The organism is Bradyrhizobium sp. P5_C12 (genome assembly GCF_054049735.1).
In genome coordinates this window covers 1-56,112 of sequence record NZ_JBFULU010000042.1, presented here as the reverse complement: position 1 = coordinate 56,112, position 56,112 = coordinate 1, and the positions used below count along the sequence as shown (strand labels likewise).

The 56,112-nt window shown below is 63.8% G+C and carries 55 protein-coding genes, 1 tRNA gene and 1 pseudogene (1 of these 57 only partly in view); 30 read left to right on the top strand and 27 right to left on the bottom strand.

Annotated features, from left to right (window positions below; all coding sequences use genetic code 11):
• From ACXJMY_RS29200 to ACXJMY_RS29160, 9 genes are all read right to left on the bottom strand, one after another.
• On the bottom strand, positions 1 to 203 hold the 5' portion of the coding sequence (locus ACXJMY_RS29200; RefSeq protein ID WP_456622803.1) for a hypothetical protein. It extends 52 nt beyond the left edge of the window; the window shows 203 of its 255 coding nt (coding positions 1–203); its start codon is at positions 201 to 203; its stop codon lies beyond the left edge, outside the window.
• Positions 204 to 252: 49 nt separating this feature from the next.
• Positions 253 to 681 (bottom strand): twin-arginine translocation signal domain-containing protein, encoded by a 429-nt coding sequence (locus ACXJMY_RS29195; protein ID WP_456622816.1) that lies wholly within the window; start codon positions 679 to 681, stop codon positions 253 to 255.
• Positions 682 to 698: 17 nt separating this feature from the next.
• Positions 699 to 1,256, bottom strand: a complete 558-nt coding sequence (locus ACXJMY_RS29190; RefSeq protein WP_456622802.1) for an HdeD family acid-resistance protein — start codon at positions 1,254 to 1,256, stop codon at positions 699 to 701.
• Positions 1,257 to 1,389: 133 nt separating this feature from the next.
• On the bottom strand, positions 1,390 to 1,875 hold the full coding sequence (locus ACXJMY_RS29185) for a DUF992 domain-containing protein (protein ID WP_456622801.1): 486 nt from the start codon (positions 1,873 to 1,875) through the stop codon (positions 1,390 to 1,392).
• Positions 1,876 to 2,475, bottom strand: coding sequence for a hypothetical protein (locus tag ACXJMY_RS29180; protein ID WP_456622800.1), 600 nt, complete (start codon positions 2,473 to 2,475; stop codon positions 1,876 to 1,878).
• Positions 2,472 to 3,611, bottom strand: coding sequence for an AI-2E family transporter (locus tag ACXJMY_RS29175; protein ID WP_456622799.1), 1,140 nt, complete (start codon positions 3,609 to 3,611; stop codon positions 2,472 to 2,474). The genes ACXJMY_RS29180 and ACXJMY_RS29175 overlap by 4 nt, the downstream gene beginning before the upstream one ends.
• A 48-nt stretch (positions 3,612 to 3,659) precedes the next feature.
• A complete protein-coding gene (locus ACXJMY_RS29170) occupies positions 3,660 to 3,896 on the bottom strand; it encodes a hypothetical protein (protein WP_456622798.1) in 237 nt (78 codons plus the stop codon).
• 34 nt (positions 3,897 to 3,930) lie between these two features.
• The gene (locus ACXJMY_RS29165; RefSeq protein ID WP_456622797.1) at positions 3,931 to 5,370 is read right to left on the bottom strand and encodes a basic amino acid/polyamine antiporter; all 1,440 of its coding nucleotides are present in this window, start codon (positions 5,368 to 5,370) and stop codon (positions 3,931 to 3,933) included.
• Between the two features lie 194 nt (positions 5,371 to 5,564).
• Entirely contained in the window at positions 5,565 to 5,795 is a 231-nt protein-coding gene (locus tag ACXJMY_RS29160) for a DUF6894 family protein (protein WP_456622796.1), read from the bottom strand.
• A 238-nt stretch (positions 5,796 to 6,033) separates the two neighbouring features.
• On the opposite strand from ACXJMY_RS29160, the gene ACXJMY_RS29155 reads away from it, so the two are divergent.
• Positions 6,034 to 6,744: a Bax inhibitor-1/YccA family protein gene (locus ACXJMY_RS29155; protein WP_456622795.1), complete on the top strand. Its 711-nt coding sequence runs from the start codon at positions 6,034 to 6,036 to the stop codon at positions 6,742 to 6,744.
• 18 nt (positions 6,745 to 6,762) lie between these two features.
• On the opposite strand, the gene ACXJMY_RS29150 is transcribed toward ACXJMY_RS29155, so the two are convergent.
• The 8 genes from ACXJMY_RS29150 to ACXJMY_RS29115 all read right to left on the bottom strand — a co-directional run bounded on the left by ACXJMY_RS29150 (position 6,763) and on the right by ACXJMY_RS29115 (position 12,084).
• Entirely contained in the window at positions 6,763 to 7,266 is a 504-nt protein-coding gene (locus ACXJMY_RS29150; RefSeq protein WP_456622794.1) for a DUF1269 domain-containing protein, read from the bottom strand.
• Between the two features lie 210 nt (positions 7,267 to 7,476).
• Positions 7,477 to 9,255, bottom strand: a complete 1,779-nt coding sequence (locus ACXJMY_RS29145) for a complex I subunit 5 family protein (protein WP_456622793.1) — start codon at positions 9,253 to 9,255, stop codon at positions 7,477 to 7,479.
• Positions 9,255 to 9,596, bottom strand: coding sequence for an NADH-quinone oxidoreductase subunit K (locus tag ACXJMY_RS29140; RefSeq protein ID WP_456622792.1), 342 nt, complete (start codon positions 9,594 to 9,596; stop codon positions 9,255 to 9,257). Before ACXJMY_RS29140 ends, ACXJMY_RS29145 begins: the two co-directional genes overlap by 1 nt.
• Entirely contained in the window at positions 9,593 to 10,537 is a 945-nt protein-coding gene (locus ACXJMY_RS29135) for an MnhB domain-containing protein (RefSeq protein ID WP_456622791.1), read from the bottom strand. Before ACXJMY_RS29135 ends, ACXJMY_RS29140 begins: the two co-directional genes overlap by 4 nt.
• Entirely contained in the window at positions 10,534 to 10,827 is a 294-nt protein-coding gene (locus ACXJMY_RS29130; RefSeq protein ID WP_456622790.1) for a monovalent cation/H(+) antiporter subunit G, read from the bottom strand. The genes ACXJMY_RS29135 and ACXJMY_RS29130 overlap by 4 nt, the downstream gene beginning before the upstream one ends.
• Entirely contained in the window at positions 10,824 to 11,114 is a 291-nt protein-coding gene (locus tag ACXJMY_RS29125; protein ID WP_456622789.1) for a monovalent cation/H+ antiporter complex subunit F, read from the bottom strand. The genes ACXJMY_RS29130 and ACXJMY_RS29125 overlap by 4 nt, the downstream gene beginning before the upstream one ends.
• Positions 11,107 to 11,832, bottom strand: coding sequence for a Na+/H+ antiporter subunit E (locus tag ACXJMY_RS29120; RefSeq protein ID WP_456622788.1), 726 nt, complete (start codon positions 11,830 to 11,832; stop codon positions 11,107 to 11,109). The genes ACXJMY_RS29125 and ACXJMY_RS29120 overlap by 8 nt, the downstream gene beginning before the upstream one ends.
• A 48-nt stretch (positions 11,833 to 11,880) precedes the next feature.
• Positions 11,881 to 12,084, bottom strand: a complete 204-nt coding sequence (locus ACXJMY_RS29115; RefSeq protein WP_456622815.1) for a DUF3551 domain-containing protein — start codon at positions 12,082 to 12,084, stop codon at positions 11,881 to 11,883.
• A gap of 413 nt (positions 12,085 to 12,497) precedes the next feature.
• On the opposite strand from ACXJMY_RS29115, the gene ACXJMY_RS29110 reads away from it, so the two are divergent.
• The 9 genes from ACXJMY_RS29110 to ACXJMY_RS29070 all read left to right on the top strand — a co-directional run bounded on the left by ACXJMY_RS29110 (position 12,498) and on the right by ACXJMY_RS29070 (position 23,923).
• On the top strand, positions 12,498 to 13,598 hold the full coding sequence (locus ACXJMY_RS29110; protein WP_456622814.1) for an efflux RND transporter periplasmic adaptor subunit: 1,101 nt from the start codon (positions 12,498 to 12,500) through the stop codon (positions 13,596 to 13,598).
• Complete coding sequence (locus ACXJMY_RS29105; protein ID WP_456622787.1) at positions 13,595 to 16,654, top strand: efflux RND transporter permease subunit; 3,060 nt, start codon at positions 13,595 to 13,597, stop codon at positions 16,652 to 16,654. Before ACXJMY_RS29110 ends, ACXJMY_RS29105 begins: the two co-directional genes overlap by 4 nt.
• A gap of 142 nt (positions 16,655 to 16,796) precedes the next feature.
• Complete coding sequence (locus ACXJMY_RS29100) at positions 16,797 to 18,230, top strand: basic amino acid/polyamine antiporter (RefSeq protein WP_456622786.1); 1,434 nt, start codon at positions 16,797 to 16,799, stop codon at positions 18,228 to 18,230.
• Between the two features lie 26 nt (positions 18,231 to 18,256).
• On the top strand, positions 18,257 to 19,519 hold the full coding sequence (gene arcA / locus ACXJMY_RS29095; RefSeq protein ID WP_456622813.1) for an arginine deiminase: 1,263 nt from the start codon (positions 18,257 to 18,259) through the stop codon (positions 19,517 to 19,519).
• Positions 19,520 to 19,724: 205 nt separating this feature from the next.
• Positions 19,725 to 20,543 (top strand): outer membrane beta-barrel protein, encoded by an 819-nt coding sequence (locus ACXJMY_RS29090; RefSeq protein WP_456622785.1) that lies wholly within the window; start codon positions 19,725 to 19,727, stop codon positions 20,541 to 20,543.
• 14 nt (positions 20,544 to 20,557) lie between these two features.
• Complete coding sequence (locus tag ACXJMY_RS29085; RefSeq protein WP_456622784.1) at positions 20,558 to 20,812, top strand: hypothetical protein; 255 nt, start codon at positions 20,558 to 20,560, stop codon at positions 20,810 to 20,812.
• A gap of 408 nt (positions 20,813 to 21,220) precedes the next feature.
• Positions 21,221 to 22,423, top strand: a complete 1,203-nt coding sequence (locus ACXJMY_RS29080) for an ATP-binding protein (protein WP_456622783.1) — start codon at positions 21,221 to 21,223, stop codon at positions 22,421 to 22,423.
• A gap of 82 nt (positions 22,424 to 22,505) precedes the next feature.
• Positions 22,506 to 23,135 carry a response regulator gene (locus tag ACXJMY_RS29075; RefSeq protein WP_456622782.1) on the top strand — a complete coding sequence of 210 codons (630 nt, stop codon included), beginning with the start codon at positions 22,506 to 22,508 and terminating at the stop codon, positions 23,133 to 23,135.
• A gap of 152 nt (positions 23,136 to 23,287) precedes the next feature.
• Entirely contained in the window at positions 23,288 to 23,923 is a 636-nt protein-coding gene (locus ACXJMY_RS29070; protein WP_456622781.1) for a response regulator, read from the top strand.
• A 17-nt stretch (positions 23,924 to 23,940) separates the two neighbouring features.
• On the opposite strand, the gene ACXJMY_RS29065 is transcribed toward ACXJMY_RS29070, so the two are convergent.
• Together ACXJMY_RS29065 and ACXJMY_RS29060 are read right to left on the bottom strand one after the other, a co-directional pair.
• On the bottom strand, positions 23,941 to 24,972 hold the full coding sequence (locus ACXJMY_RS29065; RefSeq protein ID WP_456622780.1) for an LLM class flavin-dependent oxidoreductase: 1,032 nt from the start codon (positions 24,970 to 24,972) through the stop codon (positions 23,941 to 23,943).
• Positions 24,973 to 25,069: 97 nt separating this feature from the next.
• On the bottom strand, positions 25,070 to 27,127 hold the full coding sequence (locus tag ACXJMY_RS29060; protein WP_456622779.1) for an ATP-dependent helicase: 2,058 nt from the start codon (positions 27,125 to 27,127) through the stop codon (positions 25,070 to 25,072).
• 123 nt (positions 27,128 to 27,250) lie between these two features.
• On the opposite strand from ACXJMY_RS29060, the gene ACXJMY_RS29055 reads away from it, so the two are divergent.
• Complete coding sequence (locus ACXJMY_RS29055; protein WP_456622778.1) at positions 27,251 to 27,841, top strand: TMEM175 family protein; 591 nt, start codon at positions 27,251 to 27,253, stop codon at positions 27,839 to 27,841.
• Positions 27,842 to 27,849: 8 nt separating this feature from the next.
• On the opposite strand, the gene ACXJMY_RS29050 is transcribed toward ACXJMY_RS29055, so the two are convergent.
• Entirely contained in the window at positions 27,850 to 28,230 is a 381-nt protein-coding gene (locus ACXJMY_RS29050; protein ID WP_456622777.1) for a YciI family protein, read from the bottom strand.
• A 203-nt stretch (positions 28,231 to 28,433) separates the two neighbouring features.
• On the opposite strand from ACXJMY_RS29050, the gene ACXJMY_RS29045 reads away from it, so the two are divergent.
• A complete protein-coding gene (locus ACXJMY_RS29045) occupies positions 28,434 to 28,613 on the top strand; it encodes a hypothetical protein (RefSeq protein ID WP_456622776.1) in 180 nt (59 codons plus the stop codon).
• A 113-nt stretch (positions 28,614 to 28,726) separates the two neighbouring features.
• Here the strand turns inward: ACXJMY_RS29045 and ACXJMY_RS29040 are convergent, their stop codons facing one another.
• The gene (locus ACXJMY_RS29040) at positions 28,727 to 29,440 is read right to left on the bottom strand and encodes a substrate-binding periplasmic protein (protein WP_456622775.1); all 714 of its coding nucleotides are present in this window, start codon (positions 29,438 to 29,440) and stop codon (positions 28,727 to 28,729) included.
• Positions 29,441 to 29,776: 336 nt separating this feature from the next.
• Here ACXJMY_RS29040 and ACXJMY_RS29035 point away from each other — a divergent pair, with 336 nt between their 5' ends.
• Both ACXJMY_RS29035 and ACXJMY_RS29030 read left to right on the top strand, forming a co-directional pair.
• Positions 29,777 to 32,179 carry an ATP-binding protein gene (locus ACXJMY_RS29035; protein ID WP_456622774.1) on the top strand — a complete coding sequence of 801 codons (2,403 nt, stop codon included), beginning with the start codon at positions 29,777 to 29,779 and terminating at the stop codon, positions 32,177 to 32,179.
• A gap of 362 nt (positions 32,180 to 32,541) precedes the next feature.
• Positions 32,542 to 32,615 (top strand) — tRNA-Gly (locus ACXJMY_RS29030).
• A 33-nt stretch (positions 32,616 to 32,648) separates the two neighbouring features.
• Here the strand turns inward: ACXJMY_RS29030 and ACXJMY_RS29025 are convergent.
• Positions 32,649 to 33,254 (bottom strand): NAD(P)H-binding protein, encoded by a 606-nt coding sequence (locus ACXJMY_RS29025; protein ID WP_456622812.1) that lies wholly within the window; start codon positions 33,252 to 33,254, stop codon positions 32,649 to 32,651.
• A gap of 129 nt (positions 33,255 to 33,383) precedes the next feature.
• Here ACXJMY_RS29025 and ACXJMY_RS29020 point away from each other — a divergent pair.
• Positions 33,384 to 33,599: pseudogene (locus ACXJMY_RS29020) on the top strand (2Fe-2S iron-sulfur cluster-binding protein); the annotation flags it as partial.
• A 283-nt stretch (positions 33,600 to 33,882) separates the two neighbouring features.
• Here ACXJMY_RS29020 and ACXJMY_RS29015 read toward each other — a convergent pair.
• Positions 33,883 to 34,446, bottom strand: coding sequence for a TetR/AcrR family transcriptional regulator (locus tag ACXJMY_RS29015; RefSeq protein WP_456622773.1), 564 nt, complete (start codon positions 34,444 to 34,446; stop codon positions 33,883 to 33,885).
• A gap of 128 nt (positions 34,447 to 34,574) precedes the next feature.
• Here ACXJMY_RS29015 and ACXJMY_RS29010 point away from each other — a divergent pair, with 128 nt between their 5' ends.
• From ACXJMY_RS29010 to ACXJMY_RS28955, 12 genes are all read left to right on the top strand, one after another.
• Entirely contained in the window at positions 34,575 to 35,273 is a 699-nt protein-coding gene (locus ACXJMY_RS29010; RefSeq protein WP_456622772.1) for a glutathione S-transferase family protein, read from the top strand.
• A gap of 55 nt (positions 35,274 to 35,328) precedes the next feature.
• Positions 35,329 to 35,703 (top strand): tautomerase family protein, encoded by a 375-nt coding sequence (locus ACXJMY_RS29005; protein ID WP_456622771.1) that lies wholly within the window; start codon positions 35,329 to 35,331, stop codon positions 35,701 to 35,703.
• Positions 35,704 to 36,526: 823 nt separating this feature from the next.
• Positions 36,527 to 36,730: a hypothetical protein gene (locus ACXJMY_RS29000; protein WP_456622770.1), complete on the top strand. Its 204-nt coding sequence runs from the start codon at positions 36,527 to 36,529 to the stop codon at positions 36,728 to 36,730.
• Positions 36,731 to 37,105: 375 nt separating this feature from the next.
• Positions 37,106 to 38,152, top strand: coding sequence for a Rieske 2Fe-2S domain-containing protein (locus ACXJMY_RS28995; RefSeq protein ID WP_456622769.1), 1,047 nt, complete (start codon positions 37,106 to 37,108; stop codon positions 38,150 to 38,152).
• A gap of 276 nt (positions 38,153 to 38,428) precedes the next feature.
• Positions 38,429 to 39,826, top strand: coding sequence for an MFS transporter (locus tag ACXJMY_RS28990; protein WP_456622768.1), 1,398 nt, complete (start codon positions 38,429 to 38,431; stop codon positions 39,824 to 39,826).
• Positions 39,827 to 39,948: 122 nt separating this feature from the next.
• Positions 39,949 to 40,776: a 3-keto-5-aminohexanoate cleavage protein gene (locus tag ACXJMY_RS28985; RefSeq protein WP_456622767.1), complete on the top strand. Its 828-nt coding sequence runs from the start codon at positions 39,949 to 39,951 to the stop codon at positions 40,774 to 40,776.
• Positions 40,777 to 40,910: 134 nt separating this feature from the next.
• Positions 40,911 to 42,116, top strand: a complete 1,206-nt coding sequence (locus tag ACXJMY_RS28980) for an MFS transporter (RefSeq protein WP_456622766.1) — start codon at positions 40,911 to 40,913, stop codon at positions 42,114 to 42,116.
• Between the two features lie 155 nt (positions 42,117 to 42,271).
• Positions 42,272 to 42,970 carry an outer membrane protein gene (locus tag ACXJMY_RS28975; RefSeq protein WP_456622765.1) on the top strand — a complete coding sequence of 233 codons (699 nt, stop codon included), beginning with the start codon at positions 42,272 to 42,274 and terminating at the stop codon, positions 42,968 to 42,970.
• A 217-nt stretch (positions 42,971 to 43,187) separates the two neighbouring features.
• Positions 43,188 to 44,417 (top strand): CaiB/BaiF CoA transferase family protein, encoded by a 1,230-nt coding sequence (locus ACXJMY_RS28970; protein WP_456622764.1) that lies wholly within the window; start codon positions 43,188 to 43,190, stop codon positions 44,415 to 44,417.
• A 269-nt stretch (positions 44,418 to 44,686) separates the two neighbouring features.
• Positions 44,687 to 45,565: a 3-keto-5-aminohexanoate cleavage protein gene (locus tag ACXJMY_RS28965; RefSeq protein ID WP_456622763.1), complete on the top strand. Its 879-nt coding sequence runs from the start codon at positions 44,687 to 44,689 to the stop codon at positions 45,563 to 45,565.
• A 158-nt stretch (positions 45,566 to 45,723) separates the two neighbouring features.
• The gene (locus tag ACXJMY_RS28960) at positions 45,724 to 45,939 is read left to right on the top strand and encodes a hypothetical protein (RefSeq protein WP_456622762.1); all 216 of its coding nucleotides are present in this window, start codon (positions 45,724 to 45,726) and stop codon (positions 45,937 to 45,939) included.
• Positions 45,940 to 46,038: 99 nt separating this feature from the next.
• Positions 46,039 to 46,431 carry a RidA family protein gene (locus ACXJMY_RS28955; protein ID WP_456622761.1) on the top strand — a complete coding sequence of 131 codons (393 nt, stop codon included), beginning with the start codon at positions 46,039 to 46,041 and terminating at the stop codon, positions 46,429 to 46,431.
• 32 nt (positions 46,432 to 46,463) lie between these two features.
• Here the strand turns inward: ACXJMY_RS28955 and ACXJMY_RS28950 are convergent, their stop codons facing one another.
• The gene (locus tag ACXJMY_RS28950; protein WP_456622760.1) at positions 46,464 to 47,501 is read right to left on the bottom strand and encodes an AraC family transcriptional regulator; all 1,038 of its coding nucleotides are present in this window, start codon (positions 47,499 to 47,501) and stop codon (positions 46,464 to 46,466) included.
• A gap of 258 nt (positions 47,502 to 47,759) precedes the next feature.
• Here ACXJMY_RS28950 and ACXJMY_RS28945 point away from each other — a divergent pair, with 258 nt between their 5' ends.
• The gene (locus tag ACXJMY_RS28945) at positions 47,760 to 50,282 is read left to right on the top strand and encodes an autotransporter outer membrane beta-barrel domain-containing protein (RefSeq protein WP_456622759.1); all 2,523 of its coding nucleotides are present in this window, start codon (positions 47,760 to 47,762) and stop codon (positions 50,280 to 50,282) included.
• 93 nt (positions 50,283 to 50,375) lie between these two features.
• Here ACXJMY_RS28945 and ACXJMY_RS28940 read toward each other — a convergent pair whose 3' ends face one another.
• Positions 50,376 to 51,065, bottom strand: coding sequence for a TetR/AcrR family transcriptional regulator (locus ACXJMY_RS28940; protein WP_456622758.1), 690 nt, complete (start codon positions 51,063 to 51,065; stop codon positions 50,376 to 50,378).
• Between the two features lie 318 nt (positions 51,066 to 51,383).
• Between ACXJMY_RS28940 and ACXJMY_RS28935 the strand changes: the two genes are divergently transcribed.
• Positions 51,384 to 52,619: an acyl-CoA dehydrogenase family protein gene (locus ACXJMY_RS28935; RefSeq protein WP_456622757.1), complete on the top strand. Its 1,236-nt coding sequence runs from the start codon at positions 51,384 to 51,386 to the stop codon at positions 52,617 to 52,619.
• A 139-nt stretch (positions 52,620 to 52,758) separates the two neighbouring features.
• A complete protein-coding gene (locus ACXJMY_RS28930; protein ID WP_456622756.1) occupies positions 52,759 to 53,817 on the top strand; it encodes a phosphotransferase family protein in 1,059 nt (352 codons plus the stop codon).
• A gap of 103 nt (positions 53,818 to 53,920) precedes the next feature.
• Here the strand turns inward: ACXJMY_RS28930 and ACXJMY_RS28925 are convergent, their stop codons facing one another.
• Together ACXJMY_RS28925 and argE are read right to left on the bottom strand one after the other, a co-directional pair.
• A complete protein-coding gene (locus ACXJMY_RS28925) occupies positions 53,921 to 54,223 on the bottom strand; it encodes a GIY-YIG nuclease family protein (RefSeq protein WP_456622755.1) in 303 nt (100 codons plus the stop codon).
• Positions 54,224 to 54,431: 208 nt separating this feature from the next.
• A complete protein-coding gene (gene argE / locus ACXJMY_RS28920; protein ID WP_456622754.1) occupies positions 54,432 to 55,604 on the bottom strand; it encodes an acetylornithine deacetylase in 1,173 nt (390 codons plus the stop codon).
• Positions 55,605 to 56,112 lie beyond the last annotated feature (508 nt).

The following is a 56,112-nucleotide window of genomic DNA, read 5'->3' as shown; positions in this document are numbered from 1 at the left end:
CGGCTATAGAACATCAGCGCGATCAGGCCACAGCCGATCACCAGCATCAGGATTGCGGCGCTTCCCAGGATAACGTTGCGGTAAAGCGGCATCGATGAAGTTGCCTGCCATACCGCCACGCAGAACCAGACCGCCACAACGAGAAGAGCTATCAGGACGGCCCCGAGGAGCCATTGATTGGTGTAGCGCACGATCGCCTCCATCGCGTGCTTCGCGGCTTGCACAGCGGACTGCGCAAGGCTGCCTGCAGCATCAGCGCCACCGCCACCCGCAATGACGACGACCGCGATGCCACCAGCAAACCCAGCGGCGACTGCGCGGCCGCCGGCGGCCCCAGCCTGGATGCGGCGACGGTCCCCACTGCGCTTGCGCGAGTAGCGGCGGTCGGCCCCAGCCCGGGCCGGGCCCCCAGGCGGGAGCGGGCGATCCCCACCACCCCGCTTGCCAGCGCGGACGGCCCCAGCCCGGAGCAGGTCCCCAACCCCAACCGGGAGCGGGTGGTGGTCCCCACCACTGAGCCTCTGTCAGGAGCTCCGACGGCTCACGGGCCTGGCCGAGATCGTGGGCAATCGGCATCGCTTCCGCAGCCTCGATCAAGCGAACCCCGATGGCGCCGATCGCCGCGGCGGCGACGGCATTCTGGGCAAAGCCAAGGAAAGCTCGACGAGAGGGCGTGTCCATCATCATCTTCTCCTTCGTTACGCAGTCCGCGGCACGGACTGAAGCGCGTAAAGCAGCCACGCGAGCCCGTGCGAGATCAGGTCGACGCCAAGCAGGAATCCAAGGGCCCAGACGCTGATCGTGGGGAAACCGAACAGGATCAGCACGCCCGCGAGCAGTCCGAAGACGCCGGAGATCAGCATCATCCAACCGTTCTGTTGCCAGTGCGCGAAGCTCAGCACGCAGCGAATGACGCCGGAAGCAAACAGCACCGCGCCGAGCAAATAGGTGAGGATCAGTGCGCCGGAGGCGGGCTGGGTCAGCAGCACGAGCCCGAAGGCGAGATAGAGCGCGCCGAGAAGGATCTGCCACAGCAAGCCGCCCCATCCCTTGGTCCAGAAGGCGTGAATGATCTCAAACGCGCCTGCCGCGATCGCGGTCAGCCCGATCAACTTGACGCTGATGATGGTCGCGAAGACGACGTCGCTCAGGGCGAAGACACCGGCGGCAATCAGGACGATGCCGAGGAGAGCGCAGACCCAGAATGGGGGAGGGCCGAGGGCTTCGATGCCGGACCGGCTGTGATAGATTGTCATGCATCCTCCCGATCCGCGTCATGACCGGCACGCTTGGAAACGTAGCTTCGAACCTGCAACGTCGATATCCGACGAAACCCTGAGCCGCAGTCCGGGATGTTCCTATCGTGCGAATGGAAATCGCACGCCGGCCCTATCGCCGGCCTCGCGGACCCAGCGTCAGATGGGTCACTCCCGCCGCCAGGTTGATCCCGATCGATCGCTCGATCGACAGCGGCTGCAGGACGATCGTGCGGCGAGAGCCGCCAATCAGGACGTTGGCGCCGAGGCCGGGGCCCAATGCGACGTTGCCGCTCGCTCCCACATAGCTGCCTCGCAAAGTGCCGGGACCGATCCGCGAATTCCTGGCGAAGACGGCCCAGGACAAGGTACCCGCCGAGGTCACGCCAAGGTCAAGACCGACACGCCTTATTCGTCCCTCGTAGACATATTGCCGAGGCGGTCTGTTCGCGTGGAACACGCAGCGCAGCGACTGCGCCGATCCAAGGACCAGGCCAACGCGCGGCGTGCTGAAGCACAATAACCTGCCGACCCTGAACGTTTCGGCGCGAGCTGAATTGGCGGCGGCGCAAAGCAAGACGAATGCGCCTAAGGATCCGAGCAACCGAATCATTCGCATTCAAACCTCCATTTGGCTCTTGGTGTCGGTGGGCACGGCGCCAGGCCCACGGTCCTGGTGAAGCCAGAACGTGATGGCGAGGCCAATCAGCAGGACGGCGCCCAGCAGGAAGAAGATCACGGATTGCTGCAGCCAGGATATCGCGGGCACCGCAAGGCCCATTGCAAGGCCGAGGAACGCGATCTGCAGCGACAGAAGACTGACGCCGGCGAGGAAGGTGCCGAGCGCAAGCAGCGTGAGGAGGACGAGGCTTGTTGCCGGCGTCGGGAGCAATTGCTGAACACCCGATACCAGCATGATGTTCATCGTGACCAGGACGGCCACCCAGTGCAGCGCCTGGGTCCAGATCAGCCGCCACCGGGCCTCTTTTCCCTCGATCTCCGGCCATTTGCTGATGACGCAAACCACGCCGATGGCGAGCGCCAGAAACTCCCAATAACCAACGAGAGGCTGATGCGACGCGTTGGTGTAGGCGACACCTGCGATCGCGAGCACCAGTGCAACGACATAGGGAAGCTGTTGCCACAGAAAATGGGCTATCCCCGAATGCGGTGGGGAAGACGCGGCATCGTCGTCTTGCCGGGAGTCGATCTCGCTCATGGGGCGCTCATTTGTGACTGTGCTTTGCTGGACGTCTGCTTGGGGTCGTCGCCGAGGTAGTCCTCGACGTAGAATCTGATGATCGCGACCCGGCCGATGGCGACCAGCGGCATTGCGAGCGCGATGCCGATGACGCCGAACAGCGCGCCAAGGAGGACGATCGCGACCAATGTCCAGGCCGGCGGCGTGCTGACTGCCTGACGCTGGATCAGCGGCCCGATCACGTAGCCCTCGATCGATTGAATGACGGTGTAGATGACGATCGCCCAGATCAGCACAGAGCCGCCGAGTGGCGTTGCCACGAGCGCGATCGGGATGGCGGCAAGGATCGGCCCAAGATAGGGAATGAAATTCGACAGGCCCGCCTGGAGCCCAAGCACGAAAGGACCGGGCAGCCCGATGAGATAAAGCGCGCCCCACACGCACAGCGTCATCAGGATGATGCGGATGAGCTGTCCGACCAGCCAAAGTCGCAGGACGTTGCCCATCTCGTCCATCACTGATCGTGTCCGGGTGCGATATGACGGCTTCACCAGCACCACCAGGCTTTCGCGATAGCTGGCGGGATCGAGGGCAAAGAGGATTCCGAGGAACACGATCACGAGCGCGCCGGTCAGGGCCGTCGATGCCCCGCCAAGAACAAGCCGGGCATGGCTCAGGAACCTGCCCTGGTCGGAGAACAGCCATTGCGCGAAGTCGCGGCCCCATTCGGGACCGAGCAAATCCACGCCGTATGTCAGAAGATGCTCCTGAAGAACATCGAGCTGGCTGTCCATGACCTTCAGCAGCACGCGCGTCTGCTCCGGCAGCTTGCCGGTGCCCCAGGCGAGGCCAAGTGCCGTCAAGGCGGAGAACAACAGGAGCACCAGTGACAACCGCCAGGCACGGTTGAGCGGAAGAACGGGCGCCAGGGTCCTCGCGGCAGCATCCAGAAAGGCCGCAAACAGCAATCCCGCGAAGACGATCAGGAGGCTGGAGGCCGTCTGCCACACCAGAAAGAGAGCGACGCATGCGGCGAGCAGGGCAAGGCCCGTCGCGAGTATGCTGCTTCGCCCGTCAGGTCCGGTGAGTTCGGCAGCTTCGTCGCGTAGCACAAGCTCGCGGAGCCCCTCCCGTCCTGTTCTTGCATCGCTCATCGATCAGCCAACTCGAAGGGGCCCATATGATCCGCCGCTGCGCGCGGCCTAGGTGCGAACGCGGCGGCTGCCATAGTGCGGATGCATGCCGCCGCGATGACGCCAGTAGCGGTGTTTCGTCGGGTTCGTATTCATATTGGGCGCCGCGCCGCTGGGCGGAGGTGTCGCGGCCTCCTTTGGCGCGAGCGTGCCCTGGTTGCTCGTCTGAGCCAGAGACAGGGTTGCGGGAGCGGCCGCAATTGATCCACCAAGGATCAAGGCGCTGCAGATGGTCCGGATCTTCATGCTCGCCTCCAGGTGAGCGCACGACGACAAGACTTCAGATCGAGATCGCTCCGACCGCCAGCGCATAGACACCGGCGCACGCGGCGATCGTGAGAGCTGCAAACAGGATGGCTTCGAGCGGCCTGAAGACCGCTTCCTTGCGTTCACGTTTGGCTTGGAAGAACAGCAATGTCCCGGGCGCATACAGGATCGCCGAGAGCAGCAGAAACTTCGGGCCGCCCGCGTAGATCATGCCGGCAGCGTACAGCGTCGCGACGGCGGATCGGATCCAGTCGACGATGCGGGCCCGTTCGCCGGCATGATAGGTCTCGCCGCGATGAGCCAGCCTCAAGCCGAAGGCCGCAACGAAAAGGTACGGGATCAGCGTCATCGAGCTGGTCATCTTCAGGGCCAGCGTGAAGGCGTATTCGGCAAACCAGCTGACCAGAAGAAGGGCCTGGATGACGCAGTTGGTGAGCCAGAGCGCCCCGGCGGGAACGTGGTGGCTGTTCTCGCTCGCGAGATAAGAGGGCATGGTGCGGTTGACTGCCGCGGAGTGCAGCACCTCGGCTGCAAGCAGCGACCAGGACAGGTAATTGCCGAGGATCGAGATCAGCAGCGCCCCGCTGATGAAGATGGTCCCCCAGCGGCCGACCATTGCCTCCATGACGCCTGCCATGGACGGTTGCGACAGGTCACCGAGTTCCTGTCGCGGCATCACGCCATAGGACAGCAGCGTCACAAGGACGAGGAGCGACAGAACGGCGACGAAGCCGACGACAGTCGCGATTCCGATGTCGGACCGATCCCTGGCGTAGCGGGAGTAGACGCTGGCCCCCTCGATGCCGACGAAGACGAACACGGTGAGCAGCAATGTGCTGCGGACCTGTGCGGACACCGTCGCTACGCTCGGTTGCTCGGTTCCCCAGAAGTTTTGCCGGAACAGCTGAGGATCGAGAGCGACGACGGCCACGGCAATGAAGAACAGAATCGGGATGATCTTGGTGTAGGTTGCAATCGTGTTGAGGGCGGCCGCGCCTTTGATGCCCCGCAGGACCAGGAAGTGCACGCCCCACAGCAACAGGGATGCCGATGCGATCGCGGCCGGCGTCGTTCCGTCGCCGAAGACGGGAAGAAACTGCCCGATCGTGGCCTTGATCAGAATGAGACAGGCGACGTCTGCAAGGCAGCAGCCGATCCAATAGCCGGCCGCCGAAGCAAAGCCAAGATAGTCGCCAAATCCGGCCTTGGCATAGGCATAGATGCCGGCATCCAGATCCGGCCTGCGGCGGGACAGCGTCTGAAAAACGAAAGCGAGCATGAGCATGCCGGTGCCGGCGATGACCCATGCGATGATCGCGCCCAGGGCCCCCGTCGCCCGTCCAAACGATGCCGGTAACGCGAAGATGCCGGAGCCAACCATCGATCCGACCACGAGCGCGATCAGCGCGCTGCGCGAAAACGTCCGATCGGCCTCGTTCGACGAAGGAGCCATGACAGAAAATGGCCTTCCTATCGGAGATGTGCTGGGCGCGACAGGCAGCCTTGGTCGCGGAATGCCAGCCACCCTTGGACCCAGCCACCCTTGGACCATGACCTTAGAGACGGCGTTCCCGTCCGCACATCAGGGATTCTCTGTAGAGGGCGGGGCAGGAAATCGGCATGCCGAATTCCCCGCGGGGGCCGTCGTCAGGTCTCTGCGAGGGAGGTCGGGGTGCCTTGCTCGCAGCTCGATGGCGATCCGGGAACGGCGGCCTGCGCGACAAGAACGAAGCTCGAGCGGAACAATTCACCGGCCTTCGCGAGCTCGGCGGCGATGCGTCGGGCGTGGAGGGCGGCCGCGTCCTGGTCGGCGTGCTCGCATCCGGTCCGGTCGGGAGAGAGGCCGTATTTGTCGACGATGTGGAAGAAGTAGCGCATGCGGCCGGATTAGGCCGGAGCGTTGGCGGCCTCCAGTGACAAACGCGTAAGGCCCCTCCGCAAAAGGGATGAGGAACGGGTGTGGTCTCGGCTTACGGGTTTGTAAGGCGGGTGTTGATCGTCGGACGCGGCAGGGAATAGGGTAATTGTTGTTCCGGTCTCGGGTGATCAGCCGATGTTTCGGGCGAAGCGCGAGGTCTAGGCTGGCCGCTCCTGCTGATGCGAGAGGAGTTGTCCGATGTCGAATTATGATGAGAACCTGGCGACCTCCGGGACCGGCGGCAGTGCGCTTGCGGTCGACGCCGGACTTCGCGCCTACATGCTGCAGATCTACAACTACATGGCGGCGGGCGTTGGCCTGACGGCTGTCGTCGCGGGGCTGACCTATCAGCTCACGGATCCCGCCTTGCTGCAAAGTCCGCTGATGTGGGTTTTCATCCTGGCGCCGCTCGGGCTTGTCTTCTTCCTCAGCTCGCGCATCAATACGCTCTCGGCGCCGACCGCACGACTTCTGTTCTTCGTCTATGCCGGCCTCGTCGGCGTGTCGCTCTCGACGCTGCTGCACATCTACACCAGCTCCTCGATTACACGCGTCTTCGTCGTGGCGGCCGCGATGTTCGGCGCGCTCAGCATCTTCGGCTACAGCACGAGGCGCGACCTGTCCGGGCTCGGCACGTTTCTGTTCATGGGCCTGATCGGCATCATCATTGCGAGCCTGGTCAACCTCTTCCTGAGGTCGACCGGACTTGACTGGCTGATCTCGGTCGTCGGCGTCGGCGTCTTCGCCGGCCTGACCGCATACGATACGCAACGGATCAAGGCGATGTACGACAGCAGGGATGACGAAACCACGGCAGGCCGCAAATCCGTCATCGCCGCGCTGTCGCTCTATCTCAATTTCATCAACCTGTTCATGATGCTGCTGCGCTTGGCGGGAGGTCGGCGCTGAACGACGTGGTGCGACCGCTCAGGCCGCCGGCCGCTCCGCCGCGCTGGCGAGCGCATCGCGCAGCACCTTCTCCTTGGTCTCGTCCAGGGAGGTCTTGAGCACAACCCCGCCGGCGTCCCGGATTTCCTTGAGCACCTTGTCCGCCGTCATGTGCTTGATCAGGACGAACAAGGCGGCGTGGCCGGGCTGGAGCGTCGTGGACAGCTCCTTCATGAAGGAATCGTTGATGCCGAAATCCGACAGTGCGCCACCCAACGCGCCGGATGCCGCGCCGACGGCGACGCCAATGATCGGGTTGAGGAAAAGAACGCCGATCAGAAGTCCCCAGAAGCTTCCGGTGATCGCACCCGTCGCGGTCGTGTTGACGAGTTGATTGAGCTTGATCCCGCCGGAATCGGTTTTGACCGCGATGACGGCATCGTTGATGGTGATCAGGTACTCCTTCTGCAATTTGATGAGCCGTTGACGTACCTCTTCGGCCTTCGCCTCGGACGGATACACGATCGCCACTAGATCGGACATGGAAGCCTCCTTGACTTTTTCCGCCGCATCAATCCCCAGCGGTCCCAAAAGGGTGCCGTGGTGGAGCGCGTTGGCTGAGACTAGTCGGAGGCCAACGCGCGTGGCATCCGAGAAAACCCCGAGGTGCGGGGATGAACGTTCCCGATCCCGGGATCAGGGAAGATCCCACGGCTCGAACTGCGTGCTCTCGGGATCGCGTGTCCAGCTTTCTCAGATGGCGGTGTACATCGCCGTGCCAAGCAGCAGCACCAGCACAAGGAGGCTGATGCTTGCCGCCGGCCACTGGCAAAGCACGTCGTTGCTTCTTTCGACGCTCCCGCCGAAGGCAAGGAAGCTCCGTCGGATAGGACCGACCAGCGTCATGATCGTCTTCCAGCCGGTCGAAGACGCAAACGGAGGCGGCCAGGGGCCGAGCAGGATCGCCAGCAGCGTGCCTCCCAGGACAGGCAAGAGCAATTTGGAAAACGTCCCGAGCTCGAGGAGGTCTGATGTCATGTCGGGCGGCACGGATAGGTATGAGGTCCAGGGCACGAGGCCGAGCAAGAGCGAACACAGCGCCAGGACAAGCGGGGCCGCGTCTCGCATGTATCGTGGGCGGCCAATCAAGGTGATCGGTTTGCCCGAGGCCGCGAGCGCATGAGCCAGCACCAGCACGACATAGGCGGCCGTCAACATCCCACCGGCATGGAGCACAATCGCCCACCACCATTGCCCGCTGTTCTCCGCCGCCTGGAGCAGCAGGTCCTTCGCCACGGAAGCGCCGCTTGGCGGTACGCCCATCAGCGCGATACCGCCGAGCGCAAAGGCCGTGACGCTCAAGGGCAGGGCTCGCGCAACACCGCACAGTCCTGTGATGCGATCGTGGCCCAGCGCCGCGTAGATCGACCCGACGGCCATGAACATTGCGGCCTTCGCGGTGGCATGCGAGATCGCCTGGAGCAGGCCGCCCGCCAACGCGTCGCCACGCTCGAGCCGGCCGGAGCCATCGAACGCCAGCGGAAACATCAGGAACAGATAGCCGATCTGGGCCAGGGTGGAGTAGGCAATCAGGAGCTTGAGACGCTCCTGTCGCAGCGCGACGATGCTCCCGAACACCATCGCCGCCGCTCCCAGCGTCGCGAGCAGCTGCGTGGCGGCGAAACCAGGCAGGGCAGGCATGACGTTGAACCAGAGCCGTACGACGACAAAGAAAGATCCCTTCACGACCAGGCCGGACAAAATCGCGCTGGCGGCCGCGGGTGCGCCAGCGTGGGCGGGCGGTAGCCAAAGGTGCAGCGGAAACAGCGCGGTCTTGGCCAGAAGGCCGGTTGTCATCAAAGCCGCCGCGACGATCGCGACAGGCTCCGCGCCGATGCGATGCGACAACAGCACGATGTCAAGCGTGCCATGGAGACCATAGATCAGTGCTGTGCCCACCAGATAGAGCACCGAACCGAGCAACGCGAAGAGCAGATAGCGCAATGCGGCTCGCAGCGTCTCCGCGCGACCGTCGAGCGAGACCAGCGGTACCGCGGCGAATGTCAGCAGTTCCAGGGCAACATAGAGGGTGAAGAGGTCCCCACCCAGGAAGATCGTGTTCAACGCCCCCCAGATCGCCAACAGCAAGATCCAGAAGGCGAATGGCGCACGGGTCTCAGTCGCCGTGACGGGGAAGTCGGCAGCGGCAAAGACAGCCACCGCGCAGATCACCACCGCGGTCGCCGCGAGCATCACCGCAGACAAACCGTCCGCGCGCAGCGCCACCCCCAACGGCGGCGGCCAGGCGCCGAGCAGGTAAACCAGCGGGCCCGCGCCCTGCGGCAGCGCGATGAGAATCGCCACCGCAATTGCCAGCCCAAGCGGGATCGTCGCGTAGACGACCGGCCTGATGTATCGGCTGCCCAGAACGAAGGCCAGCAAAATGCCCATGATCGGCACGGCGATCGACAGCACCAGCAGGAATCCGCTCGGGGTTGTTGTCGCGGCCAGCGCCGGGGCGGGGGGCAGCATCAGCCACCCGACGGATCTGGGCCATCGCCCGGCGATGTGCGACCGCTCAGCGTCGTGGAGCCGGTCGTCTGGAACAGCCGCAGCAGGAGCGCAATCGCCAAGGCCGTTGCGGAAAACGCGACGACGACGCCGGTAATCACCAGTGCCTGCGGCACCGGGTCGTTGCCCATTCCTGCCGCTGCACCCCGCCGTCCAACGACGCCGAACAGGAGGAATATGCCGCTGCCGAGCAGATTGAAGGCGATGATCTTGCGAAGAGGCTGCGGATTCGTGATCAGACCGTAGAGCCCAAGTCCGACCGCAGCAGCGGCGCACAATCCGAACACCGTCACCCCGCTCATGGCTTGGCGCTCCGTTCCGGTGCGCCCGCGAGCAGCAGGCCAAGGGTCGCCGCGATCGTCAGGACCATCGCGACCTCGATACCCAGTATCAGTGGCTTGGCCAGCGCCGGCGGATAAGAAAGGAATGCGGCGCCAAACAGAAGGCCTGCGAGGCCGACGACAAGGAACAGGCCGGGTCCGGCAACCAGAAGGACCCGTACCGATCGACGGCTCACCGGTGGCGTGTCCGCCAACCCGGCCATGATGGCCAGCAGCCACATCGACGCGAGAATCGCACCGCCCTGAAAAGCTCCGCCGGGATGGTCGGCGCCAGTCCAGAGGACATAGGTCCCGACGACAATGCCAACCGGCGGCAACAGTCGCGCGAGAAAGGCGAGAACGCCGCGCGGATCAGCCCGGTGGCGCGGCCCCGGACGCCCGCCCCAGGCACTGTCAGGTGCAAGCGACCAGACGCCGATGATCGCCAGCAACAGCACGACCTTCTCGAGCATGGTATCCATGGCGCGGAACGCCATGAGCACGTTGGTGACGGGGTTGGACAGGCTTGTCGCCCAGGCATTTGCCGCAGCAGCCGGCGCAAGCGTCGGAGCGGGATCGGGCAGCAGCAGAACCGCGCCAGCCAGCGCCGTGGCGGTCAGCACCGACAGTGCCGCCGCGCTCACGCGCACGACTTGACCGGGCGTTTCCGCCGCCACCAGGTCGGCATCCCGTAACCGCGCCGCCGCACCCAACAGCAACACACCACCGAGCCCTCCGCCGATCGCGGCTTCAGTCAGCGCGACGTCGACGGCGTCGAGGCGCACCCAGATGAGTGCGACCAGCAGTCCATAAGCGACGAAACCGACCGTCGCCGAAAAGGTTTCGCGCACGACAATCGTCCGGATGCCGAGACCCAGCACGACCGCGGCGAGCACGATCTCGAAGATCGTCGCGACGCTCATCTGGTCGATCCGCCAAGGCGCGCGGTACGCGCGATCAGTTGCGAGACCGTCGCGCCCGCGAGCAGCCCGAGCAGCCAGATGCTGACCAGCTTCAACCCGTCGCGAACACTTCCTGCTTGCGGAAGCAATCCGAGCACGACCAGGCCGAGGCCGAGATTGTCCGCCTTGGTGAGCGCGTGCAGACGCGTCAGCGTATCGGGGAAGCGAAGGAGGCCGACCGTGCCCGCCAGAAAGAAGAACGCGCCCGCCGACACTGCTGCAATCGTCATCATGTCGCGTACAAGGCTCATTCGTCCTCCGTTGATGCGGTCCCATCGGTTTCGAGGCGGGAAAGCCCCTTCTTGACGAACGCGATCGAAGCGAAGGTGGCGAGGAGTGCCAATGTCAACGCCACGTCGATAGCCGCGGGGACGTCCGCTACGGTGCCGAGCAGCAGCAGCGTTGCGATACCTCCGGTCCCGATCAGCTGCGTCGCCATCATGCGGTCGGCGTCTCCGGGACCACGCAGGATTGACACCAGCCCCAGCGCCAGCACTGCCAGAATGAAGCCGACCGCGGCGGTCAGGAACTCAGTCATTGTAAAGTGCGCGAACCAGGGCCGCTTCCTCTTCGGCAAGTTCAGCGACCACCGGCTGATCGACGTCGAGACAGTGATAGAGGAGATGCGCGTCGTCCTCCCCGGCCGGCACGGTGCCTGGCAGCAGGCTGGTGAGCGTTGCGAACACGTTGCGCCGCAGGCCGCGTGGAAGACCGGTCGGATAAGCGACAAATCCCGGCCGCAGCGGCAACCGGGGATCGAGTGCGCGCCTTGCGACATCCGCTCCGGCAACGACGGAGTGGAACAGGAAGAGCAAGGCCAGCCGGGAGATGGCACCAAGCGAGCGCCGCGAGGTGCCAGGCTCCAGCAATCGCAGGCTCGTCCAGGTTGCCGCGGCCACAGCGACGGCTGCGGCAGGAATGTCATCGAGAGCGGCACCGGCAAGCACGAGCCAGAGACCAAGAAACCATGCCGCTCGGGAAGCCGCGCTCCACCAGGAGGCTCCGGCTATGACGTTCGCACGCCCGTCTCTCCCTGAGTATCCTCTCACGTTGGAGTCCTCGATCGGCAGCAGGTTACGTTGCCGCCTTCTGCGGCGTTTGGAAAAGCCGGCCTTGGGCATCGACTTGGGCATTGTGAGGCGGGACTTCGGCGGCGCCGCCGCATTCGGCATCGGCAGCCGGGACGCGTCGAAGCGCGAGCTGGCGTAACGATACAACAGCATCCAGAGTGGTTCGAATGGCGTCCACGAGCGCATCGTTCGACGCCATCGCTTTGGATGGGCCCTCGCGACCCTGCCACGCAACTAGCGCGAGTCCTGTCGGGGGAAGCAAGTGCCGCCCCTGCCGCTCCGGGACGCACGGCACTGATCCTCAGTGGAGTACTTGCAGCTCACCATCCCCTTGAACTTGGAGCACCATTGGTTTTGCTGGGCTTGCGCCGGTGTCGCCAATGGCACGATGGTCAGCATTCCAACGATCGCGGATGCAACTAGGATGAATCGTCGCATTTGAAAGCCCTCACGGTTCAGCCCGATCGCCGACACCTTGAGCGCGAGTTTTCGGATCGACCGGGGCGGTCCTGTGAAGCGCCGGTCCAGCGCGACGGCATCGCCGCGCTTGATTGCTTCACTTGAGGGGAGAACCGTGCGCTCTCGATGAGACCGGCGATATTGGGTGATTGCCTGATCGGGCTTGAGGAATTCCCTAGTGCGCTGTCGAACGCCTCGTTCACGCATCGGGCAGGGGGCCTGCGTCCGTGCTCCGCGGCCACCGCGATTGCATCCGGCCGTACCGGGTAGATTTACCGATGTGTGCGGCCGGCCCGTTGGGCAAAAATGCTAAGGGCGATACCGGGACATCGCAACCTCGGAAAAGGCTGACCCGCCCGGCGACATGTCCGGAACCTGAAGGGCTCATGGTTATGCGCGGCCGCCGAACGACACCTCGGCCAGTCTTTGCGTTGACGCTGGCTGTGTCCTCGCTGATCCTGGCGGCGTGTGGGCGTGAAGCGGAAACGAAAGACGCGCCTCCGCCGCGTCCGGTCCGGACCGCGACGGTCGAGAAACGCGAAGCGCGGACGCCGCTGTCCTTCACTGGCCGCATCGAGGCCGAGGACGAGGTGAGTGTCGCGTTCCGGATCTCCGGCCGCCTGATCGCGAACGACACCAAGCTCGGCGATCGGGTCGAGGCCGGGCAACTCCTGGCGCAACTGGAGTCCCAGAACGAGTTGAACGCGCTCCGACAGGCGCAGGCGGCTCTCGCCGCCGCTCAAGGCCAGCTCACCCAGGCGCGCAATCACTTCGATCGCCAGCAAACGCTGCTCGCACAGGGGTGGACCACACGCGCCACTTTCGAGGCCGCGACCCAGGCACAGCAGACCGCCCAGTCCCAGGTGGATGCGGCCGAGGCCCAGTTGAGCGCCGCGCACGACCAGGTCAGCTTCACCGAGCTCCGGGCCGACGCACCAGGCAAGATCACAGCGACGGGTCCTGCGGCCGGCGAAGTCGTCCAGGCCGGACAAATGATAGCGCGGATTGCGCGGCAGGATGGGCGCGACGCGGTCTTCGACGTGCCCGCTCAATTGGTCAGAAACGCCGGCCCCGATCAGCAGGTCACCGTTAGTCTTACGGATGATCCGGCGGTGACAGCGCAGGGGCGCATCCGGCAGGTTGCCGCACAGGCCGACCCGATCACCCGCACCTTCGAAGTCAAGGTCGGCCTGACGGATCCGCCTCCCGCGATGCGGCTCGGTGCCACCGTGGTCGGGCGCGTCGAGACGAGTGCCGGGCCGATGATCGACATTCCGGCAGCCGCGCTCACCAGGATGAATCAACAGCCGGCCGTCTGGGTCGTGGATCCATCGACCAACACCGTCTCGATCCGAAACGTCGACGTCATGCGGTTCGATCAGGCGCAGGTGCTCATCTCGCAAGGATTGGACGCCGGCGAAGTCGTCGTCACCGCAGGTGTTCAGGCGCTTCATCCCGGCCAGAAGGTTCGGGTGCTCGGGGGAGGGCCATGATCGGACTCAACCTCTCCGAGTGGGTGCTCAGGCATCGCTCCCTTGTGGTCTACGTCATGATCGTTGCGATCGTCGCGGGGCTTCTGTCCTATTTCCGGCTTGGCCGCAACGAGGATCCTTCCTTCATTATCAAGACCATGGTCGTTCAGGCGGCATGGCCGGGCGCCACGGCCGAAGAAACCATGAAGCAGGTGACCGAGCGGCTCGAGCGCCGATTGCAGGAGACCCCGCATCTGGATTTCCTGCGCAGCTTCACCCGCGCGGGTCTCACGACGATCTTCGTGAACCTGAAGGGAAGTGCCAGCGCCAAGGAGGTCTCCGATACCTGGTATCAGGTGCGGAAAATTGTCGGCGATATGCGTCACACGCTGCCCGCGGGCGTTGTCGGACCGGGGTTCAATGACGATTTCGGCGATACGTTCGGCATCGTCTACGGCTTCACCAGCGATGGTTTCACCCAGCGCGAGCTGCGCGATCATGTCGAGGCGATCCGTTCGCAACTCCTGGGGGTGCCCGACGTTTCAAAGATCGAGCTCCTGGGCACGCAGGACGAGGTGATCTTCGTCGAATTCTCCAAGCAGGAGCTTGCGACCCTGGGAATCGATCGGACGGCTCTGATCGCCACCCTGCAGGCGCAAAACATCGTTCGGCCGGCCGGAACGATCGAGACCGGCACGGAGAGCATTTCGCTGCGGGTGTCGGGAGGTTTCCAGTCCGAACAGGACATTGCCAACGTCAACTTCGCCGCCGGTGGCCGCATGCTGCGCCTGAGCGATCTTGCGAAGGTGCGGCGTGGCTATGCCGATCCGCCACAACCGCTGTTCCGGATCAACGGGCAGCCGGCAATTGGGCTCGCGATTGCCATGCGGGACGGCGGCGACATCCTTGCGCTCGGCAGGAACATCAAGGACGCGATGGCGCGGATCACCGCGGACCTGCCGATCGGCATAGAGCCGAGTCTGGTCGCCGACCAGTCCATCGTGGTGAACAAGGCGATCGGCGAGTTCATGAGCTCCCTCGTGCAGGCGATCGCCATCATCCTCGCCGTGAGCTTCATCAGTCTCGGCTTCCGTCCGGGCCTCATCATTGCGCTCGCCATTCCGCTTACCCTTGCGATCGTATTTCCGATCATGGAAGTGGCCCGCATCGACATGCAGCGGATATCGCTGGGTGCGCTGATCATCGCGCTTGCGCTGATGGTCGACGACGCGATGACGACGACCGACGCCACGCTCAATCGGCTGGCGGAGGGCGACAGCAAGGTGGCGGCCGCCTCCTATGCATACCGAACCCACGCCTTTGCCATGCTGGCCGGCACGCTTGTGACGATCGCCGGCTTCATACCGGTCGGCTTTTCTGCAAGCTCGGCGAGCGAATACACGTTCTCGCTGTTTGCTGTGGTTGCGATCGCGCTGCTGGCGTCGTGGTTCGTTGCGGTCATTTTCGCACCGCTGCTGAGCGTCGTCATCGTTGTGGCCCCAAAGCAGACGGGCGCCGCTCCCGGCCGGATATTCCGGCTGTATCGGAACTTCCTGGTGCTGGCGATGCGGGCCAAATGGCTGACGATCATCGTGACGCTGGCGCTGTTCATCGCCTCCGTGATCGCGCTTCCGCTCATTCCGCAGCAGTTCTTTCCGCTGTCCGATCGGCCGGAGCTGCTCGTGGATATCAGCTTGCCGCAGAACGCGTCCATCTATGCGAGCGAAACCGCCGCCAAGCGCGTCGACAGGGTGCTGGCGGGCGATCCCGACGTTGAGCATTGGAGCACCTATGTGGGGCGCGGCGCCGTCCGCTTCTATCTGCCGCTCAGCGTGGAACTGCCGAACGACTTCTTCACGCAGGTGGTCGTCGTGGCCAGGGACGTTGCGGCTCGCGAGCGTCTGCATGCGAAACTGGAGCGAGTCCTGGCCGATCGGTTCCCGAACGCCGTCTCGTCCGTGTCCCCGCTTGGCCTCGGCCCCCCGGTCGGTTGGCCGCTACAATATCGCGTCAATGGTCCTGATGCGGAGCGGGTGCGTGACATCGCGCTCAAGGTCGCGCAGATCATGTCTGCCAATCCGAGCGCCAAGAGCGTGAATTTCGATTGGATGGAGCCCGATCGTCAGGTGCGCATTCGCGTGGACCAGGATGAAGCGCGCCTTCTCGGCCTCAGTTCGCAAGCGATTTCCGCAGTGCTGAATACCGTGGTCACCGGCTCGCCCGTCACGCAGGTGCGAGACGATATTTACCTGGTCAATGTTGTGGTGCGCGCGACGGATGAACAGCGCGTCTCACTCGCGACCTTGCGGACGCTGCAGGTGCCGCTGCCGGGCGGGCAGACTGTTCCGCTGAATCAGTTTGCCTCCTTCGAATACGACCAGGAATTTCCCCTGGTCTGGCGGCGGGACCGCGTTCCGACCCTGACGGTACGAGCCGCCATTTCCGACACGGTACTGCCGGAGACAATTGTGACGGCGTTGTCGCCTGCCATCGCCAGTCTGAGAAAGACGCTTCCGCCCTCGTACGACGTGGTGGTCGGTGGCGCGGTGGAAGAAAGCCAGAAATCGCAGGCTGCCGTCCTCGCCGTGGTGCCCGTGATGCTGGTCGTCATGCTCACGGTTCTGATGATCCAGTTGCACAGCTTTCCGCGCCTGTTGATGGTCGTGAGCGTGGCGCCGCTCGGTCTGATCGGTGTCGTGGCCGCGCTGCTGCTCTCGGGGCGGCCTTTGGGCTTCGTCGCTATCCTCGGTGTTCTCGCGCTGTTGGGCATGATCAGCAAGAATGCGGTGATCCTGATCGGTCAGATCGAAGTCGAGCGTGCACAGGGGAAAGGGCCCTGGGACGCTGCCGTGGACGCCAGCAGTTCCCGCTTCCGCCCGATCATGCTGACGGCCGTGTCGACCGTTCTCGGCATGATTCCGATTGCTCCGACCGTGTTTTGGGGCCCGATGGCCTTCTCCATCATGGGCGGCCTGCTGGTTGCGACCGTGCTGACACTGGTCCTGCTGCCGACATTGTACGTGACCTGGTTCGGGGACATGGAGCGGGCCGAGGCGTCCGCTCCATCATCGTCTTGAGTGGCCGTTTCCGGCGAGGGGAATCCCGATCCTCGACTAGGTAATCACCCGATATTCCGTGCGTCACCCGAGGCGCATGGTGCAGGTGCTGGGCAAGTCGACCGGCCAGGGTGTTGCCCACGCTCGCGCCGCGAGGTCTTACATGACTGGGACGCCATCCATCCAAAAGCTCTCGCTGTTCGCATTGACCGCGATGGTGGTCGGCTCGATGGTCGGCTCGGGCATCTTCTCGCTGCCGCGGACCTTCGGCATCGCCACAGGTCCATTCGGGGCGATCTTCGCCTGGTGCATTGCCGGCAGTGGCATGTACACCCTCGCACGGGTGTTCCAGGCATTGGCCGAGCGAAAGCCCGAACTCGACGCCGGTGTCTATGCCTATGCCAAGGAAGGATTTGGCGACTACCCCGGCTTCCTGTCGGCATTCGGATACTGGATCGGCAGTTGCATCGGCAACGTGTCCTATTGGGTGCTGATCAAGTCGACCTTGGGCGCGTTCTTTCCCGTCTTTGGGGATGGCAATACGGTGATCGCGATCATCGTCGCCTCGATCGGAATCTGGCTGTTCCACTTCATGATCCTGCGCGGCGTGCAGCAGGCAGCCGCGATCAACACCATCGTGACGATAGCGAAGATCGTGCCAATTCTGGTGTTCATCGTCATCCTGATCTTTGCGTTCAAGGCCGATCTGTTCCGCGCCAATTTCTGGGGCGGCGAAGGCATGCCGGACAAGGGCCTGTTCGAGCAGATCCGTGCCACCATGCTGGTCACGGTGTTTGTCTTCCTCGGCATCGAGGGCGCCAGCGTCTATTCCCGCTATGCCAAGGAACGCGCGCATGTTGGTGCCGCGACCCTGCTGGGGTTTGCGATCGTTACGAGCCTGATGGTGCTCGTGACCATGTTGCCATATGCCGCGCTCCCCCGCGCCGAGATCGCCGGCATGCGGCAGCCGTCCATGGCGACGGTATTGGAGGCGGTGGTCGGGCATTGGGGCGCGATCTTCGTCAGCGTCGGACTTCTGGTTTCGGTGTTAGGGGCTTATCTCGCCTGGTCGCTGATCTGCGCCGAGGTGCTCTCCGCCGCCGGCCGGACCAGGGATATGCCGGCCCTGTTCGGCACTGAGAATGCGAACAAGGTGCCGGCTGCGGCGCTCTGGCTCACCAACGTGATCGTCCAGCTCTTCGTCATCAGCACCTATTGGTCGCAGGACGCGTTCGCGCTGATGCTCAATCTGACGAGCGTGATGTCGCTGATTCCGTTCTTCCTCGTCGCCGCCTACGGGCTGCTGCTCGCCCGGCGGGGCGAGACCTATGAGAAGGCCGGTCGGGCCCGGCAGCGCGACATGATCTTTGCCGGCATCGCCGTCATCTATACGCTGTTCCTGATCTACGCCGCCGGAACCAAGTTCCTGCTGCTGTCCCTGATCCTCTACGCACCCGGCACGGCACTCTATTTCTGGGCGCGCATCGAACAGAAGGCGAGGGTCTTTACGCCGGTCGAGTGGGGCATCTTCATCGCAGCCGCCGTCGGCGCTGCTGTCGGAATCCACGGATTGGCCACCGGCTACATCACGATCTAGGCATGACAACCCTCAAGGGCAGTCCCATGGCAAAGCAGGCATCGCAATCCAGCAGTTCCTTCGGCGTTCATTCGGAAGTCGGCCAACTGCGCAAGGTCATGGTCTGCTCGCCCGGCCGCGCCCATCAGCGCCTTACCCCCTCCAATTGCGACACCTTGCTGTTCGATGACGTGCTGTGGGTCGATAACGCCAAACGTGATCACTTCGATTTTGTCCAGAAGATGCGGGACCGCGGCATCGACGTCGTCGAGATGCACAATTTGCTCACCGAGACGGTCGCGATCCCCGAGGCCAGGAAGTGGATTCTCGACAACCAGGTTGTTCCCAATCAGGTTGGTCTCGGCCTCGTCGACGAACTGCGCGCTTATCTGGAAAGCCTGAAGCCACGCGATCTGGCCGAAACGCTGATCGGGGGCATCTCGACGCACGACTTCCCGGACGCCCATGGCGGAGAGATGCTCAAGCTCGTCCGCGAGGCCGCGGGCATGACCGAGTATCTGCTGCCGCCGCTCCCCAACACGCTGTATACGCGAGACACGACCTGCTGGATCTACGGTGGGGTCACGCTGAATTCGCTCTATTGGCCGGCGCGGCATGAAGAGCCGATCCTCGCCACGGCCATCTACAAGTTCCATCCAGAGTTCGCCGGCAAGGTCAACGTCTGGTGGGGCGATCCGACCCAGGACCATGGCCTCGCCACGCTGGAGGGCGGCGACGTGATGCCGATCGGCAAGGGCAACGTCCTGATCGGGTTGAGCGAGCGCACCTCGCGGCAGGCGATCAGCCAGGTCGCCGCTGCCCTGTTCAAGAGGAAGGCGGCCGAGCGCGTGATCGTGGCGGCGATGCCGAAGCTCCGCGCCGCGATGCATCTCGATACCGTCTTTACCTTCGCGGACCGGGATTGCGTTCTGCTCTATCCCGATATCGTCAACAGCATCACGGCGTTCTCCTACCGGCCGGCCGACAATTCCGTCGGCCTTGAGCTGCGCAAGGACGACAAGCCGTTCGTGGAGGTTGTCGCCGAAGCGCTTGGCCTGAAGAAGCTGCGCGTCGTCGAGACCGGCGGCAACGCCTATATGCGCGAGCGGACGCAGTGGGACAGCGGCGCCAATCTTGTCTGTGCGTCCCCGGGTGTGGTGTTTGCCTATGACCGCAATACCTACACCAACACCTTGCTGCGCAAGGAAGGGATCGAGGTGATCACTATCGTCGGCGCAGAGCTGGGCCGGGGCCGGGGAGGCGGTCATTGCATGACCTGTCCGATCTCCAGGGACGCGGTGGATTATTAGGCGACCCGGGGGTCGTTCCGGCCCTGAAGGCAGCGCGCTCAGGCCGAGCGGAGTTCCGCCTGTTTGCTGGGCAGCGTCGGGGAGGTTTCGGGAAACGGCGATCGGCCGGTTCAATTACAGATTTCTTTTCTTATCACCAACACGCCACAATCGTCGCCCAATTTAAGGCGATTCCTGGTGTACGCAGAAGCCATCGGGGGATGCGATGCGTGGATCTGTAGCTCTGTTGCCGGCCGTTGGATTGCTTGGAGCAAGCACCGCGTGGGCAGCGGATGTTGATCTCACCGAGCTGAAGGCCAGCAGTCCCGTGCCATATTATTCCGCTCCGTCATGGAGCGTCGTCGGTTCCGTGGCGCCGACCTTCACTGACAATGCCTTGTTCAGCCGGGACAACCGCAAGTCGGATTTCTATTACGAGCCTGACGTGAGCGTCAGGCTGGATGGGAATCTGACAAACGACCTGTCGTACCGGCTCTATGCCCGCTCCCAATACGATGCCTTTGCGACCGAGAAGGACGGCAACGCCGCAGTGGCGCGAGTGGGAGCGCGCTTGACGGAGAATTGGGACGGCTGGCGCTTCTCTGCCATCTACGAGAATCGGTACGATTTCGACGGTGTCTACCGCGATCTCGCTTTCACATCTCACGACGTGATGGGCTCAGTGGCGCGCGACTTCCGCGTCAACAATTTGACATTGTCGCCGCTGTTGCTCTTGACCTACCGGTTTTCCGACCTTGCGGAAGCTCGCCGCTGGCGCTTCGACGCGGTGCTCGGCATCGAAGTCAAGCTCGACCCGAAATGGTCGATCGTGAGCACGCCATTGTTGGAAGCCTTCTGGTTCACGGACGGGCTGAACCGGGGGCGGCAGGATCAAATCTACTCAGCGGATGTCGGGTTGAGGTATAGTTTCGCCAGCAACGTGTCGATCACGACCAGTATATTGTACGAGGCGCGAACATCGAACGTTCCGGAGCGGCGGTACAGAGACCTCCGCATCGGTCCTCGACTTGATTTCGCCTTTTGAGAGATGCCTGCAACATGGATATGAGACCTCTGCTTGTGCTGATCGGAGCCGCCGTCGGAATGGTGGCGGCGTCGTCCGTCGCTGCGGAACCGCGCGACCGGATTGATAGAGGCCAGCGCCTCGATACCGATGCGCTCAGGGATGATATTGCCATAGACCGCCTTCGGGTGCCGTCTCATCCCCTGGTGATCGCGCCGCCACAGCAGCCCGTTTCTAACGCAAAGGGAAAAAAGAAGAAGACCGGCGCGACCGGCGATGGCAGCCGCTAGCGCACGGTCGCGCGTTGCCATTGAGCGGCTGCGGCGACGAGGGAACGGTGCCTCCGAGTCCCGGGTAACGTGTGACCGCGTGCCGGGAGCAGTGATTTGTCGCGTGCAAAAGCCGCCGCCCGCGAAAATCGTTTGAAGCATTTTTAGTATCTCTTGCATCGCATTCGATCGTCGCACGAGAACGGCGCTCCCCCCGGGGCGGTGAATTGCGCATCTTCGGATTTCGCCTCACGAATTCGAGATTTAGTTCCCGCTGGTTTACTACCTGATGGTGTTATGCGCCCAACGGTGTATAGTTGGGTGCACCAAGGGCGTGTCCGCTCATCCGGTTCTGGTATGAAGGCCGGCGGGGCGGCAAAGCAGTTCACGATATTGGATTCAATGTTGGGAGTTGCTTGAGAAGAGTGAGTGCGTACCGTGAAGTTGCATAGCGCTCCAGCCAGCGAGTCGAATCGAGCCAGTGTCGGCGAATGGCTGCGGATTGGTCTGGAAGAAGCGAGCGACCGGCGGTACTGGATGTTCGCGACCGATCTTCTTTTTGCAGTCCGACCCTCGCACCGACGGCGATTTGTGTACGAAGGGATAAACCCGGCGTTCGAATCCTGTCTTGGCATCTCGTCGGACGAAATCCGGGAGATGGACGTGTCGGCCTGTTTGGGCCGGGAAGACGCCGTCCCCGTCTGCGATGCCCTTCATGCCTGTCTCGCCGAAGGATCGGAGGTCAGAATTCGCCATAGCCTCGCGTTCGGCGGCCCGCGACGTGCGATCGAGACGGTCGTTGTTCCGGTCCGCGATGCCGCCACCGGCAGCATGGTCCGCCTGATCGGAAGTCATCGCGTCCTGCGCGAAGGCCCGATCAATGACACCGTTCAGGAGATCGTCGACGCGCGCATCAATGTCCAACTCATGTCGATTCAGGAGGACATCCAGCAAAGGATAGCATCGGATCTCCACGATTCGACCTGCCAGCATTTGATCGCAGCCAGCCTGGGCCTCATGCGAATCCGAGCCGATCTGGGCGACCCCGTCGGTGTCGAGCGGCTTTGCGACGACATCGACGTATCGATCGATGAAGCGCTCAGGGAGATCCGGACCTTTGCCTATCTGTTGCATCCCCAGGACCTGACGATCCACGGACTGAAAGCCACGATCGAGCAATATGCCAAGGGGTTCGCGGCGCGTACCTCGCTCCAGGTCAGCACCAGGATCGCGTCAGATGTGGGTCGATTGCCTTACGAGAAGCAGCGCTCGCTGCTGCGGGTCGTTCAGGAAGCCCTGACGAACGTCTTCCGTCATGCCAAGGCGACGGAAGTGGAGATCGTCCTTGCGGTATCGGACGGCAATGTCCGGCTGACGATCAGCGACGATGGTCGCGGCATGCCGATCGATCCGTCGAGATCCGGCGGCTTGGCAATATCGGCCGGCGTTGGAATTCCCGCAATGCGGGCGCGGCTGCAGCAGATCGGAGGCACGCTCGAGATCCGGTCCGGTCCTGGCATGCGGCGCTCGGGCACCGTGTTGTCCGCGGTGTTTCCGCACGATTTCGTCAACAACCGGCGCAGCCGGCAGAAGGTCACCTCGGTTATCCAGGCTCACTCAGGCATTCCCTGAAAGCAAAACACTGACCGGCCGGTGCGGGAGGAATTGGCGTCTGTCCAGCCTCGCACCGTGCAAACGACCTGGAGGTTCTGCCATGAAGCGGTTTCTTATCGCTGACGATCATGAAGCGGTGCGGTCGGGGCTGAGAGCGGTGTTGCAACAACGGGTCGACTGGGAGGTCGTCGCCGAGGCGAATGACGGCAGCAAAGCGGTTGCCGCGGCCATCAAGAGCCGACCCGACGTTGCGATCGTCGATTTTTCCATGCCGCGGATGACGGGCGTGGAGGTCGCACGGCGGATCAAGGATTATCCGCTGCAGACGGAGGTGCTGATCTTCACGGTGCACAACTCCGGTCTGCTCGCCCAACAGGCGTTCCAGGCCGGCGCCCGCGCGTTCCTGGTGAAGTCGGATGCAAACAAGCTGCTATTGGCGGCCGTTGAATCGCTTCTGGTGCACAAGCCGTTCTGCACCAGAAGCTGCGTGAATGAGCTGGATGCCGGATCGGGCGCCGATGTGGACAAGCACCAGGGGCTCACGCCCCGGGAACAGCTCGTCATCAAGCTGGTTGCGGAGGGCAACAGCAACAAGGGCATCAGCGCCATCCTGAACCTCAGCGTCAAGACGACCGAGGCGCACCGGGCCGCCGCGATGCGCAAGCTGGACGTGAATTCAACCGCGGGGCTGGTCCGCTACGCGGTTCGGGCGGGGCTTGTCGAGGCGTGAACCGCCAGCAGAATACCACGCCCATTTCGGTACATTCGCCGGAGGAATCTCGGGGTTTTGTGGGATAGCCCTTTGAGGGACGATCGGTATGATCGATCGACTTTCTGCTGGACCTCCCGACAGATCGGGGGCGTCCCTACGGGAACGACGCCGTGAAACGCATCGTGATTGCGGATGATCATGAGGTCGTACGTTCCGGGCTTCGTGCGATCGTTGACACGCGCTCCGATTGGATCGTCGCTGGAGAAGCGACCAATGGCGAGCAGGCCGTCGCATTGGTCGTGGAGACGCGGCCGGACATCGTGATCGTCGACTATTCCATGCCCCTCATGAACGGGCTGGAGGTCAGTCGTCGTCTCAAGTCGCTGCGTGTGCGTACGGAGGTGCTGATCCTGACGATGCACGAAAATGAGGAACTGCTGACCGAAGCGATCCTCGCAGGCGTTCGTGGGTTCCTTTTCAAGTCGGATGCCAGAAAACACCTGATTTCCGCCATCGAGGCGCTGCTCGACGGCAGGCCCTATTTCACCAGCGTCTTGCTGGAGAAACTGCTCCGCGATTATCAGGTCAACAAGCAGAACAAATCGAGCATGCTGCTGACCTCGCGCGAGCAGAGCGTGGTCCAATTGATCGCGGAAGGGCACACCAACAGGTCGATAAGCGCCGTATTGAAGCTTAGCGTGAAGACGGTGGAGACCCATCGCGCATCGGCCATGCGCAAGCTCGGGATGTCGTCGACAGCCGAGCTGGTTCGTTATGCGATTCGCAAGAAACTGGTTGCGCCTTAGAGCGATCGGCGCGGGGCTCACCCCATCATCTCCCTGACCATCGGCACCACCTTGCGCCCGTAGAGCTCGATGCTCCGCATCAGCTTCTCGTGGGGCAGGGGACCTGCCGAATATTTCAACTGGAAGCGCGCGATGCCAAGCGCCTTGGCGGTCGCGGCGATCTTGCGCGCCACGGTCTCCGGCGAGCCGACATAGAGCGAGCCGTGCTCGGCCTCATTGACGAACTCGTCGCGGCCCATCGGTGGCCAGCCGCGTTCCCTGCCGATGCGGTCGCGCATGGCCTTGTAGTCGGGCCACAGCTCCTCGCGCGCCTGCGCATCGGTCTCGGCGACGTAGCCCGGCGAATGCACGCCGATGGGCTTGGCCGGGCGGCCGAATTCCTTGAAGGCGCGGTGATAGAGATCGACGTAAGGCGCAAAGCGCGCGGGATCGCCGCCGATGATCGCGAGCATCAGCGGCAGGTCGTAATGCGCTGCGCGCACCACCGATTGCGGGCTGCCGCCGACGCCGATCCAGGTCTTGAGCTGGCCATGCTCGACAGGGGGATAGACGAGCTGGTCCTTCAGCGGCGGACGCAGCTTGCCCTCCCAGGTCACCGGCTTCTGCGCCAGCAGTGCCGTGAACAGGTCGAGCTTCTCCTCGAACAGCGCCTCGTAAGCCCGCAGGTCGAAGCCGAACAGCGGAAAGGATTCCGTGAAGGAGCCGCGGCCGAGGATCACCTCGGCGCGTCCGTTCGAGAGCGCGTCCAACGTCGCAAAGCGCTGGAACACGCGGATAGGGTCGTCCGAGCTCAGCACCGTCACGGCCGAGCCGAGATGGATGCGCTTGGTGCGCGCCGCAACGGCCGCGAGCACGGTCTCGGGCGAAGAGATCGCGAAATCGGCGCGGTGGTGCTCGCCAAGACCGATGAAGTCGAGACCGATCTCGTCGGCCAGCACCGCCTCGTCGACGACGTTGCGGATCACCTGCGCATGGGGAAGCATGGCGCCGGAGGCGTCCGTGGTGACGTCGCCAAAGGTATCCAGTCCGAATTCGAGCGGTGCGGTCATCGATCAGGTCTCTGTGGGGAGGATTCCCCGAGACTTAATAGATGGTCGCGGTGCGACAAGGCGGCTTTCGGAAATGCTCGGTTTCCGTTTGTTCTACCTACCGCCACATCCCGCGCATCCGCGCGCCGATGTCGATCTTCGGTCCTTGCGCCGCGGTGCGCGCGGCGCCTGCGGCGGCCTTCGGCCAGGCGGTGCGCTCGAACAGATGGACCAGCTGCTCCGGGATGAAGCGGGTGCGCGAGGCGTAGACGTGGCGGTCGCCCCGGGCGGCCTGGCCGTGGGTGAAGAAACGCTGCGGCACGACGAGGTGTAGATCGTCCTTGGCGCGGGTCATCGCGACATAGAGCAGGCGGCGCTCCTCCTCGAGCTCGGCSSTGGTGCCGGCGCCGAGATCCGACGGCATGCAGCCGTCGACGACGTTGAGCACGAACACCGACTTCCACTCCTGGCCCTTGGCGGAATGGATGGTGGAGAGGATCAGATAATCCTCGTCGCGCAAGGGAGGCCCGGATTTGTCGCTGGTCGCGTCGGGCGGATCGAGCGTGAGCTCGGTCAGGAATTTCTCGCGCGAAGCGTAGCCGCTCGCGATCTGCTCGAGCTGCATGAGATCGGCGCGCCGCGTCTCGGAATCCTCGTGGATGCGGTCGAGATGCGGCTCATACCACAGCCGCACGCGTTCGAGATCGGCCGGCCATTCCGAATAGCGCAGGTTTTCGATCGTGCGGACGAAGTCGGTCCAGTCGGCGCCGCTGCGCGGCGGCACCGGGAGCAGGCCGAGCGCGGCCATCGGATCGGTACTCTCCGCCATCTGGTCGAGCACGCGCTGCGCGGTTGCGGGGCCGATGCCCGGCAGCAGGTGCAGGATGCGGAAGCCTGCGACGCGGTCGCGCGGGTTTTCGGCGAACCGCAGCAGCGCCAGCACGTCCTTGACGTGGGCCGCGTCGAGGAATTTCAGCCCGCCGAACTTCACGAAGGGGATGTTGCGGCGCGTGAGCTCGATCTCCAGCGGCCCGGAATGCGAGGACGTTCGGAACAGCACCGCCTGGTGCTTCAGAAGCGCGCCTTGCTCGCGGTTCGCCAGCACCTCCTCGACGATGTAACGGGCCTGATCGGCCTCGTCGCGCACGGTCACGAGTTGCGGCTTCTGCGTGGAATTGCGGTCGGTCCAGAGGTTCTTGGTGAAGCGCTCGCGGGCCAGCCCGATGACGCCGTTGGCTGCCGCCAGCACGGTCTGCGTCGAGCGGTAATTGCGGTCGAGCGTGATGAGCTCGGCGCGCGGCGAAAAGCTTTGCGGAAAATCCAGGATGTTGCGCACGGTCGCGGCGCGGAACGAGTAGATCGACTGGGCGTCGTCACCGACCACGGTGAGGCCGCGTCCGTCGGGCTTCAGCGCCAGCAGGATCGAGGATTGCAGGCGGTTGGTGTCCTGATATTCGTCGACCAGGACGTGATCGAAGCGGCCGCCGATCTCTTCGGCGATGAGCCCGTCGCTCATCATCTGCGACCAGTAGAGCAGGAGGTCGTCGTAGTCGAGCACGTGCTGGGCCTGCTTGGCCTCGACATAGGCCGCGAACAGGCCCTTCAGCTCGGCGGCCCAGCCCGCGCACCAGGGATAATGCTGGCCGAGCACCTTCTCGATCTCCATCTCGGCATTGACGCAGCGCGAGTAGATCGAAAGACAGGTGCCCTTGGCCGGAAAGCGGCTCGCGGTCTTCGACAGGCCGCGCTCGTGCCGGACCAGGTTCATCAGGTCGGCGGAATCCTCGCGGTCATGGATGGTGAAGGAGGGGTCGACGCCGATCCGCTCGGCATATTCGCGCAACAGGCGCGCGCCGATGCCGTGGAAGGTGCCGGCCCAGCCCAAGGCGTCGCGCATGATCGCGGCGTTGTTCTCGCCCAGCACCTTTCGGGCGATGCGCTCGACCCGCCCGGCCATCTCGGCCGCGGCGCGGCGGGAAAACGTCATCAAGAGGATGCGGCGTGGATCGGCGCCCGCGACGATCAGGTGCGCGACGCGATGGGCCAGCGTGTTGGTCTTGCCGGAGCCCGCGCCGGCGATGACGAGCAGGGGGCCGCCCACGGTCGCGCCGTCGGCCACGCCATGTTCGACGGCGCGGCGCTGCTCCGCATTGAGCGTGTCCAGATATGTCGCCACGAATCGCCCCGGTGAAACGGCAAGAGTCGGCGATCTCGGCGCGAATCGCAATGCGGCTGGACGGAACCGGGTTTAGGACTTAGGGGAAGGGGGACCGTTGGTTCCAGCGCGCAGCCTCCAGCAATGACCGAGCTCAAGCCCGACCAGTTCGAGATGCGGCGGCTGGAGTCGCTCAGCAACACCATCTTTGGTGTCGCCATGACGCTCCTGGCCTACGACCTGCCCAAGGCCGCCGTCTTCACCAGCGCCCCCGGCTGGAGCGATCTCGCCCACGTCTATTCCGGCAAGCTTGCCGGCTTTGCGCTCAGCTTCATCATCGCCGGCGTGTTCTGGATCAGCCATCACCGGCGGCTGGCGCGCCMGCCGGTGGGCAGCCGCGGCGCGGTGATCCTCAATCTGTTCTTCCTGCTCTCGATCGTGCTGCTGCCGGTGACCAACGGCCTCTACACCAATTACAGCATGAGCAGCGCGGTCGCCGTGCTCTACGGCCTGCACCTGACCGCGATCGCCGGCCTCAATGCCTGGCTGTGGTGGACGATTCTAGGCGGCTGGCGCCACGAAATCATGGCCTCGCTGTTTCCGCTGCTGGTGTTCATTCCAGGCACGATCGTGGCGGCATTCGCGCCGCATATCGCGCCCTTCGTGTGGTTCATCGCCTTCGGCGGGCTCGTGATCCAGCGCTTCTATGCCGCGCCGACCGTGGCGGACACGTAGGCGGCGGCTCACCCTCGTGTCGCGCCAAACCCGTCGGCCGGCACGTAAAGCTTGACCGGGCGGATTTCGTAGACCGCTGTCGGATTGACCTGACGCAGCTTCCGCGCCGCTGCGAGCGCCTCGTCATCCGTGGCGCAGTTGACGAGGTGGAAGCCCAGAAGCTGCTCCTTGGTCTCGGCAAACGGGCCGTCGAGCACCATGCCGGCGCCGGGGCCGCGCAAGGTGCGGGCCTTTCGGGTCTCGTCCAGGCGCGCGGCCGGCCCAAGCAGTCCGCTGGCCCTCATGGGTTCCTGAACCTCGATGACTTTGGCCACGACCGCGGCGTCCTCTTGCGGCGTCCAGGACAAGATCTCGTCTTCCACGTGGTAGGCCAGGATGGCGTAAAGCATCGTCACCTCGCTTGCTTTGGGGGCTCGCAGCCCGAAGGACGTATCACGGCCGCCGAACCTGACAAGCCCGAGACTACAGTATTGCGTCAGGGAGTGCGCGACGAAACCGTCCTGAAACCCGATTGCCGCCCTGCGACGTGAACGCCGCCCGAAGCCGACGCGACTGATGGCCACAACAACACTGAAGGCAATCGGAGGCGGTTATGTCGAGCATCAAGATCATCTGCGACGCGCGTCGTGCCGGCCAATCCGAGCCTGCCGATCTGCACGACCAGAGCGGCCATCATCGTTATTACGGCAGCTCAGTCGAGAATGGCGGCGAGCGCATCGTCGAAAGCCGCCGCGGCAAACGCCAGCGCGCGCCGAACGTCTGCGGCTTCTGAGCCTCGCATAGCCGGACAAGGAGCGACAATGAGCGTCTTGCAAGTTTCGATCGCCGGTCGCCGCCGTTGCAGTGTGGGAGCGGCTTCGCGCGATCTGACCGCGCCGCCGCGCGTCACGGCCCGTTCAGGACCTGCTTGATCAGGGTTGCTCGCAACCGGGCGAGTTCGCCGCTCGCTTCCATCTGCTCGATCACCCTTCCGACTTTCGGCACGAGATCGCGATGCCGTTCATGCAGGTAGTGGTAGATGCGGATGCGCTCGAGCGGCGGGGAGAGCGGGTAGATCCTGGCCTGGAGATTGAGTTTCCTCACCGCGACCAGCCCGCTGAAGAGGTCGGTGACCATCACGTCGAAGCGGTCGGCATCGAGCATCCTGATCATGTTTTCCAGGCTGGTGGTCGCCGTGACGCGGCTCATGCCGCGCGTGCCGGCTTCCGACGAGCCGACGCCGCGCACGATGCCGATGCTGTAGTCCTTGATCGAATTCCAGCCGGCGACGTCAAAATGCAGTTTCGTGGTGAAGACCGCGGGCTCGATGTAATTGATCGCAGGCGTCACTTGGATCAGCGCCGGGTAGTCGCGCGAGAGCGTTCCGATCCGCTGGATTTCGCCGTCGACCGCGCCGGCGCTCGACAGCGCGAGCGCCCGCTTGCCGGGGACGTCCTCGAATTCGAGCTCGATGTTCAACCTGGCATAGACCGCCCGCAGCATTTCGCCGCCGACATATTGATCCGGGATGTCGGCGATGCGCGCGAGCCGGATGACCGGCTGCGCCTGCGATGGACCGGCTGCGAGCAGCGACAGGCAGACGACGATTGTCCTCCACACGAGGCGTCTCCTTGCGCGTCCCTTGCTGCCACTGGATTCGGTGCCTGTGTGATCTACCGGAGGTAGCATTTTCGCCGGACCGCAACGAACACGGCTCGCCCGCCATGCGGGCGCCTCCGCACTTTAACCGATGTCATTCTAGCACGCGAAGTGGTAGTTTGCCCGGCAATCCTGCTGCTGGGCGCCAGATATGACCCCGCCGAACTCAAGCCGCCCATGGGCCGACAGGATCGCTGCGCGCATCGCGCGCTGAGGGAGAATTTCAACCGCCGAATTTGCTCGAGGCTGCGACCCGCATGCCGGAGCAGGATGCCGCCATTTTCGGGGACGTGGTGCATGGGCAACGCAGGTGACGAGGATCCCAAACGCGGCCGCGCCGTTGCGCAGACGGCCGCGAAGGGGGATTTGACCGGCATCGGCGCAGCGCTCGCGCCGCCAGTGTTCGCGGCGCTCTTGTCGCGAATTTTCAACTGGTCGCGCAGCGGTGTCGGGCCCCGCTTGCTTGCCGCCGTGTTGCTGTTCTCCTCGCTCGTGACACTGACGCTGACGGCGCTTCAGCTCTATCTGGACTATGATCGCGAGGTTGGCGTCATCGAGACGCGGCTCGACGAGATCGGCCGCAGCACCACGGACAGCCTCGGGGAGAGCCTGTGGAATCTCGACCAGAACCAGCTCAAGCTCCAGCTCGACGGTATTCTGCGGCTGCCTGACATCCGTGCGGCGGAGGTCCGCGAGGTCGCCGATCGACCCAATCCGATCCGCGTTATGGTCGGCGAGCGAAGCACCCGTTCGGTCATGACCCGGGAATTCCCGCTGACCTACCTGGTGCAGGGGACCTCGCGCGCGATCGGCACGCTCCGGGTCGAGGCCACGCTGAGCGGCGTCTATCAGCAATTGCTGAACAGGGCTCTCGTCATTCTGGCGAGCCAGGCGGCAAAGACGTTCCTCGTCTCCCTGTTCATCATCTACATGGTTCATCTGCTCGTGACGCGGCATCTCGTCGCCATCGCCGAGTTCGTCGGCAAGTACAGCCTGGGGCGGCCGCCGCCGCCTTTGCACCTGGAGCGCCGGCCGCCCTACGCTCCCGACGAGCTCGACAAGGTGACCGACGCCTTCAACGGCATGTGCGCGAACCTCGAGCGTGCCTATGGCGATCTGCGCGAGGCCAATGCGACGCTCGAGCGTGATCTGAAGATCCGCCGGCGCGCCGAAGAGGCCGCGTGCGCGAGCGAGCAGCGTTTTCGCGACTATGCCGAGACGGCATCCGACTGGTTCTGGGAGACCGGACCGGATCACGTGTTCACCTACATCTCGGACCGGGCCGGCGCCTTCGGCATGGATCCCAAGGCCCTGATCGGCAAGCGCCGTTGCGATGCCGCCTTCGACCGCGACGCCGAACCGCAGAAATGGCGCGAGCACATGGCGACGCTGGACCGCCACGAGCCGTTCCGGAAGTTCGAGTATCGCGGCCGCGATGTGGCTGGACGCGTGCGCCATTTCAGCGTGAACGGCCGGCCGGTGTTCGCAGCGGACGGGCTTTTCACCGGCTATCGCGGTTCGGCCACCGATCTCACCGAGCAGCACGAGACCGAGGAGCGGCTTCGCCAATCGCAGAAGATGGATGCGATCGGCCAGCTCACCGGCGGCGTCGCGCATGACTTCAACAACGTGCTCACCGTCATCACCGGTACCATCGAGATCATCCAGGAGGGGCTTGCGGACAAGCCCGATCTCGCCGCGATCGCCCAGCTCATCGACGATGCGGCCGCGCGCGGCGCGGAGATCACCTCGCAGCTCCTGACCTTTGCGCGTCGCCAGCCGCTGGAGCCGCGCGAGATCGACGTCAACGGTCTCGTGGTCGAGACGGCGAAGCTGTTGAAGCCGATCCTGGGCGAGCACGTCGAGATCGTGACCCGCCTCGCGGACGACGCCTGGCCGGCGATGGCCGATCCGTCCCAGCTCTCGTCGGCGATCGTCAATCTCGCCGTCAATGCGCGCGATGCGATGCCGGGCGGCGGCAGGCTGACGCTCGAGACCGCCAACCGGGAGCTCGAAGGCAATGGCGACGGCGACGTCCGCTCCGGCGCCTTCGTCATGGTCGCGGTGGCCGACACCGGCCACGGCATCCCGGCCGACATCCGCGACCGCGTGTTCGAGCCGTTCTTCACCACCAAGGGGGTCGGCCGCGGCACCGGGCTTGGCCTCAGCATGGTCTACGGCTTCGCCAAGCAGAGCGGCGGCACCGTTGCGATCGAGACCGAGGAGGGCCGCGGCACCGTGGTGCGGCTGTTTCTGCCGCGATCGGCGGATGACGCCCCGGCCAGGGAAGGACCGGTGCAGGCGGCTGAGGCGGCACGCGGGCACGAGACGATTCTCGTGGTCGAGGACGATCCGCTGGTGCAAGGCTATGTCATTGCCCAGCTCGGCAGCCTCGGCTATCGCACGCTCGTCGCCGGTGACGGCGCAACCGCGCTCGCGCTGGTGGACCAGGGCGCCAAATTCGATCTGCTGTTCACCGACATCATCATGCCCGGCGGCATGAACGGGCAGGAATTGGCCGAGGCGGTCCGGCTCCGCCGCCCGGGGGTGAGGGTGCTCTACACCTCCGGCTATACCGACAACACCATCGTCCACGAGGGACATCTCGATCCCGGCGTGGCGCTGCTCAGGAAGCCGTACCGGAAGTCGGAACTGTCACAGAAGATGCGCGAGATGCTCGCGGGCGAGCCATCCGCCTGAGTGGGGCGCGAGGCCAGCGAACACGGCGCCAACGAAAAAGACGCGGCGGGAGTGCCCCGCCGCGCCCGATTTCTTGCTCGCTGGTCCAGGGCTGAGAGCGCCCCGATGCCAAGCCTTTAGTCAAAGCTTAGCGGGCGATCCCAGCGAGGTGACAGCGCTTGATAAAAGACACTGGATCACCTCCTTTCGTTGGTTTCGGGAGACTCCAATATAGGCCGCAAGGCTGCCGCTGTTAAGGGGAGGCGGGCCAGTCGGAACCGCGCCTGTGCGGAAGGGCCGGAAAGCCGCCGAGATGCCACCTCTTGGGTAGTTGATCTTGGGCAGTTGAGACCGCCGCGCGGCCGTGTTAGGGAGCCCCTGACGCGGGTGTAGCTCAAYGGTAGAGCAGCAGCCTTCCAAGCTGAATACGAGGGTTCGATTCCCTTCACCCGCTCCAGCCTTTTCATAGACTTAGCTCGTCAAGACCTTTTCATTCTGACAAATCGGCTGCTTCGCACGTTCTGATGCTCGCTGCCCGATCGACGGGTTTCGTGCGCCACTTGAGACTCTGTCTTATTCCCAGTGCTCCTCGATACCGACGACGGTGCGAACTCATCAAAACCGAGCATCTTGATTTGAGAAGAGGCACTGAACGCGCGTGCGGAAATCGGCGGCGCTTGCACTCGGCCTTCTTCTTCTCGGCCATATAGAGCTCGAAGTCCTTCGGCATTTGCCGCTCTCTCCATGCCTCCGGGAACACCGACACGAGAACGAACCTTTCGACTTTGGCCTCCTTGGCGGCTGCCGCGAGTTTGAGGGGGCCGTCACCGTCGACTTGTTTAGTGGCTTCCGCACTGTCGGGGCCACCAGCACCGGCTGAAAAGACGATCGCGTCGCTCCCGCTCAGGGCAGAAGCGATTTCCGAAACCGACATCTTGACGATGTCCCCGACGGTTGAGGAGATCCCGCTCTTCGCGAGATCGGCGCCCTTCTTGGGATTCCGAACGAAACCGTCAACCTGATGGCCAAGATTCATCAGCTGCTGAGCTACCCTTCTACCGACGCCTCCTCCGATGCCAATGATGAAAACTTTCATCCTGATCTCCTTTCTCGCCGTTGCGGTCAAAGCATCGTCGAAGGAACCGGTGGCTACATGCGTGCAGCTATCACGGCCATTCGCGGCGGCGTGATCAATTGAAGTAAATCCGATACCAAGGCGTTTGCCCGGGGGGGCGACCACGGACAGTGCGGCGCATGCACGGTGCTGATCGACGGCGCGCACACCAACTCGTGCCTGAAGCTCGCTGTAACGCTCGATCACGAGATCACGACGTTCGAAGGGTTGGGGTAGCCCAGCAACCTTCATCTGCTTCAAACTAGATTCGTCGAGCATGACCCGTTCCAATGCGGCTATTGCTCGCCCGGCCAGATCTGCTCGGCTCGCGTCATGAACATCGCCTCGATCGGTGGATCGGGGGGTTCGGCGGCGCCTGTGCCTATCGCGGCGGATCCGGGGTCCCAAGGCTGTGCAAAAACCTGATCAGGAGATGACGTCGCCAGGGCCGCTGGCTGGTAAGCCGGCCTCCTGAAATTCGCTTGCGGGCGGAAGCCTGCCGAAATGCCGGCTCGTCTCGAAGCGCCGTTCGGGAGGGCCTGGAGCCGTTTTTTGGTGCGGACCGTCGGGCGACGCTGACACCGGTGCGGGGCCGGAAGCCTTGCTCAGTTTACCCTGGCAATAGGCCCGCCGCGCGATAGCTCTCGATGAGCGAGTCAAAGAGCGAGATGTTCGAGCGACTCCGCGCAACGATTTGAGCGCCCGCGACGGCAGCATAAATGGCGCGAGCCCTTGCCTCACTCTCCTTGGGCTCGACCACCTCCGCGGCGGTCAGTTGCTTGCTCAGCCAAGCGACATTGACGTCAGCAAAAGCCTGAACCTCCTTCAACACCGCTTCGGGAAGTTCGTCATATTCGGTCGCCATAAAACTGCTGAGGCAAATGCGATTATCGCGCTCAAGCGACGCTCGGAAGATGTCCGGATACCGGCGTAAGGCGGCGATCGGGCTTTGAGCCGCAGCCGAGATCGCGTCCAGGTCGCGGGCGATATCTTCCCAATAACGCTTCGCAACGGCCTCGCCGAGCGCGGCCTTGTTGGTGAAATAGTAGTTTATGCTGGCGGCCTTGATGCCCACGGTCTGCGCCAGATCGCGGAAATTTATGCCGCCATAGCCGTAGGCCATCGCTGCTTCCCGCGCGGCCATCAGGATTGCTTCCTTCGCATTCTCTTTCATCGTTTTCGCCATATTCGAATGGTACCTACCATATGACAGATAGGGGTTGACAGAGCAAGTTTTGAGTCGTAGTTGTTTACCTGTCATCTGACAGGCAGGTGACTTGCCAGCACAAAGCGAGACTCGCCATGACCGACAAACTCAAGCTCTTCACCTCCCCCTCGGCCTTTCCCAATCCGCAGCGTTTGCGCATCTTCATGCATGARAAAGGCATCGCCGATCGGTTCGATGAAACGATCTACGATATGTCGCCAGTCGGCGAGCAGCGCGGCTGGAAACATCTCAAGATGAACCCGTGGGGCGAGACCCCGACCTTGGGGCTCCCGGACGGTTCCTTCCTCAGCGAGACCTCCGCCATTGCGCGTTACCTCGACGACACTTTCGAGGGTCGAAAGATCATGGGTGCGACGCCTCACGAGCGGGGCCTCGACCAGATGTGGGACAACCGGGTGTGGGTACACATCCTCTATCCCATCGTCACCGCCTTCCATGTGCTGCACCAAGGCCTCGGGCCGAAGCTGGAACTGACCAGCAATCCGGCGTGGGGCGAGCATTCCCGCAAGGTGGCGCTGAATCACGCGGCGCTTGTCGATCGCCATCTAGCCGATGGCCGCGAGTGGTTGCTGGGCGGCGAGGCGCCAACGTTCTCGGATATCACGATGGCGACCGCGATCGCCTTCTCGAAGTTTCCGGTGAACGCCACGCCGCTCGATGAGCGCTTCGAGCACATCGATGCCTTCTGGCAGCGCTGGCAGCGCCGGCCAGCCTTTCTGGCCGCCTACGCCGACCGGAATAGTGGTGTGCCCGAGCTCGATAACCGGGCCTGAACGCTCATCCCCCTCGACCCAGCTCAATCCGAAACTCAATCTGAAGGAGGCTGCAATGCCGTTCGCACGTATCGATCTGATCCAAGGTAAAACCCCCGAATACCGCGCCGCCGTGGCCGACATCGTCTACAGGGGCATAATCGATGTCCTCAAGGCGCCCGACGGTGATCGCTTCGTGGTTGTCGGTGAGCACACCGCCGACAACCTCATTTATGATCCCAAATTTCTCGGCTTCAGTCGGTCTCCCGACTTCATGCTGATCCAGGTGACCAGCACTGTCGGAAACCAAAAAGACACGAAGTTCGCCTTCTACCGTTTCGTCGCCGATGAGTTAAAAACTAAGCTGGCCGTCCGTCCAGACGACATCATGATCAACATGGTCTTTGTGGACAAAGAGGACTGGTCGTTTGGCGACGGCCAGCCCTGGTGATCGGCTGAATCTGAACTGTAACGGTGAAGATGGAGGCAGAGCCTCCTTCGTTCCATCAGGCGGCTCGCATTTCCTGGTCGTGGTGAGTGCGGGCCGCTTAGCAGGCTGAGTTTTCCCGCAGCGCCGTGGATTGACACGGCGCTTTTTTCTTTTCCGGTTTTCGCCGCACAGCCCAAATTCTAGGGCGCTCCTCGGGCGCAATAGACCGTGATTTGAGGGTCTTTTTGGTGATCTGGCGTGAAGTTTCAAATTCTGTCGAGCGTTGATTTTGCTATCAAAATGAACTTCGGTGATGTGGCGTGCGGGATCTGGTTTCGACTTCCAAGCTGAATACGAGGGTTCGATTCCCTTCACCCGCTCCAAATCCCAATTGGATATCGAGCTGACCAAGGCGGCCTCCGGCCAACCGAGATCTCCAATCTCGCCGCGCAGAGCCATGGTGCCGTCAGCTTCGACAGCCGGGACATAACGAATGAATGTCGCTCGCCAACTGGCCGGCCTTCAATCCGCGCGATGCGGGAAGACGTGAAGCTCGTCACGGTGGACCAAGGCCGTGTTCGACTGGTTCGCGAAAGTGCGGCCACAGCTGTGCTGGTTCTGGCGTTAGAGCAGGAACCTTCACCGCAAGCGCGAGTTGGCCGCTCAAGCAGGACGAAACGTCACACGAGGCCGACCTTGCAAGAAGCTGTGCGCGTGCGTTCAACCGCGCAAATCGCCGGCCATCCGATGCTGGTGCCGATTCCGATTGCGTGCTTCATCGGGGGCATTGCTGCGCACCCGTAGCTCACGCAGAGATAGCCTCAAGAACGGGAGGAGTTGAACAATGGGCCTTGCTCAATACGCCATCGTCCCGGTCCAGGATGAATGGGGCGTGCTGCATGACGGCAACGTCAACGGCAAATATGCCACCAAGGAATCGGCGTTCGAATCGGCGGTCGCCGCCGCCTCCTTGGCGTTGCGCCAGGGGCATGAAGTTCATGTCAGCGCGCCCGGCCGCGAAGCCGGCGAGAACGCGTTGGGAAGCTAGCTTCATCGTCGTGTGACCTGAACAAGGTCAGGATCTGACAACCGCCGCCCGGTGCAATCGAGCGTCTGTGCTGAGGCGTGCCGGCCGGAACGATTGCTTAAACGATCGACGAATCCAGCGGGTCGCATCCACTCTCTCTCTGGCCTATCGCGGCTCGCGAACGACCGGGTAAGGACGACGCCGGAGCTCGTATGCTCCAAATCTCATTCGCAGTCATACAATCTCGATATTCTGGTTGACGTATCAGCACCCAGGGGTTGTATTGGGTCCTCAGAGCATGAATGTGCGGGAGAGGGAAGCCCACCTGTCACTCCGCGCGACCGCATGCGTGATGACGCCCTGTCCGGCTGGACCAGTGGCGAGTGAGGTGAGGTCATGGTGATCGCGTCAACCTGGGACACCGAGAGAGCCGATTATCGCGCCATCGTCAACGAATGGCACGTGGTTCACCGGAGCGAGGAGGTCGCGGAAGGCGCCATCGTGCCGGCGTGCCTGCTTGGCGAGGATATCATCTTGTGGCGCCATGACGGCGAGGTTCACGCCTGGAAGGACTATTGCCGTCATCGCGGTGCGCGCTTGTCGCTCGGCTGGGTGAAGGACGGTTGCGTCGTCTGCCCCTACCATGGCTGGGAATACGGCACCGATGGAGCCTGCCGCCGTTACCCGGCCCATCCGACGACCCGGCCGACGAGCCGAGCCGCGGCATTCCGCCATCACGCGGTCGAGCATTATGGATACATTTGGGTCTGCATGGGCAATCCAGTCGCCGCTGTTCCTCCGTTTCCCGTTTGGGAGGATGCGACCTATCGCAAGGTCCAGGCCGGGCCCTACTACTACAACGCAAATGCCCTTCGTGCCGTGGAGAACTTCCTCGACCCGGCGCACTTTCCTTTCGTGCACGCCAACCTCAATGGCAACCCCGATGATCCCGACGAACTCGCGGATTACGATGTCGTGTTGACGGATGAAGGCTTGCGCACGAGCGAGATCACCTTGTTTCAGCCCTACGGCGATCATCGCGGCATTCCCATCACGGCGGGCTATCATTACTACTGCTTCCGCCCCACGACGGCCTATTTCAACAAGAAGACCGGCGAGGTTGAGCGCTTCTGCACGTTCATGGCCGTCACGCCGGTCGATCTGGAAAATTGCGTGCTGCATCTGACCGCCGCGATCAACTATGGCTTTGACGTCGGCATCGAGCAGATCGTGGCGCGCCTGGACAAGGTGTACGAGCAGGATCGCGTGATCGTCGAGTCGCAGCGCCCGAAGACTTTGCCGCTTCATCCCAAGGACGAGATACACCTGAGAAGCGATCTTCTCGGCGTGGAGTATCGCCGCTGGCTTCGTGCTTTGGCGGGTGACGGACCCATGCCCGATCGCGCGCAGGAGCCGGCGGCCGAGGGCGCGGTCGCAAACTGAGTGACCGGGCGAAGCGCAACGCGAGTGACGTTGAAGAAGGCGCTTTGAGCGCGGCGGGCTTCAAGCGTTCCACCGCCTAAAATAACATCATGTTAGGTTTATCGAATAACTGGGTAATTGTGTTAGCCCGGCGAAAGCCTATTGTCGCGACCAATCAGACACCTATCGGCAGTGACAAGCGCTCGCGAAACTCCGCAGAGCGTCCGGAGATTGCTGCCCAATTTCGAGCGAAGCCCGCCAACGGGACGTCAGCAAACCAGGGAGGAATTTTCTGAGATGACCACGACTCGCGCGATCCATCACATGAATCAGTCCAAAAAGGCTGCTGCGAGCGGCTGGATTGGGTCGGCTCTCGAATATTATGACTTCTTCATCTACGCGACCGCTGCGTCGCTGATCTTCCCGCAGATCTTCTTCCCGTCGGACAATCCCACCGTCGCCATCGTCGCATCGCTGGCGACCTATGGTGTTGGATATGTGGCCCGGCCGATCGGTGCCTTCGTTCTCGGACATTGGGGCGACACCCATGGCCGCAAGACTGTTCTCGTCGTCTGCATGTTTCTGATGGGCATCTCGACGATGGCCGTTGGTTTTCTGCCGACCTATCAACAGGTCGGCATCCTGGCGCCGATTTTGCTCGTCATCCTGCGCCTCGTGCAGGGATTTGCCGTGGCCGGTGAAATTTCCGGCGCAAGCTCGATGATCCTGGAGCATGCGCCGTTCGGCCGGCGCGGCTTCTATGCAAGCTTCGCCCTTCAGGGCGTGCAGGCCGGACAGATTCTCGCGGCAGCCGTCTTCCTGCCGCTGGCGGCCTACATGCCGACCGAGGCCTTCAACAGCTGGGGCTGGCGGATTCCCTTCCTGCTCAGCTTCTTCGTCATCGTCGCAGGCTACATCATTCGTCGCGAAGTCGACGAAACCCCTGCCTTTGCGCAGGAGGGCGAGCGGGGAGAAACGCCGCGCTCGCCCATTGTCCAGGCCATCAAGCTGAGCTGGCGCGACATGCTCAGGGTCATCTGCATGGCTCTGATGAACGTCATCCCGGTTGTTGCGACCATCTTCGGTGCGGCTTACGCGGTCCAGCCGGCCTATGGCATCGGATTTGCCAAGGACGTCTATCTGTGGATCCCGGTCCTCGGAAACATGCTGGCCATATTCGTCATCCCCTTCGTCGGCAATCTCTCCGACAAGGTCGGTCGCAGGCCTCCGATCATCGTGGGCGCGCTTCTCTCCGGCCTGCTTGCCTTCGTCTATCTCTATGCCATCAGCATCAGGAACGTGCCGCTGGCGATCCTGGTGTCGCTCTTGATGTGGGGCGTCGTCTATCAGGGCTACAACGCGATCTTCCCGAGCTTCTATCCGGAGCTGTTTCCGACACGCACCCGCGTGTCGGCAATGGCGATCTCGCAGAACATCGGAACGACCATCACCGCATTGCTTCCCGCCCTGTTCGCGACCGTGGCGCCTCCCGGCTCGGCCAACATCCCGTTGACGGTGGGGGCGATCGCCTTCGGCATCACGGTCATCGCGGCGCTGGCGGCCGTCACGGCCCGGGAAACTTACCGGATCAGCATCGACGATCTCGGCAATCCCGAAGCCGTTCCGATGGCGCGGGCAGACTATGAGCGGCGGCGTACGGGAGCGGCGAGCGGGGCTGCCGCAGTTCCGACCTGACGGATATGGTATGAGGCGATTGCCGCTGCGATCGATGATTGTCGCAGCGGCAGGGCTTCACGGCAGTCGTGACTGCCGATTCGATTTTGTGCGCGTGAGCGCGATCATGATGAGGTTGCAGGATGAACCCCGCTGTCGTTGCCGTCGCAATCACAGGCTCCGTTCCGCGCAAGAAGGACAATCCCGCGGTGCCGATCTTGCCGTCCGAGCAGATCGAGTCGACGCACGAGGCCTTCGAAGCCGGTGCCACGCTTGCGCATATCCATGTTCGCAACGATGACGAGACGCCGTCCTCCGATCCGGAGCGTTTTGCCCTGGTGCAGGAGGGGATCAGGAAGCATTGTCCGGGGATGATCGTTCAGTTCTCGACCGGCGGACGTGGCCGCGATCCCTCGGCGCGTGGATCGTCGCTCTATCTGAAGCCGGACATGGCCTCGCTCTCCACGGGATCGGTGAACTTCCCGACGATCGTCTACGAGAACAGCGCGGCCCTGGTCGAAACCCTCGCCACCGGCATGAAGGCGAATGGCATCCGTCCGGAAATCGAGATATTCGATCTGTCGCATCTGCATGGCGCCCGCCGCCTGATCGAGGCGGGGTTGATCGACCCGCGTCCGCACGTGCAGTTCGTCATGGGCGTCAAGAACGCGATGCCGGCCGACGAGCATGTCCTCGACATCCTCCTGGGAGAGCTCAGGCGGTTGATCCCGAAAGCGACGTGGACCGCGGCCGGGATCGGTCGCCATCAAGCCGAGGTCATGGGCTGGGCGCTCGCGCGGAGCGCCGACGCGGTTCGCACCGGGCTCGAGGACAATATCAGGATCGACAGGACGCGCCTCGCCGCCAGCAACGCTGAGCTCGTGACCATCGCCGCCGATTCTGTCAGGCGCCACGGCCGGCGCGTCGCGACTGTGGCTGAGGCGCGATCCTTGCTCGGGATCGCAGAGTAGGGGCTGCTGCCTCCTCCTGACATGCTCCCGGGCGCCTGCTGCCATTCGGCGGCCGGCGTTCCCGCAAGCTGAGTCTCCGGGTAAGAGGGGTGTCACAGGCGTGATCGGCGCCTGCCGGGCAGGCGACGAGTGGAATGCGATTCTTGAAATCTGACAGCAGGCTCATCGGGGTCCTGCTGGTGCTGGCAATCACCCAACTCATTGGATGGGGCACGATCGGCCTTCCGGCCGTCATCGGCCGTGACCTTGCGGCCGATCTCGGGCTGAGCCTGCCGGCGGTGTTTGCGGGCAGTTCGGTGCTTTATGTCACCATGGGGCTGTGCGCGCCCTGGCTCGCCAAGGCGTTTGCGCGACACGGGGCGCGCAAGGTGATGATGGTGGGCACGGTCGTTGCCGTGCCGGGCTATATCGTCCTGTTCTTCGCGCGCGAGCCGATGCTCTATTTCGCGGCCTGGGTCATTCTCGGCATGGGCGGCAGCGCCACGCTGTCGACCGGTGCCTATATCATGCTCAACGAAGTAGCCGGGCGGCAGGCCAAGAACGCCATCGGCGCGCTCATGCTGGTGACCGGCCTCTCCAGCAGCATCTTCTGGCCGACCACCTCGTTCCTCAGCGGCCATTTCGGCTGGCGCGGCACCTGCCTGGTCTACGCTGCCATGCTGATCCTTATTTCGCTTCCGCTCTACGCATTTGCCGCGCCGCGCCGGAAGGTCGCGAAGGACGACGGCGGAGAGGCCGCAAAACCTTCCGATGTGCCTGCGATTCCCAAAAGCACCTTTAACCTCGTCGTCATCGCGATCACGCTGAACGCCTTCGTCAATTTCGGCCTCGGCGCCGTCCTCATCGAGCTGCTGCGGGCGGAAGGCCTGGCGCCGGCGCAGGCCATCGCGTTCGGCTCGATGCTCGGCGTGATCCAGGTCAGCGCCCGCGGGCTCGATTTTCTCGGCGGAGGGCGGTGGGATGGCATCACGACCGGGCTGGTCGCCGGCACGGCGCTGCCCGTGGCCATGCTGCTCTTGATGGTGAGCGAGGGCGCGACCTGGGCGGTCGCGGTCTTCATCCTGCTTTATGGCGCCGGCAGCGGCGCGATGGCGGTGGCGCGGGCGACGATTCCGCTGGTGTTCTACGACCAGGCCGAATTCGCCAAGGCGATGTCGATGATCGCGCTGCCGCTCAACCTGGCCTCGGCCATCTCGCCACCGCTCCTCGCCGGGCTGCTCACCCAGTACGGCAGCCGCGGCGCGCTGGGCCTGACGCTGGTATTCTCCTGCGCCACGGTGCTGATCCTGGTCCTGCTCGGCCGGCGGCGGCCGCAGGTGGCCGCGGCGGCCACGGTGTGAAACCTGATGAYCGATGCGGTCGACGGCTCGCCTGAGTTGCTGTGAGTTGCGTGGCGCCTTCTCCTCGTTTTCATCGAGTGTCGCCCGGCCGCAACAGCAATCGCGAGGGGAACCCGCTAGAACTAAACCGTCACTCACGTGGGCTCTAATTTGCAATGAATCGTACGCTGATCTGCCTCGCTGCGCTGGCCTGGTCCGCGGCCGCTGCGGATGCTGCCGACTTGCCCGTGAAAGCATCGCACCCCGTTGCTGCACCTCTTCCCGGCTGGACCGGCTTCTACGCCGGCGTCCAGGGTGGCTACGAATGGAGCCAGGATCGGACCGTTGAATTCGCCCTCGGGGGGCCCCCGACCGGTTTCAACCATGGCTTCCACCCGGGTGGCGGGTTCGGCGGCGTCCATGTCGGCTACAATCATCAATTTGACAGGTTCGTTGTCGGCATCGAGGGCGATGCGGATTTCGGCCGGGTGGACGGCGGTTTCACGGTCAGCATTCTGCGATTTGACGCACGCAAGGAATGGGAATCCTCCATTCGCGGGCGGCTCGGTTTTACGCCGACGGAGCGCCTGCTCCTGTATGTCACGGGCGGCGTTGCGTTCACCGAGTTGAAGTACCGCTGGATGGACAATTCGGTGGGAACGCCGTTCGCGCCCGCGGACGCAAATATCTTCAAGACGGGATGGACCGCCGGCGTCGGCGGCGAGACCGCGCTGACCGATCGGGTCACGGCACGACTGGAGTACCGCTACAGCGATTTTGGCACCACGCGCTTCGACTGGCGCGACCTCCTCGGAAGCTACGAACAGCATCCGCGCTTCCAGTCCGTGCGCGGCGGAGTCAGCGTGAGATTTTAGCCGTTGGTGGCGTCGGCGGATCACGGCAGCCGAAGGGCGCCGCCGGCGTGATATTCGCGGCGCGGAAATTCGCCGCCGCAGGGCCGCTTCTGCGGCCGGGGCGGGGATGGCGGCATGCCCCCAATGCAGTGCTCGGCGCGCGAAAATAGTGTATCCGCAGGAAGCGCGGCCCGCTTTGAGCCGGCGCGCCAATATCCAGTCCCCGGAGGAAATCGACATGTCGGCCTTGCCGCTCTCAGGCATCAAGATCCTTGATCTCACGCGTGTGCTCGCCGGGCCCCTGTCGGCCCAGATGCTGGGCGATCTCGGTGCGGAGGTGATCAAGATCGAGCGGCCGGGCACCGGCGACGACGCGCGCGCCTTTGGCCCGCCTTATTTGACCGACCCCGAGGGCAAGGCCAACAACAACAACTCGTTCTACCTCTGCGCCAACCGCAACAAGAAGTCGGTCACCGTCAACATCGCCAAGCCCGAGGGGCAGGCGATCATCCGTGAGCTCGCCAAGGACGTCGACGTCTTCATGGAGAACTACAAGGTCGGCGACCTCAAGCGCTACGGCCTCGACTACGAGACGATCAAGGCGATCAACCCCGGCATCATCTATTGCTCTGTGACCGGCTTCGGCCAGACCGGCCCGTACGCGCCGCGCGCCGGCTATGACGCCATCCTGCAGGCCATGGGCGGCCTGATGAGCGTCACCGGCCACATGGACGGCGAGYCGGGCGAGGGCCCCATGAAGGTCGGTCCCTCGATCGTCGACTACATGACCGGCATGAATACCTCGATCGGGATTCTCTCGGCCCTCTACCATCGCGACGCCAACAATGGCGAAGGGCAGCATCTCGACGTCTGCCTGTTGGACACCGTGATTGCCTCGCTCAGCCACTGGCTCCAGATCTACCTCGTCAACGGCAAGACTCCGCCGCGGCGCGGCACCTGGGGCAATGGCGGCATGCCGGCCGGCGTGTTCCGCTGCACCGACGGCGAGCTGATGCTGGTGGTCGGCAATGACGGCCAGTTCGAGCGCACCTGCGCCGTGCTGGGCGAGCCCGAGCTGGCGAAGAACCCAAAATTCCTCAAGAACAACGACCGTGTCGTTCACGGCAAGGAGATCATGGCGATCTTCGCCGGCCTGTTCCTGAAAAAGCCGGTGGCCTACTGGCTGGAGGAGCTTGAGAAGGCCGGGGTACCCTCAGGTCCCATCAACGATTTCTCGCAGGTCTTCGCCGATCCCCACGTCCAGTCGCGCGGCATGCGGGTGAAGACGAAACACAAATTCGAGCCGGAGCTCTCGCTGATCCGCAACGCGCTGACCTTCTCGGGCACGCCCGTCACCGAATACCGCGCGCCGCCGCTGCTCGGCGAGCACACCCGGGAGGTGCTCGGCGGCAAGCTCGGCTACGATGCCGGCAAGATCGAGACGCTGAAGCAGCAGGGTATCATCTGACGCTTCTTCTTCGCCTCTCCCCGCTTGCGGGGAGAGGCAAAGGCCGCCTTCGGCGGCCGTCCTGAAGAACGCCGAAGCGAAGCTTCGGCTACGGCGCATCGAAGATGCGATCCGGGTGAGGGGGAGTCTCCACGCACTCGACTCTCACCGTCCTCGCGGAGGCTCCCCTCACCCAAACCCTCTCCCCGCAAGCGGGGCGAGGGGGCGCAGCTACTCTGCGGCGACGGGTTCAGCTAACGTCACCAGGTTTGCGAAGGCGGAGTAGTTCAATGACCACCGGCAAGACCATCATCACCTGCGCCATCACCGGCAACCTCACGAAGCCCGAGCAGTCGCCGTATCTGCCGATCACGCCCGAGCAGATCGCGACCTCCGCGCTGGAGGCCGCCGAGGCCGGTGCCGCCATCGCCCACATCCATGTGCGCGATCCCGCCACCGGCCGGCCCTCGATGGCGGTCGATCTCTACCGCGAGGTGGTGGAGAAGATCCGCGCCCGCAACAAGCGCCTCGTCATCAACCTCACCACCGGTCCCGGTGGACGTTTCGTCCCCTCAGTCGAGGATCCCCGCGTCGCCGGCCCCGGCACCACGCTGCTCCAGCCGGAAAAGCGCGTCGAGCATATCGAGCTGCTCAAGCCCGACATCTGCACCCTCGACCTCAACACCATGAACTCCGGCGGCGAGGTCGTGATCAACACCCCGCGCAACGTCCGCATCATGGCCGAGCGGATGAAGGCGGCCGGCGTGCTGCCGGAGATCGAGCTGTTCGATTCCGGCGACTGCCATCTCGCGCGCGACCTGTTGGCCGACGGCACGCTGAAGGGACCGGGCCTGTTCTCGCTCGTGCTTGGTGTGAAGTACGGCTTCTCGGCAACGCCCGAGACCATGTTCTACGCCCGCAGCCTGTTACCGCCAGGCGCGATCTGGTCCGGCTTCGGCATCGGCCGCGCCGAATTCCCGATGGTGGCGCAGGCGTATCTGCTCGGCGGCCACGTCCGCGTCGGCATGGAGGACAATCTCTATATGTCCAAGGGCGTGCTGGCGAAGAGCAACGCCGAGTTGGTTGCGCATGCCGCAGGCATCGTGAGGAGCCTGGGCGCGTCCGTCGCGACTGCCGACGAGGCGCGCGCGATGCTCGGGCTTGGCTGATCGCCATTTGGATAAATCGTGACGCCATCGTGACGCTCGCGGGCCTTGTGTGAGGCTTGCGCGCAATCCCCAGATAAACCCGGTCCGTAGTCGCACAGGCTTCCGCTTGCCTCGCGACTCTGATTCGATCCTTCCACTTGAGTTCGGGAGGGAAGCGAATGTCCTACACCATCGGGTTTCAGACCAAGGACCAGAAGGCAATTCTGGCGACCGAGGCGGCCACCGCCAATCAGGCCGTCGCTATCGTTGCCGCACTGCGGCGAAGCGCCGACGAAATCAAGTTCATCCGCTCGCCCCAGGAAGGCGAGATGGGCATCGAGATGCTGCTGCTGCTCGCCAAGGAAGAGGCCGAGGAGATGCCGCAGCGGGCGTAAACCCGCCCGAGCGACCACACTTCGATCGGAAGCGAAGCATGCCGGCTACAGAATAATGTAGTCAGGCACTGTTCTCGCTCGAACCGAAGGTGGCCGCCCATGAAACGCGAAGCGCTCCGCGTCGAACCGATCTCCTCGTTTCTCGACCGCTGGAAGGCGCCGACCTCGCCGGTGACGCGGGCCGGCAACATGATCTTCGTCGCAGGCCTGCCGCCGTTCGACCCCGAGACCGGCGAGATCGCGGAAGCGCCGATCGAGCGCCAGAGCGAGCTGATCATGGAGCAGATGAAGCTCTGCCTTCAGACCGCGGGCGCAAGCCTCGACAACGTCATGAAGTGCAACGTCTACTGCACGTCGACAAGACATTTCGCCGCGTTCAACGCGGTCTATGCCCGCTACTTCCCGGTCGATCCGCCGGCGCGGATCTTCGTCTGCACGCCGGAATGGTTCGGCCCCTTCGACGTCGAGATCGACTGCATCGCGATGATGTGAGGTCGGCGATCGACGCGAGAGCCGTTGGCCGCTCACCACGCCGGTCTTGCCGCCGCGCGAATGTCGGAGGGCGTGGCGCCGAAGTGGCGGCGGAAGGCGCGGTTGAAATAGGAGACGTCGCCGAACCCGCTTTCGTGCGCGATCTGGGTGATGTTGAGTTGAGCGTGGCGCCGGTCGATCAGCATGCGCCGTGCTTTCGCCAGCCGCTCGGCGAGCACGTAGGCGGAGAATGACGAGCCGCTCAGTTCGAACAGCTTTCTCACGTAGCGCGGCGAGATGCCGTGGCGCGCGGCGATCATCTCGGTCGATAGATCGCTGCGGCTGAGCGCGTGGAGAATGTCCGATTTGATGCTGGCAAGCCGCGCCGCCGTGGCACTGCGCTGCCGCGCGAACTCGGCGTGGTCGCCAGTCGCGCCGAGTGTGAGCGCCGCGAGATCGAGGATATGGTTGGCCACGGGTTGCATCAGCGCCGGCTCGCCGAGGGCGTCGTCGTTGCGGACGACGTCGACATAGCGGGTCAGGAGATTCAGGGCTGCACTGTTGGGCGGAATGCTGCCGAAGGAGGCCGCATAGTTCGGGGTCAATGCGGCCAGGGCCGGCTGCTCAAATGCTAGCCTGATGAAGTTGCCCTCCGTGAGTAGCGTGGTCGTTGAAGGTGCCTGCATCGTGAGCGCCACGGCACCGCCGACACCGCCGATCAATTCCTGGCCGAACTGGGTGAACGAAGCAGCGCCGCTGCGCAGCAGGGCGATCACCACAACGTTCCCGGCGCGCGACGCCATCTCTTTCGAGAGGCGATAATGCGCTGGCGAATGTGAGCCGGCCGCGATGCTGATATTGGGCAACAGGTTGAAGGTCACATTCGCATGGAAGGGCGCGTCGCCGAGCGGCTCCATATCGGCATTGGTCACGCTGCGCCCGAAGATCTCGCGCCACCTGTCGATTCGCTTCTCTTCGGGAAAGTCACGGGTAGATATCTGCGCTCGAAATGATCCGGTATCCTGCATCTGTCCCCTGCGGAATGGTGGCCACCACCTCCTTAAGACGCAGGCTCTCGCCAGCGCGTTCAATTCGATCCGCCCGTGGCTGCTGGACGACCCGTACAGCGCGCGACCGTTCGGCGGAACCTGTTCCGCATGGTCCTCCCGACGTTCCGCCTGAGACAATCGCGGTCCGCGGGATGGTGGTGCAAGTGTCACAACCGGCCGAGAAACCACCGCTGTGCCGTATGGGCCGATGTCCCGTGCCGGCTGCGCCAAGACAGTTGCGCCTCGTCAGGCCAGTTTGCAAGCGACGGCTGCTTCGGCCGCAAGACTTGGGAATGACGGATGACATCGACGAATGGCGCGGCGCGGATGACGACTATGAACTTGCCGGTATCCAGGGCGAAGGCGCGTCCCGAACGATCGTTGACGCTGGCCGCGCCATTCGTGCTGTCGCTGACCACGGTGGTTGCGATGCCGGCGGGGCCGGCGGTTGCCGCGTGCGTCCAATCCGGCAGCACCGTCACCTGTAGCGGTGCGACCAATACCGGCTTCGGCACCGGTGCGGAAAACAATCTGGCCGTCACCGTTCAATCGGGCGCGTCGATCGACGTCGGCAATGCGCAGAAGGCGATCGATGTCGACAGCGGCAACACCGCCATCAACAACGGCGCCATCGTTGTCGGCAACGGCGGCAAGGGCATGCAGGGGATCAACAACAACGTCTTCACCAACAACGGCACGATCACGCCCGGCACGGGGGGCATGGCCATGTACGTGGCCGGCAACAACAATATTCTGACCAACGCCGGGACGATCAGCTCGACGGCGGACGGCACGGCCGGCCTCGTCCCGGTTGGCGCCGGCAACACGGCGATCAATTCCGGCACCATCAGCCTGACCGGCTTGGCCTACGGCATCTCAGCCGTCGGCGCCACGATCCTGAATTCAGGCACGATCACGGTCGGGAGCAGCACTGGCATCATGGGCGCAGGCGTCTTCCTGTTGGACGGTAACACTCTCACCAACACCGGCACGATCACGGCAGCCAGCACTAACGGCGTGGGTGTCGATATCAGCGGCGACGGTAACACGGTGACCAACAGTGGCTTGATCGCTGCGACCGGCGCCGGCGGGCTGGGAGGTGCTATCTCTGGCCAGAACAATACGGTGGTTAACAACGGCACGATCAGGGGCGGTACGAACGGCTACTCGCTGTTCTCCTCTAATTTTCTCGCGAGCGGAAACAGCATCACCAACAACGGTACGCTGGACGGGCGGATCGAACTCATGGGGGCGGGCGACAGCCTGATCAATGCCGGGTTGATCACCATCACGGATCCGGGGACGGCGCTTGCGGTGAGTAACCTCGCCTTCGCCGGCACATTCACCCAGACCGCGCAGGGTAGGCTGGCGCTACGGGTCGACAATGCGGGCAATCGTGACGGTCTGTCCGCAATGCAGGCCAGCCTCAACGGGACCTTGCGTGCGGTGCTGCAGCCGGGGCTCTATCAGTCGTCCACGACCTACACCGGCGTCGTGCAGACCACCGCCGCGATCACGGGCCAGTTTGCCAGCGTCATCTCGTCGTCGGCCTTCTTCAACGCGACCGCGACCTACAATGTCAATTCGGTCGACCTGATATTGACGCGCCAGGGTTTTGGCGCCGTCGCGGGTGAGACCCAGAACCAGCGCGCGATCGGCAATGCGCTCGAGGCCGGCTATTCGACAGCGCTGACCGGCGCCACCGCGACCTTCTACGCGCAGTTGCTGCAGGCGGGTTCGCTGCGCGTGCTCGACCAGCTCTCGGGCGAGGGCACCAGCGGCACCCAGAACACCGCGTTCAATTCGGGCGTGCTGTTCGGCCAGACCATGGAGGGCCAGATGGAAGCCTGGCGCGCCGGCAACCGCGGCGGCGTCGCCAGCGACGCTGCGCTTGGCTACGCTGCGGAGCAACCGCGCGGCCCGGCTGCGTCGGCGTTCGCGGCCCTGAAGGCGCCGGCGATGGCGCAGCCGCGATGGAACGCCTGGGCCGCAGGCTTCGGTGCCGGGCAGCAGCTGGCGGGCGATGCGAGCGTCGGCAGCGCGAGCCTCAGCAACCGCGCCGCCGGCGGCGCGATGGGGGGCGATTACCTCGTCAATCCCGATCTCCTGCTGGGCATGGCGGCCGGCGGCTCCAGCGCGACTTTCTCCGTCGATGATCGCGCGACGTCGGGCAGGCTCGAGGGTGGCCATGTCGGCGCCTATGCGATGCAGCGGTTCGGCGCCAACTATCTCTCGGCGCAGATCGCCTATAGCCATTTCAGCAACACCACGACGCGGACCATCACCGGCGTCGGCACCACCGAAACCGCGCAGGGGTCATTCGGGAGCGACCAGCTTGGCGGAAGGCTGGAGATCGGCCGCTCCTTCGACTTCGGCATCACTGCGGTGACGCCGTTCGCCGCGATCCAGGCCGCACGGCTGTGGCAGGGCGCCTACACCGAAGCCAGCACGGCCGGTGCCGCACCCGGCGTACTCGGATTGAGCTACGCCGCGCAGAGCGTCACGTCGCTGCCGACGTTCCTCGGCGCCAAGTTCGACGGTCGCGTCGCGTTCGGCAACGGCATGGTGTGGAGCCCATTCGTGCACGCCGCCTGGGTGCACGAATTTCGGCCGTCGCGCACCATCACGGCATCGTTGGTCACCGTGCCGGTGTCGGCGTTCACGATCGCCGGCGCGAGTGCCGCCTCCGACTCGGCACGGCTCGATCTCGGCTCGCGCCTGGCGCTCAATCGCTGGTGGGAGGTGTCGGCGCGCGTCACCGGCGAATTCTCGAACCTCGGTCAGAGCTATTCCGGGATGGGGGCGCTGAAGGCGAGTTGGTGAGGACGCGGCGAAAGACTCGGTCGATCCAGCCCCCGATCGAGTCTTGCCGTCGTGCCGCCAGCTCGCCGGACGCCCTTCTTCGTCGGCACGTTCTCACAAATCCTGCCGTGTCAGCCGCCCGTTCGCAACCATCGGCCGGGCGGCCGGCTTGCTCGTGGCTTCGGCACCGGTCAGCGCCATCGTCGCCACGCTGACCACGCGTGCGACCACGTCCTCGACGTCGTCGAGGTCGCACTTGCCTTCCGACAGTTTCGTCAGCCGCTCGCTCTCGCGGATGGTGTGGTGCGCCATGGCGAGCGCGAAGTTGAGGCCCCAATAGATCTCGACGTCGCTGCGGTCGGGCAGGGACCTGCGCATCGCGCCAGCAAACTTGCGCAGATGATCGATCTCGCGGTTCTTGATGCGGCGGATCGGCGGCACGGATTCGATCGAGGCGCGGATCATGAAGCGCGCCGCCGTCGAGCGCTGGTTCTCGGGGCCGAGGCAGCCGCGCAAGGTCGGGCCGACGAGGGCGCGCAGGATCACCTCGATCGGCGCGCGGCCGCCGCCTTGTTCTTCCGCCGCCTTCAGTTCCGCCAGGCGCACTCGATTGAGCGCGATGCTCCGCGTCACGAACAGCTCCGCGATCAATTCGTCCTTCGAGCCGAAATGATAGTTGACCGCAGCCAGGTTGACGTTGGCCTCCGCGACGATGTCGCGCAGCGTCACGTCGCCGAAGCCGCGATCGGCATAGAGCCGTTCGGCGGCGGCGAGAATGGATGACCTCGTATGATCGCTGGCCATGACTTCGACACCTCGTCATTCCGGGGCGACGCGTCAGCGTCGAACCGGAATCTCACACCACAATTTCGGGATTCCGGGTTCAGCCCTGCGGGCTGCCCCGGAATGACGTTGTGGCGGGGAGTTGCATTTCAAACACTTGTATGAAACTATCGTTTGAAGGCCGGAAAAAGTCAATCCGCTTGATGGAATTGAGCCGCGGTCGCGGCGATGGTTCCCTCGGTGCTCGCATGCTGGCGCATTCGCGCTTGCGGGCACCGCGAGGCGGGAGGACAGTCCGGCGTAAAACAGGTTCGCAAAAGAGAGACCGAGGAGCGTCCCATGGATTTCGATCTGTCCCCCAAGCAGAAGGAATGGCTCGACCGCGTGCAGTCCTTCATGACCAAGCATGTGCGTCCGGCGGTGCCGATCTACAATGAGCAGGATCACAGCGGCGAGCGTTGGAAGGTGATCCCGGTCCTGGAGGACCTCAAGAAGAAGGCGAAGGCCGAAGGCCTCTGGAACATGTTCATGCCGCCGAACGAGCATGAGGACGACGAATTCCGCGGCGCGGGACTGACCAATCTGGAATACGCGCTGCTGTCGGAGCAGATGGGCCACATCTCCTGGGCCTCGGAAGTCTTCAATTGTTCCGCGCCCGACACCGGCAACATGGAAGTGTTCATGCGCTACGGCACCAAGGAGCAGAAGCGCAAATGGCTGCGCCCGCTGATGGACGGCGAGATCCGCTCGGCCTTCCTGATGACGGAACCGGCGGTGGCTTCGTCTGACGCCACCAACATCGAGACCCGCATCGAGAAGGACGGCGATCACTACGTCATCAACGGCCGCAAATGGTGGTCGTCCGGCGTCGGCGATCCCCGCTGCAAGATCGCGATCCTGATGGGCAAGACCGATTTCAAGGCGGCCAAGCACCAGCAGCAGTCGCAGATCCTGGTTCCGCTCGACACCCCCGGCATCAAGGTCGAGAAGATGCTGCCGGTGTTCGGCTTCGACGATGCGCCGCATGGCCACGCCCAGGTGCTGCTCGAGAACGTGCGTGTGCCGAAGGAGAACATCCTGCTAGGGGAAGGCCGCGGCTTCGAGATCGCGCAGGGCCGCCTCGGTCCGGGCCGCATCCATCACTGCATGCGCACCATCGGCAAGGCCGAGGAGGCGCTGGAGAAGATGGTGAAGCGGCTGATGTCGCGCACCGCCTTCGGCAAGAAGATCGTCGAGCATTCGGTGTGGGAGCAGCGCATCGGCGAGGCCCGCACCAACATCGAGATGACGCGTCTGCTCTGCCTCAAGGCCGCCGACATGATGGACAAGGTCGGCAACAAGACCGCGCAGGCCGAGATCGCCATGATCAAGGTCGCCGCCCCCAACATGGCGCTGAAGATCATCGACGAGGCGATCCAGGCCTTCGGCGGCGCCGGCGTCTCGGACGAGGCCGGTCTTGCCAAGGACTATGCCGGCATCCGCACGCTGCGTCTCGCTGACGGTCCGGACGAGGTGCACAATCGCGCCATTGCCAGACTTGAAGTTCGGAAGTATGCCAACTCTCCTACGCACTAAAATGGGGAAGGGCACAAGCCGCTCTCCACGCCGTCATTCCGGGATGGTCCGAAGGACCAGGCCCGGAATCTCGAGATTCCGGGTTCGCCTCTTCGAGGCGCCCCGGAATGACGGACAAAAGAATTGAGGGAGCGTCATCGTGGCTGACGGCGTCAGGAAAGACGAAGAGTTCTCGGGCACCAAGCCGGTCGAGGATAGGCATCGCTTCGACGAGCTGCGGCTCGAGGCCTGGATGCGCGATCACGTCGAAGGCTATGAGGGGCCGCTGGTCGTCCTCCAGTTCAAGGGCGGCCAGTCCAATCCGACCTACCGGCTGAACACGCCGAAGCGTTCCTACGTGATGCGCAGAAAACCGTTCGGCAAATTGCTGCCCTCGGCGCATGCGGTCGACCGTGAGTACCGCGTCATCGCAGCGCTTGGAAAGCAGGGCTTTCCGGTCGCGCACGCCTATGCGCTGTGCCAGGACGACAGCGTCATCGGTGCGGCCTTCTACATCATGTCGATGGAAGAGGGCCGGGTGTTCTGGGATCCGTCGCTGCCGAGCCAGACGCCGGAGGATCGCCGAAAGATATTCACCAGCAAGATCGAGACGCTGGCGAAACTCCACATGTTCGACCCCACCGCGATCGGTCTCGCCGACTTCGGCAAGCCCGGCAATTATTTCGCGCGCCAGATCGACCGCTGGACCAAGCAGTACCGCGCCTCCGAGACCCAGCACATTCCGGAGTTCGAGAAGGTCGCCGAATGGCTGCCGAAGACCGTGCCGGAGCAGGCCCGGGTCTCGATCGTCCATGGCGACTATCGCCTCGACAACATGATTTTCCACCCGACGGAACCACGCGTGCTGGCCGTGCTGGACTGGGAGCTGTCGACGCTCGGCGATCCCATGGCCGACTTCACCTATCTGTTGATGCAATGGGTGATGCCGGGATTGCACGGTGTCGATCTCAAGGCGCTGAACATCCCGAGCGTCGAAGAGGCCGCGCAGATCTACTGCAACGCGACCGGGATGAGCGTGCCGGACCTCAACTGGTACTTCTCCTACAATCTGTTCCGTCTCGCCGGCATCACGCAGGGTATCGCGGGGAGGATCCGCGACGGCACCGCCGCCAACGCCAAGGCGCTCGAATCCGCCAAGCGCACCGTGCCGCTGTCGAAGGCGTCATGGGACTACGCGCAGAAGGCGGGAGCGGTGTAGGGAATGCGAAGGCGCGGCCGCTCTGGCCGCGCTTTTTGATTTCCTGTCTCGTGTCCCGGACGCGGTGCAGCACGAAGTGCTGCTCCGCAGAGCCGGGACCCAGTCACATCGCCAACGTATTCAGCTCATCCGTAAGATCGCGCCAATCCGGATTGAGTTCTTCGATCAGCTTGAGCTTCCATGCGCGCCGCCAGCGCTTCAGCGAATGTTCGCGTGAGCGTGCCTCGATCACTGAATCGAACGATTCGAAATAGACAAGCAAGGTTACGCCGTACTGCCGTGTGAAGCCGGGTATCAGCTTGGCCTTGTGCTCGGCTATTCTGCGAGTGAGGTCGTTGGTGACCCCGACATAAAGGGTACCGTTTCGCTTGCTCGCGAGGATGTACACGAAGAAGGACATAGCCATGCAACCGGCCTTGAGGTGTCACGATTTATAATTGCATGAGCTCAAGGTGCCGCCAAGCGCTCTGGGTCCCGGCTCTGCGGAGCGTCACTTCGTGCCGCACCGCGTCCGGGACACGAGACCGAATTTCCGCATGCTCTCGTGTCCCGGACGCGGTGCAGCGCGTAGCGCTGCTCCGCAGAGCCGGGACCCAGTTAGTTGCAGTCCCCGATCATCCCTTCGCGCAATGCGCGATCAGCTTCTCCACGAACCCCGCGCATTTCTCCAGCTCCGACATCTCGACGAACTCGTCCGGCGTGTGCGCCTGCGCGATTCCGCCGGGGCCGATCACCACCGACGGGATATCGGCCATGCTGGCAAACAAGCTCGCCTCGGTGCCGAAGGCGACCTTGGCGTGGTCGTTGCGCCCCGCAAGGCTCTTGGCCAGCGTGACGATGGCCGCGTCGGCCGCGGTGTCGAGCGCGGGATAGTCGAGGATCTCCTCGAAATCGATGCCGCACTCGGGGTTTCGCGCCTTCATCGCTGGCTCGAGCTCGGCCTTGGCCCACGCGACGATCGCGTCTGTGACCTCACGCGACTCGGTGATGYCGATGCCGCGGCATTCGAAATCCACCGTGCAAGTGTCCGGCACGATGTTCAGCGCGGCGCCGCCGTGCACGATGCTGGTGAGCAGCGTCGAGTGCGGAACGTCGTAGAGACTGTCTGTTGCCCTCTTGCCTGCGAGCTGCACGGCGCGGCGGCGGATCTCGATGATCAGCTCGGCGGCGTATTCGATCGCGTTGACGCCATCCGGCGCGATCGAGGAGTGCCGGGCGAGCCCCTTGAACGTCGCGCGCACGCCGTGCTTGCCCTTGTGGCCGCTGATGACCTTCATCTCGGTCGGCTCGCCGATGAAGGCGCCGAGCGGCTTGACGCGTCTCTTGGCGATCTCGCGCAGCATTGGCCGCACGCCGACGCAGCCGATCTCCTCGTCATAGGAGATCGCGAGATGGATCGGCGTCGCGAGCTTCGCCTCCAGCATCTCCGGCACCATGGCGAGGCAGACCGCGACAAAGCCCTTCATGTCGGTGGTGCCGCGGCCGTAGAGCTTGCCGTCGCGCTCGACGAGCTTGAACGGATCGTGGCTCCAGTCCTGGCCCACGACCGGCACGACGTCGGTGTGGCCCGACAGCACGAAGCCGGGGCGATCCTCCGGCCCGATCGTCACCCACAGCGAAGCCTTCTGCCCGGTCTCGTCGACGATGCGATCACCCTTGACGCCGTGGGACGCAAGATAGCTCTCGATATGGGCGATCAGGGGCAGATTGGAGCGATCGCTGACGGTGTCGAAGGCGACGAGGTCGGCGAGGAGCTTGCGGATGCGGTCGGGTCTTGAGCTAGGCATTTTCACAGTCTTGTTGGGGGGAGGCGGCAGGATCGCCTGCACGAACCATACCAACACGATGGCCGGTCGCGCAAATCAACACGGGCCCGTAGCCCGGATGGAGCGAAGCGCAATCCGGGGCCGCTCTGTCCGCTGGGACGGATTCCCGGATTACGCTGCGCTCCATCCGGGCTACAAGATATCGCGCTGCCCGTCGGGCAAAACACGCAAGCAATCGGTCAACGCGCGCCGTCAAAAATATTCTGCTTTACCGAAATTCGGAAACAGCGCATGTTGCGCGCACTCCGGCCCGAGGAAGAGGGGCGTATCGCGATCGTCACGACACGCGGGCCGGGCGGCGGTGGACGCAAGCCACATCGGCGCGAAGGCGGTCGCAGGGCGGAGAGCCGTGAGCGACCCGCGTCGCGCACACGACCGGTGTAACTTGCGTACGGCCAAATCGTGTGGTCCTGGCGCCCGGGGTCTGTGCGCCAAGTCCTGTGGTGATGTGCGCTGCCCGACCGGGCAC

Coding starts and splice junctions, on each gene's coding strand:
- ACXJMY_RS29025 (WP_456622812.1), bottom strand. CDS start 33,254: ATGAAAGTTTTCATCATTGGCATCGGAGGAGGCGTCGGTAGAAGGGTA.
- ACXJMY_RS29120 (WP_456622788.1), bottom strand. CDS start 11,832: ATGCGCTCGTGGACGCCATTCGAACCACTCTGGATGCTGTTGTATCGT.
- ACXJMY_RS28990 (WP_456622768.1), top strand. CDS start 38,429: ATGACCACGACTCGCGCGATCCATCACATGAATCAGTCCAAAAAGGCT.
- ACXJMY_RS29165 (WP_456622797.1), bottom strand. CDS start 5,370: ATGGCTCCTTCGTCGAACGAGGCCGATCGGACGTTTTCGCGCAGCGCG.
- ACXJMY_RS29180 (WP_456622800.1), bottom strand. CDS start 2,475: ATGAGCGAGATCGACTCCCGGCAAGACGACGATGCCGCGTCTTCCCCA.
- ACXJMY_RS29130 (WP_456622790.1), bottom strand. CDS start 10,827: ATGAGCCTTGTACGCGACATGATGACGATTGCAGCAGTGTCGGCGGGC.
- ACXJMY_RS29100 (WP_456622786.1), top strand. CDS start 16,797: ATGACTGGGACGCCATCCATCCAAAAGCTCTCGCTGTTCGCATTGACC.
- ACXJMY_RS29140 (WP_456622792.1), bottom strand. CDS start 9,596: ATGAGCGGGGTGACGGTGTTCGGATTGTGCGCCGCTGCTGCGGTCGGA.
- ACXJMY_RS29175 (WP_456622799.1), bottom strand. CDS start 3,611: ATGAGCGATGCAAGAACAGGACGGGAGGGGCTCCGCGAGCTTGTGCTA.
- ACXJMY_RS28980 (WP_456622766.1), top strand. CDS start 40,911: ATGCGATTCTTGAAATCTGACAGCAGGCTCATCGGGGTCCTGCTGGTG.
- ACXJMY_RS29150 (WP_456622794.1), bottom strand. CDS start 7,266: ATGTCCGATCTAGTGGCGATCGTGTATCCGTCCGAGGCGAAGGCCGAA.
- ACXJMY_RS28960 (WP_456622762.1), top strand. CDS start 45,724: ATGTCCTACACCATCGGGTTTCAGACCAAGGACCAGAAGGCAATTCTG.
- ACXJMY_RS29190 (WP_456622802.1), bottom strand. CDS start 1,256: ATGACAATCTATCACAGCCGGTCCGGCATCGAAGCCCTCGGCCCTCCC.
- ACXJMY_RS29035 (WP_456622774.1), top strand. CDS start 29,777: ATGGGCAACGCAGGTGACGAGGATCCCAAACGCGGCCGCGCCGTTGCG.
- ACXJMY_RS29015 (WP_456622773.1), bottom strand. CDS start 34,446: ATGAAAGAGAATGCGAAGGAAGCAATCCTGATGGCCGCGCGGGAAGCA.
- ACXJMY_RS29000 (WP_456622770.1), top strand. CDS start 36,527: ATGGGCCTTGCTCAATACGCCATCGTCCCGGTCCAGGATGAATGGGGC.
- ACXJMY_RS28975 (WP_456622765.1), top strand. CDS start 42,272: ATGAATCGTACGCTGATCTGCCTCGCTGCGCTGGCCTGGTCCGCGGCC.
- ACXJMY_RS28935 (WP_456622757.1), top strand. CDS start 51,384: ATGGATTTCGATCTGTCCCCCAAGCAGAAGGAATGGCTCGACCGCGTG.
- ACXJMY_RS29050 (WP_456622777.1), bottom strand. CDS start 28,230: ATGCTTTACGCCATCCTGGCCTACCACGTGGAAGACGAGATCTTGTCC.
- ACXJMY_RS29135 (WP_456622791.1), bottom strand. CDS start 10,537: ATGAGCGTCGCGACGATCTTCGAGATCGTGCTCGCCGCGGTCGTGCTG.
- ACXJMY_RS28955 (WP_456622761.1), top strand. CDS start 46,039: ATGAAACGCGAAGCGCTCCGCGTCGAACCGATCTCCTCGTTTCTCGAC.
- ACXJMY_RS29185 (WP_456622801.1), bottom strand. CDS start 1,875: ATGCGAATGATTCGGTTGCTCGGATCCTTAGGCGCATTCGTCTTGCTT.
- ACXJMY_RS29090 (WP_456622785.1), top strand. CDS start 19,725: ATGCGTGGATCTGTAGCTCTGTTGCCGGCCGTTGGATTGCTTGGAGCA.
- ACXJMY_RS28925 (WP_456622755.1), bottom strand. CDS start 54,223: ATGGCTATGTCCTTCTTCGTGTACATCCTCGCGAGCAAGCGAAACGGT.
- ACXJMY_RS28995 (WP_456622769.1), top strand. CDS start 37,106: ATGGTGATCGCGTCAACCTGGGACACCGAGAGAGCCGATTATCGCGCC.
- arcA (WP_456622813.1), top strand. CDS start 18,257: ATGGCAAAGCAGGCATCGCAATCCAGCAGTTCCTTCGGCGTTCATTCG.
- ACXJMY_RS29045 (WP_456622776.1), top strand. CDS start 28,434: ATGTCGAGCATCAAGATCATCTGCGACGCGCGTCGTGCCGGCCAATCC.
- ACXJMY_RS29105 (WP_456622787.1), top strand. CDS start 13,595: ATGATCGGACTCAACCTCTCCGAGTGGGTGCTCAGGCATCGCTCCCTT.
- ACXJMY_RS29170 (WP_456622798.1), bottom strand. CDS start 3,896: ATGAAGATCCGGACCATCTGCAGCGCCTTGATCCTTGGTGGATCAATT.
- ACXJMY_RS29125 (WP_456622789.1), bottom strand. CDS start 11,114: ATGACTGAGTTCCTGACCGCCGCGGTCGGCTTCATTCTGGCAGTGCTG.
- ACXJMY_RS29085 (WP_456622784.1), top strand. CDS start 20,558: ATGGATATGAGACCTCTGCTTGTGCTGATCGGAGCCGCCGTCGGAATG.
- ACXJMY_RS29115 (WP_456622815.1), bottom strand. CDS start 12,084: ATGCGACGATTCATCCTAGTTGCATCCGCGATCGTTGGAATGCTGACC.
- ACXJMY_RS28965 (WP_456622763.1), top strand. CDS start 44,687: ATGACCACCGGCAAGACCATCATCACCTGCGCCATCACCGGCAACCTC.
- ACXJMY_RS28985 (WP_456622767.1), top strand. CDS start 39,949: ATGAACCCCGCTGTCGTTGCCGTCGCAATCACAGGCTCCGTTCCGCGC.
- ACXJMY_RS29145 (WP_456622793.1), bottom strand. CDS start 9,255: ATGCTGCCCCCCGCCCCGGCGCTGGCCGCGACAACAACCCCGAGCGGA.
- ACXJMY_RS29065 (WP_456622780.1), bottom strand. CDS start 24,972: ATGACCGCACCGCTCGAATTCGGACTGGATACCTTTGGCGACGTCACC.
- ACXJMY_RS28940 (WP_456622758.1), bottom strand. CDS start 51,065: ATGGCCAGCGATCATACGAGGTCATCCATTCTCGCCGCCGCCGAACGG.
- ACXJMY_RS29075 (WP_456622782.1), top strand. CDS start 22,506: ATGAAGCGGTTTCTTATCGCTGACGATCATGAAGCGGTGCGGTCGGGG.
- ACXJMY_RS29160 (WP_456622796.1), bottom strand. CDS start 5,795: ATGCGCTACTTCTTCCACATCGTCGACAAATACGGCCTCTCTCCCGAC.
- ACXJMY_RS29110 (WP_456622814.1), top strand. CDS start 12,498: ATGCGCGGCCGCCGAACGACACCTCGGCCAGTCTTTGCGTTGACGCTG.
- ACXJMY_RS29155 (WP_456622795.1), top strand. CDS start 6,034: ATGTCGAATTATGATGAGAACCTGGCGACCTCCGGGACCGGCGGCAGT.
- ACXJMY_RS28945 (WP_456622759.1), top strand. CDS start 47,760: ATGACATCGACGAATGGCGCGGCGCGGATGACGACTATGAACTTGCCG.
- ACXJMY_RS29005 (WP_456622771.1), top strand. CDS start 35,329: ATGCCGTTCGCACGTATCGATCTGATCCAAGGTAAAACCCCCGAATAC.
- ACXJMY_RS29195 (WP_456622816.1), bottom strand. CDS start 681: ATGGACACGCCCTCTCGTCGAGCTTTCCTTGGCTTTGCCCAGAATGCC.